General features: G+C 40.4%; 53 protein-coding genes (2 of these 53 cut by a window edge). 15 read left to right on the forward strand and 38 right to left on the reverse strand.

Annotated features, from left to right (window positions below; genetic code table 11):
• From PCIT_RS11515 to PCIT_RS11585, 15 genes are all read right to left on the reverse strand, one after another.
• Nucleotides 1–1,783, reverse strand: partial view of a tandem-95 repeat protein gene (locus tag PCIT_RS11515; RefSeq protein WP_010363338.1) — the 5' portion only. Its footprint begins 9,512 nt before the window's first position; only the first 1,783 of its 11,295 coding nucleotides appear in the window; it begins with the start codon at nucleotides 1,781–1,783; the stop codon falls past the left edge of the window.
• Nucleotides 1,780–2,964, reverse strand: a complete 1,185-nt coding sequence (locus PCIT_RS11520; protein WP_010363336.1) for a TIGR03032 family protein — start codon at nucleotides 2,962–2,964, stop codon at nucleotides 1,780–1,782. Before PCIT_RS11520 ends, PCIT_RS11515 begins: the two co-directional genes overlap by 4 nt.
• A 44-nt stretch (nucleotides 2,965–3,008) precedes the next feature.
• Nucleotides 3,009–4,277 carry a S8 family peptidase gene (locus PCIT_RS11525; protein ID WP_010363334.1) on the reverse strand — a complete coding sequence of 423 codons (1,269 nt, stop codon included), beginning with the start codon at nucleotides 4,275–4,277 and terminating at the stop codon, nucleotides 3,009–3,011.
• Nucleotides 4,278–4,371: 94 nt separating this feature from the next.
• On the reverse strand, nucleotides 4,372–4,908 hold the full coding sequence (locus PCIT_RS11530; protein ID WP_010363331.1) for a phage tail protein: 537 nt from the start codon (nucleotides 4,906–4,908) through the stop codon (nucleotides 4,372–4,374).
• A 13-nt stretch (nucleotides 4,909–4,921) separates the two neighbouring features.
• The gene (locus tag PCIT_RS11535; protein ID WP_010363330.1) at nucleotides 4,922–5,452 is read right to left on the reverse strand and encodes a phage tail protein; all 531 of its coding nucleotides are present in this window, start codon (nucleotides 5,450–5,452) and stop codon (nucleotides 4,922–4,924) included.
• 12 nt (nucleotides 5,453–5,464) lie between these two features.
• The gene (locus PCIT_RS11540) at nucleotides 5,465–6,013 is read right to left on the reverse strand and encodes a phage tail protein (RefSeq protein WP_010363327.1); all 549 of its coding nucleotides are present in this window, start codon (nucleotides 6,011–6,013) and stop codon (nucleotides 5,465–5,467) included.
• Between the two features lie 83 nt (nucleotides 6,014–6,096).
• Nucleotides 6,097–6,378: a DUF6916 family protein gene (locus PCIT_RS11545; protein ID WP_010363326.1), complete on the reverse strand. Its 282-nt coding sequence runs from the start codon at nucleotides 6,376–6,378 to the stop codon at nucleotides 6,097–6,099.
• A 29-nt stretch (nucleotides 6,379–6,407) separates the two neighbouring features.
• Nucleotides 6,408–6,917 (reverse strand): GNAT family N-acetyltransferase, encoded by a 510-nt coding sequence (locus tag PCIT_RS11550; protein ID WP_010363323.1) that lies wholly within the window; start codon nucleotides 6,915–6,917, stop codon nucleotides 6,408–6,410.
• Nucleotides 6,918–6,932: 15 nt separating this feature from the next.
• Nucleotides 6,933–7,550: an aspartyl/asparaginyl beta-hydroxylase domain-containing protein gene (locus PCIT_RS11555; protein ID WP_010363321.1), complete on the reverse strand. Its 618-nt coding sequence runs from the start codon at nucleotides 7,548–7,550 to the stop codon at nucleotides 6,933–6,935.
• Between the two features lie 239 nt (nucleotides 7,551–7,789).
• Complete coding sequence (locus PCIT_RS11560; protein ID WP_010363320.1) at nucleotides 7,790–8,521, reverse strand: type 2 periplasmic-binding domain-containing protein; 732 nt, start codon at nucleotides 8,519–8,521, stop codon at nucleotides 7,790–7,792.
• Nucleotides 8,522–8,593: 72 nt separating this feature from the next.
• Entirely contained in the window at nucleotides 8,594–9,004 is a 411-nt protein-coding gene (locus PCIT_RS11565; protein ID WP_010363319.1) for a hypothetical protein, read from the reverse strand.
• Nucleotides 9,001–9,936, reverse strand: coding sequence for a bifunctional Delta(1)-pyrroline-2-carboxylate/Delta(1)-piperideine-2-carboxylate reductase (gene lhpI / locus PCIT_RS11570; RefSeq protein WP_010363318.1), 936 nt, complete (start codon nucleotides 9,934–9,936; stop codon nucleotides 9,001–9,003). The genes PCIT_RS11565 and lhpI overlap by 4 nt, the downstream gene beginning before the upstream one ends.
• Before the next feature lie 5 nt (nucleotides 9,937–9,941).
• Nucleotides 9,942–11,021 carry a M24 family metallopeptidase gene (locus PCIT_RS11575; protein WP_010363317.1) on the reverse strand — a complete coding sequence of 360 codons (1,080 nt, stop codon included), beginning with the start codon at nucleotides 11,019–11,021 and terminating at the stop codon, nucleotides 9,942–9,944.
• A 74-nt stretch (nucleotides 11,022–11,095) separates the two neighbouring features.
• Nucleotides 11,096–11,761, reverse strand: coding sequence for a GntR family transcriptional regulator (locus tag PCIT_RS11580; protein ID WP_010363316.1), 666 nt, complete (start codon nucleotides 11,759–11,761; stop codon nucleotides 11,096–11,098).
• A gap of 208 nt (nucleotides 11,762–11,969) precedes the next feature.
• A complete protein-coding gene (locus PCIT_RS11585) occupies nucleotides 11,970–12,368 on the reverse strand; it encodes a hypothetical protein (protein WP_040697396.1) in 399 nt (132 codons plus the stop codon).
• A gap of 168 nt (nucleotides 12,369–12,536) precedes the next feature.
• Here PCIT_RS11585 and PCIT_RS11590 point away from each other — a divergent pair, with 168 nt between their 5' ends.
• The 5 genes from PCIT_RS11590 (at nucleotide 12,537) to PCIT_RS11610 (ending at nucleotide 17,231) form a co-directional block, all read left to right on the forward strand.
• Complete coding sequence (locus PCIT_RS11590; protein WP_010363313.1) at nucleotides 12,537–13,409, forward strand: M61 family metallopeptidase; 873 nt, start codon at nucleotides 12,537–12,539, stop codon at nucleotides 13,407–13,409.
• A 110-nt stretch (nucleotides 13,410–13,519) separates the two neighbouring features.
• Entirely contained in the window at nucleotides 13,520–13,771 is a 252-nt protein-coding gene (locus PCIT_RS11595; protein WP_010363311.1) for a TIGR03643 family protein, read from the forward strand.
• Nucleotides 13,772–13,935: 164 nt separating this feature from the next.
• Nucleotides 13,936–15,576 (forward strand): methyl-accepting chemotaxis protein, encoded by a 1,641-nt coding sequence (locus tag PCIT_RS11600; protein ID WP_010363309.1) that lies wholly within the window; start codon nucleotides 13,936–13,938, stop codon nucleotides 15,574–15,576.
• Nucleotides 15,577–15,688: 112 nt separating this feature from the next.
• Nucleotides 15,689–16,711 (forward strand): tetratricopeptide repeat protein, encoded by a 1,023-nt coding sequence (locus PCIT_RS11605; protein WP_010363307.1) that lies wholly within the window; start codon nucleotides 15,689–15,691, stop codon nucleotides 16,709–16,711.
• Between the two features lie 103 nt (nucleotides 16,712–16,814).
• Complete coding sequence (locus PCIT_RS11610; protein ID WP_010363304.1) at nucleotides 16,815–17,231, forward strand: VF530 family protein; 417 nt, start codon at nucleotides 16,815–16,817, stop codon at nucleotides 17,229–17,231.
• Nucleotides 17,232–17,331: 100 nt separating this feature from the next.
• Here the strand turns inward: PCIT_RS11610 and PCIT_RS11615 are convergent, their stop codons facing one another.
• Together PCIT_RS11615 and PCIT_RS11620 are read right to left on the reverse strand one after the other, a co-directional pair.
• On the reverse strand, nucleotides 17,332–17,739 hold the full coding sequence (locus PCIT_RS11615) for a type 2 periplasmic-binding domain-containing protein (RefSeq protein WP_010363302.1): 408 nt from the start codon (nucleotides 17,737–17,739) through the stop codon (nucleotides 17,332–17,334).
• Nucleotides 17,740–17,750: 11 nt separating this feature from the next.
• Nucleotides 17,751–18,821: a porin gene (locus PCIT_RS11620; protein ID WP_010363301.1), complete on the reverse strand. Its 1,071-nt coding sequence runs from the start codon at nucleotides 18,819–18,821 to the stop codon at nucleotides 17,751–17,753.
• 209 nt (nucleotides 18,822–19,030) lie between these two features.
• Between PCIT_RS11620 and PCIT_RS11625 the strand changes: the two genes are divergently transcribed.
• Nucleotides 19,031–20,653 carry a methyl-accepting chemotaxis protein gene (locus tag PCIT_RS11625; protein ID WP_010363298.1) on the forward strand — a complete coding sequence of 541 codons (1,623 nt, stop codon included), beginning with the start codon at nucleotides 19,031–19,033 and terminating at the stop codon, nucleotides 20,651–20,653.
• 211 nt (nucleotides 20,654–20,864) lie between these two features.
• On the opposite strand, the gene serS is transcribed toward PCIT_RS11625, so the two are convergent.
• The 6 genes from serS to lrp form a co-directional block, all read right to left on the reverse strand.
• The gene (serS, locus tag PCIT_RS11630) at nucleotides 20,865–22,166 is read right to left on the reverse strand and encodes a serine--tRNA ligase (RefSeq protein WP_010363297.1); all 1,302 of its coding nucleotides are present in this window, start codon (nucleotides 22,164–22,166) and stop codon (nucleotides 20,865–20,867) included.
• A gap of 9 nt (nucleotides 22,167–22,175) precedes the next feature.
• Entirely contained in the window at nucleotides 22,176–22,556 is a 381-nt protein-coding gene (crcB, locus tag PCIT_RS11635) for a fluoride efflux transporter CrcB (protein WP_010363295.1), read from the reverse strand.
• Complete coding sequence (locus PCIT_RS11640; protein WP_010363293.1) at nucleotides 22,549–23,889, reverse strand: replication-associated recombination protein A; 1,341 nt, start codon at nucleotides 23,887–23,889, stop codon at nucleotides 22,549–22,551. The genes crcB and PCIT_RS11640 overlap by 8 nt, the downstream gene beginning before the upstream one ends.
• A 6-nt stretch (nucleotides 23,890–23,895) precedes the next feature.
• Nucleotides 23,896–24,546, reverse strand: a complete 651-nt coding sequence (gene lolA, locus PCIT_RS11645; RefSeq protein ID WP_010363291.1) for an outer membrane lipoprotein periplasmic chaperone LolA — start codon at nucleotides 24,544–24,546, stop codon at nucleotides 23,896–23,898.
• Nucleotides 24,546–27,233 carry a DNA translocase FtsK gene (locus PCIT_RS11650; protein WP_010363290.1) on the reverse strand — a complete coding sequence of 896 codons (2,688 nt, stop codon included), beginning with the start codon at nucleotides 27,231–27,233 and terminating at the stop codon, nucleotides 24,546–24,548. The genes lolA and PCIT_RS11650 overlap by 1 nt, the downstream gene beginning before the upstream one ends.
• 66 nt (nucleotides 27,234–27,299) lie before the next feature.
• Complete coding sequence (lrp, locus tag PCIT_RS11655; protein WP_010363289.1) at nucleotides 27,300–27,779, reverse strand: leucine-responsive transcriptional regulator Lrp; 480 nt, start codon at nucleotides 27,777–27,779, stop codon at nucleotides 27,300–27,302.
• A 139-nt stretch (nucleotides 27,780–27,918) separates the two neighbouring features.
• Between lrp and ald the strand changes: the two genes are divergently transcribed.
• The 3 genes from ald (at nucleotide 27,919) to PCIT_RS11670 (ending at nucleotide 33,669) form a co-directional block, all read left to right on the forward strand.
• A complete protein-coding gene (gene ald / locus PCIT_RS11660) occupies nucleotides 27,919–29,040 on the forward strand; it encodes an alanine dehydrogenase (protein ID WP_010363288.1) in 1,122 nt (373 codons plus the stop codon).
• A gap of 337 nt (nucleotides 29,041–29,377) precedes the next feature.
• Entirely contained in the window at nucleotides 29,378–31,249 is a 1,872-nt protein-coding gene (locus tag PCIT_RS11665; RefSeq protein WP_010363287.1) for a methyl-accepting chemotaxis protein, read from the forward strand.
• Between the two features lie 212 nt (nucleotides 31,250–31,461).
• Nucleotides 31,462–33,669 (forward strand): TonB-dependent siderophore receptor, encoded by a 2,208-nt coding sequence (locus PCIT_RS11670; protein ID WP_010363286.1) that lies wholly within the window; start codon nucleotides 31,462–31,464, stop codon nucleotides 33,667–33,669.
• A 293-nt stretch (nucleotides 33,670–33,962) separates the two neighbouring features.
• Here the strand turns inward: PCIT_RS11670 and PCIT_RS11675 are convergent, their stop codons facing one another.
• On the reverse strand, nucleotides 33,963–34,922 hold the full coding sequence (locus PCIT_RS11675; protein WP_010363285.1) for an acyl-CoA thioester hydrolase/BAAT C-terminal domain-containing protein: 960 nt from the start codon (nucleotides 34,920–34,922) through the stop codon (nucleotides 33,963–33,965).
• Between the two features lie 398 nt (nucleotides 34,923–35,320).
• Complete coding sequence (locus PCIT_RS11680; RefSeq protein WP_010363284.1) at nucleotides 35,321–36,235, reverse strand: permease; 915 nt, start codon at nucleotides 36,233–36,235, stop codon at nucleotides 35,321–35,323.
• Between the two features lie 109 nt (nucleotides 36,236–36,344).
• Between PCIT_RS11680 and PCIT_RS11685 the strand changes: the two genes are divergently transcribed.
• A complete protein-coding gene (locus PCIT_RS11685; RefSeq protein ID WP_010363283.1) occupies nucleotides 36,345–36,638 on the forward strand; it encodes an ArsR/SmtB family transcription factor in 294 nt (97 codons plus the stop codon).
• Between the two features lie 66 nt (nucleotides 36,639–36,704).
• Here PCIT_RS11685 and PCIT_RS11690 read toward each other — a convergent pair whose 3' ends face one another.
• From PCIT_RS11690 to PCIT_RS11710, 5 genes are all read right to left on the reverse strand, one after another.
• The gene (locus PCIT_RS11690; RefSeq protein ID WP_192992771.1) at nucleotides 36,705–37,913 is read right to left on the reverse strand and encodes an IS256 family transposase; all 1,209 of its coding nucleotides are present in this window, start codon (nucleotides 37,911–37,913) and stop codon (nucleotides 36,705–36,707) included.
• Nucleotides 37,914–38,044: 131 nt separating this feature from the next.
• Nucleotides 38,045–38,224, reverse strand: coding sequence for a hypothetical protein (locus tag PCIT_RS11695; protein ID WP_157592872.1), 180 nt, complete (start codon nucleotides 38,222–38,224; stop codon nucleotides 38,045–38,047).
• Between the two features lie 295 nt (nucleotides 38,225–38,519).
• Nucleotides 38,520–39,692: an alpha/beta hydrolase-fold protein gene (locus tag PCIT_RS11700; RefSeq protein ID WP_010367569.1), complete on the reverse strand. Its 1,173-nt coding sequence runs from the start codon at nucleotides 39,690–39,692 to the stop codon at nucleotides 38,520–38,522.
• 247 nt (nucleotides 39,693–39,939) lie between these two features.
• A complete protein-coding gene (locus PCIT_RS11705) occupies nucleotides 39,940–40,311 on the reverse strand; it encodes a VOC family protein (RefSeq protein ID WP_010367571.1) in 372 nt (123 codons plus the stop codon).
• A gap of 41 nt (nucleotides 40,312–40,352) precedes the next feature.
• On the reverse strand, nucleotides 40,353–41,141 hold the full coding sequence (locus PCIT_RS11710) for a PhzF family phenazine biosynthesis protein (RefSeq protein WP_010367573.1): 789 nt from the start codon (nucleotides 41,139–41,141) through the stop codon (nucleotides 40,353–40,355).
• Nucleotides 41,142–41,309: 168 nt separating this feature from the next.
• Here PCIT_RS11710 and PCIT_RS11715 point away from each other — a divergent pair, with 168 nt between their 5' ends.
• The 3 genes from PCIT_RS11715 (at nucleotide 41,310) to PCIT_RS11725 (ending at nucleotide 46,967) form a co-directional block, all read left to right on the forward strand.
• Entirely contained in the window at nucleotides 41,310–41,486 is a 177-nt protein-coding gene (locus PCIT_RS11715; protein WP_157592873.1) for a hypothetical protein, read from the forward strand.
• A gap of 184 nt (nucleotides 41,487–41,670) precedes the next feature.
• Nucleotides 41,671–43,683 (forward strand): amidohydrolase family protein, encoded by a 2,013-nt coding sequence (locus PCIT_RS11720; RefSeq protein WP_010367575.1) that lies wholly within the window; start codon nucleotides 41,671–41,673, stop codon nucleotides 43,681–43,683.
• 464 nt (nucleotides 43,684–44,147) lie between these two features.
• The gene (locus PCIT_RS11725) at nucleotides 44,148–46,967 is read left to right on the forward strand and encodes a bifunctional aconitate hydratase 2/2-methylisocitrate dehydratase (RefSeq protein ID WP_010367577.1); all 2,820 of its coding nucleotides are present in this window, start codon (nucleotides 44,148–44,150) and stop codon (nucleotides 46,965–46,967) included.
• Nucleotides 46,968–47,137: 170 nt separating this feature from the next.
• Here the strand turns inward: PCIT_RS11725 and PCIT_RS11730 are convergent, their stop codons facing one another.
• The gene (locus PCIT_RS11730; protein WP_010367579.1) at nucleotides 47,138–47,602 is read right to left on the reverse strand and encodes a GNAT family N-acetyltransferase; all 465 of its coding nucleotides are present in this window, start codon (nucleotides 47,600–47,602) and stop codon (nucleotides 47,138–47,140) included.
• Nucleotides 47,603–48,030: 428 nt separating this feature from the next.
• Here PCIT_RS11730 and PCIT_RS11735 point away from each other — a divergent pair, with 428 nt between their 5' ends.
• Nucleotides 48,031–50,259, forward strand: a complete 2,229-nt coding sequence (locus tag PCIT_RS11735) for a hypothetical protein (RefSeq protein ID WP_157592874.1) — start codon at nucleotides 48,031–48,033, stop codon at nucleotides 50,257–50,259.
• A 106-nt stretch (nucleotides 50,260–50,365) separates the two neighbouring features.
• Here PCIT_RS11735 and PCIT_RS11740 read toward each other — a convergent pair whose 3' ends face one another.
• From PCIT_RS11740 to PCIT_RS11765, 6 genes are all read right to left on the reverse strand, one after another.
• A complete protein-coding gene (locus tag PCIT_RS11740; RefSeq protein ID WP_010367583.1) occupies nucleotides 50,366–51,232 on the reverse strand; it encodes an SH3 domain-containing protein in 867 nt (288 codons plus the stop codon).
• 229 nt (nucleotides 51,233–51,461) lie between these two features.
• Nucleotides 51,462–51,620 (reverse strand): hypothetical protein, encoded by a 159-nt coding sequence (locus PCIT_RS11745; protein ID WP_157592875.1) that lies wholly within the window; start codon nucleotides 51,618–51,620, stop codon nucleotides 51,462–51,464.
• Between the two features lie 235 nt (nucleotides 51,621–51,855).
• Nucleotides 51,856–52,614 (reverse strand): phytanoyl-CoA dioxygenase family protein, encoded by a 759-nt coding sequence (locus PCIT_RS11750; RefSeq protein ID WP_040697951.1) that lies wholly within the window; start codon nucleotides 52,612–52,614, stop codon nucleotides 51,856–51,858.
• A gap of 17 nt (nucleotides 52,615–52,631) precedes the next feature.
• Complete coding sequence (locus tag PCIT_RS11755) at nucleotides 52,632–54,146, reverse strand: polyamine aminopropyltransferase (RefSeq protein ID WP_010367586.1); 1,515 nt, start codon at nucleotides 54,144–54,146, stop codon at nucleotides 52,632–52,634.
• Nucleotides 54,146–54,937 carry a hypothetical protein gene (locus PCIT_RS11760; protein WP_010367588.1) on the reverse strand — a complete coding sequence of 264 codons (792 nt, stop codon included), beginning with the start codon at nucleotides 54,935–54,937 and terminating at the stop codon, nucleotides 54,146–54,148. Before PCIT_RS11760 ends, PCIT_RS11755 begins: the two co-directional genes overlap by 1 nt.
• Before the next feature lie 7 nt (nucleotides 54,938–54,944).
• Nucleotides 54,945–55,784: a DUF350 domain-containing protein gene (locus tag PCIT_RS11765; protein ID WP_010367590.1), complete on the reverse strand. Its 840-nt coding sequence runs from the start codon at nucleotides 55,782–55,784 to the stop codon at nucleotides 54,945–54,947.
• Nucleotides 55,785–56,043: 259 nt separating this feature from the next.
• Here PCIT_RS11765 and PCIT_RS11770 point away from each other — a divergent pair, with 259 nt between their 5' ends.
• Nucleotides 56,044–56,202 carry a YqaE/Pmp3 family membrane protein gene (locus PCIT_RS11770; RefSeq protein WP_010367592.1) on the forward strand — a complete coding sequence of 53 codons (159 nt, stop codon included), beginning with the start codon at nucleotides 56,044–56,046 and terminating at the stop codon, nucleotides 56,200–56,202.
• Between the two features lie 84 nt (nucleotides 56,203–56,286).
• Here PCIT_RS11770 and PCIT_RS11775 read toward each other — a convergent pair whose 3' ends face one another.
• A protein-coding gene (locus tag PCIT_RS11775) for an efflux RND transporter permease subunit (protein ID WP_010367594.1) crosses the window boundary here: on the reverse strand, nucleotides 56,287–57,671 show its 3' end. The gene runs 1,756 nt beyond the window's last position; only the last 1,385 of its 3,141 coding nucleotides appear in the window; its start codon lies beyond the right edge, outside the window — the gene reads right to left on this strand; its stop codon occupies nucleotides 56,287–56,289.

A 57,671-nucleotide genomic window follows, 5' to 3' on the forward strand; every position in this document is an offset into this window, starting at 1 on the left:
GAGCCGCATTAATTGTTACAGTACCACCAGCAGTAACCGATAAATTCTCAAATCCGCTGACTGTCGCACCCGATATGTTTCCACCGTTGGTAACAACCAAGGTATCAGTACCACTTCCACCCGCTAAAGTTCCCGTCGCACTCAGTGCATTCACATTAACCGTATCATCATTACCACTACCTGTTAGGTTTTGTGACGCGCCGCCTAAAGTAAATGTATTCGCTACACTCAACACATACGTTTCAACCGCACTGTTCCCCGTTAAGCCATCTGTCGCTGAGGTTATGGTAATTGAGTCAGTACCGCTTGCGGTTACCGTTGAAAAGCCATCGTGTTGCGCTTCTGTCATTGTGACCGATGCGCCACCGCTCAATGTTAAAGACTCGAATGCGCTGACTGTTGCATTGCTGATATTAGCCCCTGTACTCATTTGCAGCACATCTGTATCGCCGCCACCAGCAAGCGTACCCGTAACACTTAACCCAACAATATTAACGGTATCTGCACTAGTACTACCGGTAATATTTTGCGCTGCACCAGATAAGGTAATATTAAAAGCCGCATTTAAAACATACGTTTCTATGTCTGCATCAGCAGTTACCGTACTATCCCCATCGGCACTTGCCAAAGTAAATGTATTAGTACCAGTGCCATTTATTGTCGTAAACCCATCGTGTTGCAACTCACTCAGCGTTAACGACCCATTGTTATAGGTAGACAGGGTTTCAAAAGTGGTTAAACTGGTAAATTGCGTCAGATCACTGCCATCTATTACAATGATTTCATCTGTACCGTCCCCACCTTGCGCGGTTGACCCAACAATATGACTGGCTGAAGATATGGTTAAGGTCTCATTGTCACTGCTGAAACGAATAGCAGGGCTTAGATTTGTGCCCGATGTGGTATTAAATGATGCTGCAGAGCTACTTGCCGCGGTTACATTAGCCACACTGATTACAGCAGTGCGTGTCTCGCTATTATCAGTACCATCGTTAACAACAACAGTGACCGTTCGAGACGTGGTATTAGGTGTATCACTCGAGTTGTTATATGTTATTGCTTGTAAGAATGTTGCCACCTCAGCGGTTGTTGCTGTTGCCCCCGTTATAGAGAGTGTATCTTGTAGTGAAATATCAGAAGCACCACTTACCCCCGTTAGCGCATTTTGCGCACTTGCCGATACATTCAGCCCTTCAGATGCGCCATCTTGATCATTCGTTAAACTGACTGTAATCGTTGTTATCGTATCTGTATCTGTGACCGTTGGGCTGGTAATAACACTGACAGCCCCAGACCCTTCAGAAAATGAGGCTGTTGTGTCACTTCCAGAGGTGCCGCTATTTAAATCAACAACAGGTGCGGCGTTACCTCCTCCGTTCCAATTAAAACCAGCTTGAGTACACTCCCTCTCGGTTGGAAATGTTATTGGGAGCTGTGTGCAACTTCCTGAAGCAAAGTACTTTCTTACTAGTGGGTCATTCTGATTAATTGTTTTATCACCACTAACAATTGTGACATGTTGTTTTACTTCTTGGACTAAGCCATTTTCTCGTAAAAAGTCGATGGTATTTTTTTTATCTAGTTCTACAGCTTTATTTTTCTTAAATAGATTTGAGTTTTTTGAACTGAATGCATCAAATGGATCAGCATATGTACTTTTAGCTGACTCTTCATTAACGATCGCTATTGCGCCAGCTTGAGCACTATAGGAGTAAAAACCACTTGATAACAAAGTTGGTATCAATAACCCTAAAGTACTTTTCTTGCACTTTAAATTAGTCATATATTCGATTCCTTAATATATTCATACAAATGCCCACTTAACACATCATCACTGCTAATAATTTCTGGTTTAATTGAATTAGGAATGATTGCAATGTCGTATATTTGAGATACATCACCGGTAAATTCTAACTTCGATACTAGTAACCCATTATTGGCATTGATCAGCCAAATTCCGCAGCGGCTGTCTTCAGGGGTTAATTTTATACGTCGAGTTATTGACCCTTCATCTGACGATTCACGTACTTTACTTAGCCCTACTATTAACAAATCACCTAAAAATATTATTCCTCGGGTAAATCCAGGTAAATTACACAAAACCTGCGTGTCTTTAGTCGTAGGATCATAAACGTGAATTGCGCCATCACCAGACGCACAATAGTAGACTTTTCCATCATGGCATTTTGGTGAATGAGGTAACGAAATATCAGATTTTAAAATACGATTTTCTCGAACATCAATTAAAACCCCGCTGTCACTGTTTTTATTGCGCCAGTCTTCTTTTGCATTAGATTGGCTAAACGCCGTCACGTATCTTGGCTCCCCATCTAACATCGCCATACCATTTAAATGGCATCGATTTTCAGGTTTCAATTCAGAAATAAACGGCGGTTGCCAACACGCAATAAAGCTATGATTCGCACTTAACTTTGAAAGGCATGAAAAAATAGAGTTAACGACCCAAAGACCGTCATTTCCCCATGCGATATCATGGATATTAATCATCCCTGTCATTAACGCAGATCTTTGAATGTAAAGTGAATCAGCAGTTTTTAAGTCCTGTATTTGCTCTGCCCTTTCAAGAATCGATTGTTCATCTTCATTGAACTCATCTCGTTTAAGTTTCGCTGCGAATTCTTCAAACTTATCAAGTTTTCCATTTACCACGTCCGCTAAGGATGAATCAGATACTTGAAAGTCAATCACTTGATTTAACGTGCCGAGGGTTATTCTATTTTTATCTGCAAAAAGCCCCATAGGCCTCGGGAAAGCTTTTAACTTTGTTTCTAGCTTGCCATTTTTAGAGCGCACGATTATCAGCCTTTGTGATTGATAGCTTGTCGCCAGCAAAGAAACACCCAACTGTTCCAGTATTTTCGGTAAGTTGTCACTGTATGTGCTGCTGAAATCTAAGTTTTCAGTTTCAGAATTCCCACTCGGTGTTGAGGTACTCAAAATCATATTCTCCGTTATTCATTTAGTACTGTTTTTTTAGTAATGCTTTTTCATGCTTTTTTAGCTCTGAAATTTAATACGCTATGTGCTGGTTTGATGTTTTCAAATAAATGTAATTGGCTTAATGGCTGCGCGACACCACATGCTTTTAGCCGCGCAATAATGCCAGAAACGATGGCAGCTGATGACGAGGTGCCTCCAAAATTGGCATATCCACTCAGCGACGTCGACTTTACTGATGAAGGTGCATAATAATCAACACATTGACCGTAGTTTGAAAACTCAGCTAGATTTCCGACTTTATTGATTGAACCCACCACAACAACCGACTCTAATTCAGATAATTTATTAACTTCACAGGCTTTTTGTCTATTATTTCCAGCTGATGCAACAATCACTGGGCGATGGGGTGACGAAGCCAAATCTTTAATCACAACGGCGGTGATATCAGACAAAAATGGTAACACCCAACTACAATTAACCACGTCCGCTTTCATTAACTTAGCCACGTGAAATGCCAATATTAACGAAGAAGTCCATGTTGATACCTGCCGAATAGCAATGAGCTCGCTCGTAGGTGCAAAACCTTCCACTCCAATACCATCTTGCTTGGCTGCTATAACCCCAGCGACTTGGGTGCCATGATAATCGACTATTCCTGTCGTACTGGCATCCAGCACATGCTCATCAGCGTCATACTCTAATAATACGGCTAACTCATTAAATTCTGCATGGCTAAAATCAAACCCATCATCAATAATCGCCACTCGAACCCTATTTACTGGTGAATCGCAAAAAGGGGGCTTAAGTGACGATAGTAAGCTATTTTTTGAGTAGACTTCTTTTAACTGAACTTCGTGATTGGATCTTGTTAACTTTCTGACTGGTGCTATATCTGGCTCCACCGAAATAATTCCTTGGTGAGCAGTTAATGCTGAAAACACGTCAAAAAAATGTTCTTCTTTTGGAGTGATCCAAAAAACAGTCCCGCCTTGTATCTTTGAGATAACTTGAACTCGGATAATTTGACTATACAATTGTGCAATTTCTTGAACTGACAATTCAGATCGTATAATTATTTTCCGATTAAACGCGTACTTAGCACCTGTTTCATCTATCAAAAAATCATTGTTATATTGATTCAGAGTAACCGTTTCTTTATTACTGTGAAAACGTATTGAATTTACAGTAGGCTGCGCAGATAACCCCGCGATGAATAAACTAGCAGCTAAAGTGAGGCACACGTTAATTGAATTCCAATTAACGTCTTTCAATAGTAACAAACGCCCGCCTTTGTGACTCTTTAAAATGAAATGCATGACACTCCCTTTACGACTGCCCAGCTAATACCGAAGCTTTGCACACAATAAGTAGATACACAGGTTGCTAAACCAAAACCTATGTATCTGCGCGTTAATTTCGTGGCGGATAAACTCCCTCTAGTGCAATACAAAAGTTGAGCACCAATGCAGGTTGCATATTCTCATGAGGATCACCTGCCCCCGCCACAGAAAGACTAGAGCTACTCATTAAACCGACATCATCATCAAGTGGAGCTGTGTATCGCAGCGCTCCACCTGATGCACCTCCCTCAATTGCAAGTTTGTTATTACTTGGCTCTTGGGTATCACCTCCTTTAAATATGCCGGAAATACTGTGTGTATGCTCAGGTAATTGAAGTGGGCTCAATACCGCCTGAGTAAACCCGCCAAGCTCAGAAAAGAACCTACTAGTCAACCCAGGGCCTTGCCCTGCGTGCATAGGCGCTCGCCCTGCTAAATCAGGAAGACAAAATGTTGTTCTCCCATTTCCTCCAAAATTGGTCCCCAATAAGCTAAAGACCGCTCCCATCTGTGAAATGCCAACAATTTGGCCATTACAAATGGACCAATCTCGAGGACTGAACGTTGCGCCAAGCATTCGAATTTCCCCAATAAATGGATCTGCCATCTCTTATTCTCCTCTAGTTTCTTGATGGAAAAATGCCTTGCAGGCAAATAACAAAGTGAATGGCCAAGTAAGGCATCATATTATAGTGCGGTTCAGTATCTCCCGCAGACTCCACCGCCATGGCACTTAATTCTTGTACTTTAGAAGTACCTGCGTTTGAAGTATAAGCAGTTTCCGTTTCTGGGCTTTTTGCAAGCACATTACCAATTGCAGTGGATGTGTTTGCACTGTTATTACTAGCCTGTAAGCTATGAGTATGTGCAGGGATTTGACTCTTTTGTAAGGTAACCACCTCTACACCCGTTTTAGCTCCAAGCGGGTAGTTTTGTAAGCCCGGCCCTTGGCCAAAATGAACGGGGATACGCCCTCTCATATCAGGTAACTCAAAGGATGAGCGTCCATTCCCTCCGTATTGCGTCCCTATAAGTGCAAACAGAGGTTGGTTTTGATTTACGTCAATAACAGCGCCATTACACATTGCCCATTGTCGTGGTGCAAAGGTGGTGGCCATCATCTTTATGTCACCCATAAATGATTCAGACATGCTTTCTCCTTATTAATTTCTTGGTGGGAAAATACCGTCAAGTGCCATACAAAAATTCAGTGCTAACAAAGGTTGAATGTTCGTATGAGACTGCCCCTCCCCCACGATAGAAACAACGTCATGCGCCAGTCCTGTTAGACTTGTCGCTGAGTTATACATAAACGGTTCAGTAGCAGTACCCCTAAGGTCTTTGCTGCGAGCAAATACTGCATCGGTAAAAGTTGGGTTATTTATTGCTTCTGTACTGGTCGCTTGCACACGATGCGAATGGGCGGCCATTTCAGCAATACTGAGCGTGACATTTTCTACTCCATACTGATTGCCTACCTTAAATAGCCCACTAGGCTCACTTCTCAGAGTTCCTTGCCCGATTGGCGTTCGCCCTCGAAGGTCTGGCAATGAAAAATTACTTCTCCCATCCCCTCCAAATTGAGATGATAGTAACGCGTACAAAGCCCCGTTTTGAGAAATTGGAATCACCTGACCATCACAAGATGCCCAATCTTTAGGCGCAAAGTTAAACGCAAAAGGCCGTATTTCAGACGTAAACGGTTCAGCCATATAAATCTCCTTACTCACTTTTGTTAAACTAATGATTTACTTTAGTTATTACCAAGCTAAAGTGTTAACCTAACCCGCTATAACTAGCGATGTTGAGCCACATGAATTTCATACTCAGTTTCACTATTTGGCGATAGAAACAGCTCTGCTTCTCCGAATGCTTCATGTACGAGCTTATAAGTACCTTGGCTTAAAGGCTCATTGGCTTTACCATTTAGCAGTACACAAAATGCATTCCACTCGTCACCATCAAGCTTTGATTTTTGAACTGATGATATCTCCAGCTCTACTTCACCATTTTGACCCACAACTTTTACAAGTGTGCCTTGTGCACTTTCCACATTTTCAAACGTAAACTTTTCCATATTCGCCCCCTTTCTTAAATTTAACTTAGTCACACACCACTCATTAGCTTCACAGGGTGCGGGTACCACACCATAAATTCATATGGCGGGCTAATAGATTCCACCTGAAACCCTAAACGACAATATAACTGCTTGGCTGCCATATTATTTTGCTCAACAGAGAGGGTTAATGGCGCACCAGACTGTAATGCGGCATTTTGAAATGATTGAATAATTGCTGAGCCAAAGCCATGCCCTCGAGCGCTGGGTAAAAAACCAATGTCGACGATGCGAATTTCGTTCGGGCCAAAATCAATGGTTGCTTTGCCTATCGCTTCATGATGCTTTTCTATAATGAAGTACATTGCATTGGGGAACTTATCCCCATACCCTTGGGTTTGAGCCCGAAATTGCAATTCCACAATTGACTCTACGAAATCTTTTTCGCCGTCAATTAGCTGTAAATCTTGGCGCATCGAATGGTGCAGTTTTTCTAAAAATGGCTTATCTGCAGTATTCGACGGCCTTATATTTAGCCCGTTTGGAATATTAAGTTTCATTATGTCGCTATCTCCTTAACTTACTTTTTTACAGCAATATGTTTTGCTTTTAGAGTTAACAATTAAATTAAATAGCCACTCATTAACATTGCAATCTATAACTAGATTAGTTCTTGGCGTATCGCCTAAATTCTTTACCGAATGCTCTGCGTCAGCGTTGATATACCACACGCTATTTACATCCATAGGAACCAACGCATTATCTACTTGAAACCGCACGTCGGGAGTCGTCTCTAAAGGAATGTGAATACGAGCCTGTGATGATGCCTCAAGACTTAGGCCCTGATCTCTATGGGGCTTTATATAGGCATTATTATGAAGGCGCATTAAACGCGCAGATAAGACTTCACACTGAAAACGAGCAATAAGGGCCTTGATTATTGGAAGCTTTTTTAGGAAGTGACTTTCTACCCACTGAGATTCATTTCCGAACGGAAATGACTGTAAAATGATATGGCTATCGACATGCTCTTTAGGCACCAATAAAGGCAATACATCCCATCGGCCTTCGTAACACGCACTATTTACGTGGTCTACCCACTGAGAACTTTGCGCAGTATTAATATCATGCGACAAGTCCAAGTCTTGTAGTGGTACATCTAACTTTGCAAACGCTAGCACAGGCCCAAGCATAAAACTTCCTTTTATAACGGGTAGTGTGCAGGTTTCTACACAATAAAACCCACCACATTTACGCAATAATTAATTGCTTAAAAATAAATAATTACATGATTACATATCTTTTATAAATTACCAATTACAGCGCATTACACCATCAATACTTATTTACCTTTAAGTCATAACACGTTTATATTAATCAAAAAAGTATTTAACGACTATTATAGGTACTCCGAATAAAATCCCCCTCTACGCTATTGATAATCCATTTCAATCGAACGAACCTCTTGATCAGTCATCGCTTTTAATAACGTACTTAATTTATGCGCTTTTTGTTTATTACTATCGGTAAAGCCAATAAATTGCCGCTCAGAGTGAACAAGCTCTGGTAATATCGCCACTGGTAAATTAAATTGCGCAATGGTTTTTTCAGCCCAGCGCTTATCGATTAATATAGCGCCAACACGATTAGAAGCCAGTATGTCAAAGAGTGCTCTTGCGTCTTCGTCCGACCCTTCATAATAAGAACGCTTAATAATCACGGCCTTTATATCAGATAACACCTCTATGACTTCGTCTGGATACGGGTACTCTTGTGCAATCACCACGCTAAAAAACGGAAGAGATTTAATTTTTTCAAGGGTTAAGTGACGGTTGTTTACATTGACCGCTAATGCCATCTCCCACACAGATACCATATGTTCCACTAAGTTTAGCGAATCAGAGCTATCTATATGCAAAGTAAAATCGTATTTCCCACCTTGTACATCATCAATACACCTCTTATACGGAAGCTCAGTAAATGACGCACTGATATTGGCTGTACTTAGCGCATACGTTAGTAGATCCACTTGAATACCCTTTGCTACAGAGTCCTGTTCAACAAAACTAAACGGCCACCATCGAGAAAAGCAAAAGCTATATTCTTCACTTTGCGCAAACACGCAGCTTTGATACAAACATAGCCCAACAATAAGCCATTTCATTAAATTACGCCCACACTCATCATAAAGCTTAGTTAAGCGTAATAGGTTTTAGGTAGGGTGCAAATTAACTTGCTATATTTTCGGTAGAATATGACTTAGCGCAAAACAAGCGAGCGTAGCAAACGACACCAAAACCCATAACCTTGCGTACTTAGTTTGTTGACAAGCATTGTAGTAACATTGACTCGGGTTATTTGGATCTATCAAGATAAAAGTTGGTGCATTTGAATTAAAGGATTGAATGAGCTGTTGCCTATAGCCAGTCTGACAACTGTGCAGTTGGCCTAAAAACATAAACTCTACCAATAAGCTAGACTCTCCAAGTAATTCTATTGGACCCGCTTTGTGCTGTTTCACAGTGACCAAATTAATTACTTGAACTTGGCGCCAAACTCGCTTGTTTAATCGTTTTTTTTTACCTTGCCACAAGACTAAAGATGTTAAAAATAGCATCGCTACGACCAACATTAATAGCCAATTCATAATACTAGCCTGTAAACCAGCTGAGCTATTAATAAGTCACTTAATGCCATTCCTACTGACTTAAAAACGGTAATATCTTCCGCCATTCTGGTAAAATTAAGTTGGTGTATCTCACTAAGTTCAGCAATAATATGTGACTGTGAAATGGCTCCTTCCGCTATTGGCAATAACACTTCCCCCGCCTCATTTAGTACATTGACTTTACTATCCACAAATAACTTTGCGCAACTGATCGTAACGGTATCGCACTCTCTTGCATCTTTATGGTGATTACCAATTAAATCAACATGACACCCAGGCTTTAACCAGTGTCCATTAAATAAAGGTGAATGAGCGCCAGTTGCACAACTTATAATATCAGCGCTTGCTATAGTCGCTTCATCAGCAATGCCTATACAAAATTGAATATGTGTAAACTTGCTTGTCAACGTTAATAAAAGAGATTTTGCTTTCGTCTTATTTCGGGCAATTAACGTCACTTTATTGATTGCTCTCACACTAACATGTGCCTCAATCATATAAAGCGCTAAATTACCCGAACCAAAAAATACTAAATGCTTGCTATCAGAGCGCGATAAATACGCCGAAGCTAACGCAGAAACCCCTGCGGTTCTCCATAACGTTACACTTGTACCGTCGATTAACCCAAGGGGTTCACCATGAGTACGGTCAAATAGCATTATCTTAGAATAAAGGCTTTTCAAGCCACGTGTCATATTGCTCGGAAAATACGTAAATGACTTTACTGCGATGACTTCATCATTCCATGCAGGAAGTACAGCAAAAGCATCATGGTTACTATCACACTCATTTAATGAATAAACGTGACGTGGCGGAGTACCTGCAGGCTTCTTAAATCCATTTCTCAACGCACTGATCACTCCATCAAAGTGAAGACTGCTATGTACTTGCTGTTCTGAGATAATATGCATTTCCTTTACTCCAATATAAAGTGCTTTGGGGCATGAGTTAAACACTCATACCCATTATGATTAACTAATATGTCATCTTCGATTCTTACCCCGCCAACATCAGGGATATACACACCAGGTTCAATGGTGATCACATTTCCAGCGTTCAATACGGTGTTATTTGTAGGCGTGATAAAAGGTGCTTCATGGAGATACAGCCCTAACCCATGACCAATACCTTTACCCCCATACTCTTTGTAACCTCCCGCATCAATTACTTTTTGTGCGGCATCATTAACTGTTGAACATGACGCACCATCACATACTTCACTCAAAGCTGCAGTATGAGCAGTAAGTACCGTATTAAATAACTGTTGCTGTTCTTGAGAGGCTTTTTTATATACGTAGGTACGTGTCATATCCGAGCGATATCCGTTTACTACAGCGCCAAAGTCAATCAGTATAAAATCGCCTTCTTTTAACTGCATTTCACTTGGTTTGCCATGTGGTAGCGCACTGCGAATACCAAAAAGCAGTATAGTGTCGAAACTAACACCATCAGAGCCTAACTGCTGCATTCTGTAGTCGAGAAAATTAGCAAGCTCCTTTTCAGTGATCCCGACTTTAATCTGCTTTAAGGTATCTACTAACGCCATATCAGCAATTTCTGCTGCTTTACGAATGCAACTTACTTCACACTGTTCTTTAACTGACCTCAATTGTTCTATAAGCCCTATAACAGGCTGGAAGTTGCATTTTACAAAATGGGTAATTTCCTGCCACATAGCCACTGTCACGTAAGACGCGTCGAATCCAATATGTTCTCCTTTCGGCAAAAACCTTTTAATGCACTCACCCAAAGGTTCTGTCTCTCGGTCTCGGCATACTAGGTTACAATTATGCGACTCTTGTTTGGCGCGATCAACATATCGATAATCTGTGATTAGGGTATAGGTAGTATGAGACGCGATTAAGTAAGCAGCATTACCCGTGAACCCAGTTAAATACTGAATATTTTCATGACCAAAAACGAGCATAGCTGCCAGATCATTTTTAAGAAGTTTATGAGAAAGTTGGGTTTGACGATTAGAGTAAATAGTAACCATTGCGCTATGTAGTTGTGTACAAGTAGGTCACAACATAGCGCAATATTAAATTGTATACAATATTAAATATTCAACTATTGGCTTTGTTCCATTTTAACCAAAAGCTGCTTTATGTCATCTTTTGCACCTGTGATGTGTTTTTTTAAAAAGTCACAGGCTGCGTTAACGTCTTTAGTTTTACAGAACTCGAGTAAAGTACGATGCTCCTCAGGTGCGGTTTTAATACCGCCAGCAAGCAAAATATGCATACGTACATAGCGCTCAGAGTTTTTGCCGTACATCGCCACTAACTCCGCAGTTTGAGGTCGATTTGCTTTACTATATAGTTTTACATGAAACTCAGCATTAAGCTTGCCCGTAGCAAGTTGCGTATCCCCCGCGGCAGTTGCTTCTTCTAAATCATATAAAATGGCTTCAGCTTCTAACAGATCTCTTGGTGTTAAATTAACAATAGAATGCCGTAATAACTCAGCTTCTAACAAAGCGCGCAAATCAAATATCTCATCTATTTGATCTGCGCTTAGCATAGTTGCTGTTGCGCCTTTATGAGCTTCAAAATTAACCAGCCCTTCTGCTTCTAACTGCAATAATGCTTCTCTTACAGGAATACGGCTCACATTTAACTCTTCAGCTAACGCGGCTTGGCGCAGCGGATCACCCGCTTTTATTTCTCCAGATAAGATCTTTTCTCTTATTGCTTCTGCGACAAGTTGCGTGCGTGTTTTATGCTCAATTCCCATGAGTACCCCTTTAGCTACATTTGGCATACATTATACATGCATCAGTCTTCACTACTACAGTTGACGGTTGTAAGAAGATCTTCAAGTGTATTTGTTATCATTATTCGCTTGATTATAAGGGTCGCCCTCAGTTAATCAATGCGCTAAATGTCTTAGTACTTGATGCCTCGACATAATGCAATAGACTGACTATGAGACACTGAGAACATTACGGAGCAACTCTTTTCCAAATCTCTTTTTCAACTAATTTGCCATCTTCATGTAACGTGTGGTGCCATAAATCACCTTCAACTTTATAGGTAAATGCCATCGTTTTACCCAATATTGATGCTACATTTCCATATTTAACATGCTCAATAAAGTGATCTTTGTCCAAGGTATAAGTTCCTCCGCCAGCATATAGAAACTTTCCGCCCTGCTGAGTGATGTAATTAAAATGTCCGTCAGAGACTATTTTAGTAGACGTTAACTGAGGTGCCTGTGCTTCTACTAATCCATTTTCAGTTGCATATTGACCTTTAACATACTGCCAAGTACCTATAAGCGGGTTTGCCGAAACAATACTTATATTCAGCACAAAGATAGAACACGTAACTAATTTAAACATAATTTTTAATCTCATGATTTTATTATTCATTATTAAAATAATAATTACATACTTGATAGCAGTATTCACTTGAGATAGTTTCATAGTGTAAAACACAACATTTCAGTTGTTATGTTTGAATCTATTCCATCTATTCTTCATGTATTGAGTACTATAAAAAGGAAGGCCGTGTTGATAAAAACCATCACAATAAGCGCGAATATCATGCAATATATTATCTCGCATTTATTGGTTACCATTATGGTAATTTGGCTACTTTTGAACACAGCTCTATGTGCTGAGCCAAGCTATAAAAACTTAGCTGACTTATCAAACGCTCAGCAATCAGTTGTTAAAACTTGGATTAAACATGGAATTAAGGCAACTGAGCACTCTCTTGGCCAACTTGAGCAGAGTACAATTGTCGTCAACCTAAAACCACAATATTTCACCTTGGAACCCGTCCCTTGGGCCAATGTGGTTCGAGGTAAAACAGATGGTGTTGAACTGCATTTCAATCGCTATGCAAACGACACCGCTTTAATTGACGATTGGACTTTATATCATGAGCTTTCCCATTTATATCACCCACTTTTTTATTATCAAGACTTTTGGGTGAGCGAAGGGTTGGCGACCTATTTACAAAACGTCATTATGTTTAATGCCAATCTGATTTCACGCGCCGAATTTACTCATAGACTGTGGAGCGGTTTGCAACGAGGTAAACTACAAACACGGCATATAAGAAATAAGTTAAGCTCAGTCTCGGAAAATATGTGGTCATTAAATGCTCAACAGAGAGTCTATTGGAGTGGCGCTGCCTTTTTCATTGAAGCTGAAATTGCACTTAATACTCTGCCAACTCGTCAGTTCACCATGTCAGAATTATTAAACAGGTATCAGCGGTGTTGCCGAAGCAAGAATAAGCAGGCCAAAGTATTTATGTCTGAACTAGATAAAATCAGTAAAACGGCGATATTCAGTAACTTATATCAAAAATATAAAAATAGAACAGACTTCCCAAAAATTACGAAAGAACAAATAAGTCAATTAAGATTCTAAACCGTAATTTCAACTCCCCACAGCCCGCACTAACTTTAACATGTACCGATCTATTTTTCTTCTCCATACGTACTTAATGCTCTAAACCACCTCACACACCTAAAATTAAAATGCTATTCAAAGAACAAGATATATCGCGAATAATCGAGATGGCATGGGAAGACCGTACGCCATATGAAGCAATTAACATATTATACGGCTTAAGTGACAGCCAACTGACAGGGTTTATGCGTAAGCATATGAGCAGCAATAGTTTTAAAATGTGGCGCAAAAGGCATCGGGGGCGTAAAAACAAACATTTAAAGTTGAGAAGCAGTAAAGTGACACGAAGTCACTGCAGCACACAATACAAGCCTAGATAAGCGAGTTTAAAGGCGATATAACTGATTGAAATAAAAAATAAGCAGAATAGGCAACCTACCCTGCAATTAATACCATATAAGTCCGGTCTTTGTGTCTACAATGGTAAATATTTTGCTAGTATTACAAACAGTTGAGCTTTTAAACAATCTTAGTAGGTATCAAATTGGACTATTTATCAACATTAAAAGTAAAAACACGGTTGGGTATAGGGTTTGGGTTTATTTTAAGCTTGCTGATTTTACTCACCGTGATGGGAATTATAAAAGTTAACTTTATTGACCATACCCTGTCTGAAATCACCGATGTGAACTCTGTAAAACAACGATATGCAATCAACTACAGAGGCAGTGTACATGACCGAGCTATCGCGATCAGAGACATCGCAATGGCTCGCTCGCCTCAAGAAATAAATAAATTTGAATCAGAAATTAATGAACTAGCTCGTTTTTATCGTGAGTCAGAGAATAAAATGAATCAAATGAAGTCCAGCGGCGTGTTCTTTTCTCGAGAAGAACAAAACATACTAAATAAAATTGATCAAATCCAAGCCGATACACTTCCTCTTATCGAAAAAATTATCTCTGAAAAAAGAAACGGCGCGGTCATGACCGCCACGATACTCGATGAAGCACGTCCAGCATTTGTTGGGTGGCTTAATACAATCAATCAATTTATTGATTTTCAAGAGATCAAAAATCAGCAGCTAACACCTGAAGCCCGGTCTGTTGCTGGTGGATTCCAAGAATTAATGTTGTCTCTGTGCGCTTTAGCCATTGCAATTTCGATTTTTGTTGGGTTTATGATCGAGCGTAGTTTTCGCTCCTCACTCGGTGGCGAACCATTTGAGGCAGAACGAGCAATAAAAGCGATGGCCAACGGGTCATTAACGCACACGAATACAGAACACCCACCAGGCAGTATCTTAGACTCTTTGTCTGATATGAGTAAAACGCTTACCACCACGGTGCGTAACATTGTTACAGCTTCACAAAATGTCTCAGTTCAAGTGAGTGATGTAGCTCAAGGTTCAGCTTCAGTACTTGACGCTGCAAAGCAACAGGCATCTTTGACCGCAGATACTGCATCGAAGCTTTCAGATATGCGACATAGTATTGACCAAGTTTCACAAATTGCTCAATTAACCGAAAACAATTCATCCATGACCACCGATAATGCAAAACAAGGCAGAGAGCTGGTGTTTGATGCGGCGCAAGAAATGGAAAAAATTTCAGCTACGGTCGATAAAGCAGTTAGCCAAGTTAAAAAGTTAGAGTCTCGTACCAAAGAGATTGGCGGTATCGTGAATGTGATCAGTGGCATTTCGGAGCAAACAAACTTACTTGCACTGAACGCCGCGATTGAAGCCGCGCGTGCTGGAGAAACAGGAAGAGGTTTTGCTGTGGTCGCAGATGAGGTTCGTCAATTAGCACAAAGAACAGGTGAAGCGACATCACAAATCGAAACCATGATTTCTGAAGTTCAAGCAGAAACAGCTGCAAGTGTTACTGCAATGGAAACTACCCAACCTCAAGTGCTTAGTGGGAAAGATCGTACGACGAAAGCCAGTGAACTGTTAGAAAATATTGAAGAACAAGCAGCTGACTCGTTAAAACGAATAAAAGAGGTTGCCAAGGCCACGTCAGACCAAGTGAATGTTGTCGGTGATATAACCAGTGCAATGGAACAAATTTCAACCATGTCGAGCGATGCAATACAGTCGATGCAAAACAATGAAAAAGCCGTAACGTCCTTGAATAGCCTATCAAGCCAACTTAAGGGTGAAGTCGAATATTTTAAAATATAAAATATTACAGCACGAAAAGCTGGCTTATTGAGCTGCTGGAAATTAACTTTCCATCAGCTCCAAGTTTTACTGATATAATTAAGCCAGTTAGCAGTATAAATTGGGGCCAAAAATGTTATTAAGTTCACTTGGTGTAATGTTGACGACGCTCATGAGCCCAGCAGAATTATTTGCTGCTTTGAACGAGCTAAAAGAACTTAATAAACGCTCGCCCCATCAAGCGATTAGTTATTACCAAAACATCGTTTCACAAATTCCATCGTCACCATCGACCGGTTCTATGGAGCTTCACTTAGCAGGTATGGAAGCTGCCATACGAACTGACAGACCTAAACTAATCAATACCGCTTTAAACATAGCATCACAATATGACTGGGTAGCCAGTACAACGCATGGTGAGTTTAATATATTTGTGCCAATGGCGATTTATCATCGCAGAACAGGTGATTACAGTTATGCTGAGTACTTAAACAAATGTGCACTAAATTGGGCCAAATCAGAGCAACAACTTAGCAAGGTGGTAAGCAACCTATCCGTTATCTATCGTTATACTGAGCAACATAGCAAAGCAATTGAATTGCTTAAAGAACAGTTAGAAGTGGTAAGTAAAAAGAGTGTAAAAGCCGGTTTATATAATAACTTAGGTAATTTTTATCAGTTGCAAAACCGCTATGTTGAAGCGAAGTCTGTATATAAGAAAGCATTTCTAATCCACAGTATGAACAATAACACTTTTCTCTCGTCTAGTGTGGGTCTCAACCTCTTAAAAACCATGATTACTACATCAAATTGGTCTGATTTCTCACGATTTATGCCTGCTGTTAGTAAATTTGTCGAACAAAGCGAACACCCTGATTTTATTGCATACCTCTACTGGCAAAACCTGATCGTCAGTGTAAAGCACCAAGGTAAAACGCTCTTACCTGAACAAGTCAACACGCTAAAGAAGAGTATGCCACTGCTAAACGCAACAGAGGTTTCTCCTTCAATAACTGAGTTCGTCAATCTTTTAGCCCATAGTGAGCTGTCTAAAGCATGGCAGGCTACTATTAATAGCTCCCCTAAGCCAGTCAAAGAAAAAACCATAAAAAGAATTTCCGTATCACTCCCATGCGCAAAAACTAGCAAACCTTAAACTCCCCTCCCAAGTCTAGTTTATCTAAAAGCCATAAATACGGTTTCATTAGTTGCTAATTCTCATTATAATTGCAGTAATTTATATTAGTAAGTGAGTGAAAATGAATAACAAAGAGCTATACGCAAGCAACCCGTTAACTGGGGTAAAATTAGAGCAAGTTGTTATTGAGTTGGTCGACCAATATGGATGGGAAATCTTACATGCTTACTTACAGCTAAATTGCTTAAAGACTAACCCAAGCATTGAATCAACTGTAAAATTTTTAAAGAAAACAGTATGGGCACAAGAAAAAGTTGAAAACTTTTATTTATATCGTCTAAAGAACCTACCAAAACCTGACGATGTACAATATGAGCTGCCGCCCCGCGATAGAATTGTACCCGAGGGTCAAGTGCCTGGCACACCGTGTGAGTTAAGCTTTACTGACGCAAAAAGAATTCAAGAAAAGAAAGCAGCAAAAGATAGAGCAAGAACACGAAAACAGCGCGCTACCCCGCAAAACCCATGGGGTAACTAAACTGCTACATGTTCATATTACTCATTAGAGCAACTCTAAGAAAGCATAACAGTTAATAGGTAACAAAAAAGGAAGGCATGTATATGCCTTCCCGTTTAGTCTAAAATTGCTTTACCACTTTAACTTGATCCGTCACAGCATCTGATGACACAAATCCAATTGTGTCAGGGTTAGTCGATATCATTTTGAGTACTTCGGCATCATTCGACACTTCTTTCGGTGGTGTACCTTTACCAGTAAATATCAGCTTTGACCAATATGCTTTAAGTTGAGCTGACGACTTATTCAGGACTTTATCGTTAAACTCATCCGTAACCGCACTGCCCGCTTCTTGTGATATCGGGATCACTTTATTGCCATTTGAAAATGACTTTTCTTTACCCGTAAAAATTCGTTTAATGGTAGATGACTCAAAACTACTCCCATTACTAGGGTGCACAATGACTGATACAGCTCCGTAGGCAGAGCTTGCCGTGGTTAATAGTAATAAACACATTAATTTTTTCATGATCTATCCTCCTAAAAAACCACATCAATACCAATTGTCAAAGCCTCACTATCGCCTGCGACTGCAAGTGATACCGAATCATCTTTAACTTTATCGTATTGTACTTTAAATGCCGCAGATGGGTGAAAGTCCCAGCGAACACCTAAGGCTTGTGTATCATGCTTTTCTGCATCCTCGCCTTCCCCCTCAAAATTTGAAACCATAACATAGGGGGTAAAGTCATTAATTCTATACCCGGCACTTATCATATAAGTATCTAGGTTCCCACCAAGATCCAACCGATTAAACTCAGTCAAAACAAAAAAGTTTCCAAAGTCAGCGTTTGCCGCTAAACCGTAGAACTTTCCTTCTCGAGAATCTTTACCATCCCACATAGAAGCTTCGCCATTGCGGAACCTTCTATTTGTATACTGCATATGTGTTGCTCTGATCTCTAACCAATCATAACTAAGCTGTACGACGCCCCCGAGAATATCTTCCCAAATCTCTCTGGTCGGTGTTTGAAAGAAGAAATCTGATAACAACTTATTCTCTTCGTCATCTTCACGACCGGTGTAAACATTGGCTGAAATACCCCAATCACCTATAGAACCGTTATAAAGAAGATTTACCCCTTCATAATTAAATATCTGCCATGTGTAGTTATCCGCGGGTGCTCGCATCCACACATACGCATATCCCACATCATAGAAGTCAGAGTAGTAAAACAGTGGTAACCGTTTTTTACCTGCTTGAATAGTCCAATTGTCGTTAATATCATACGACACATATGCCCATTCAAATTCCGCATCATAATCGTTCGCTCCACGAGCAACAATTTGACCTATGACACTTAGACCTTCTCCCAAATCACCACTAACTTGTAAGCCGATTAATGACTCTGGTGAAAAGGAAAAATCTTCTTTGTATGCACTAACAATTGGATAGTCTGCTAGAAACGTAGGGTCGAGTCCAAATTGAGGGACACCAGACCCACTTAAGACTTTACCACCGTTTATACTTGCAAAACCGGATATATTGACCTCTGCGTGAAGCGCGGTTGAAGTCAAAGCTGCGATCAAGAGAGTAGTTTTTAATTTCATAGATAGCTCCGCTAATCTAGGGTTGTTTGGCAAGTTAAGTATAGTTAAACATCCGAAAAAGAAAGTTTTATTGATAAAAATTGGATTGAGACTAAGCTTTAGACAGATGTTGGATACATACGAAATAGGCACAAAGCCTTATGTACCGACTTATCTGGTCGTATATCACAACCAAGATGTTGTAATATTGTTAGCTTACAAGGTGTTATATGTCTTTATTATTGCATTCAAAAAACTTAAGTATCTCAAAAAAGATACATGCCATAACGATTGTCGCGGTATCCGCCTTTGTTGTTTTGGTGATGATCAACTACAACTCAATGCAAGCAAATCAGCAATCACTCGATGAGCTTGAAAATCAAACGTATAAATTACTAATCCTTACATCAAAAAATGCCACAATGATGCAAGCTTTGGACGAGACCTATACTCAGTCAGTGACATTTGGAGACGCTGAGCTAATAGACAAAGCACAAGCCGTAAGCGCATCTTTACTAGATAACCTCGAACAAATTCCAAGTTTAAGTAATAAATTCCCGACTACCAGCACCATTAATGACATAAAAAAATATGAAATCATCGCTAAAAATATCGCCAACAGTATGATTGATGGCACAGCTGATTTTGCAACCCTGCCACAAAAGGCAAAACAAAAAAGTGACCTATTTGAGTCTATCATGGTGCGGTTGAGTGAAGACCAAAAGCGCGCTGACAATCGTTTCTTCGAACTCGTAAACAACACTAAAGTAAACGCCGATAATGCATTAACAAAAATGTTCATTGTGACGGTTATATCGTTACTCATCGTGATAGTACTTGCGGTATTGATCGCCAAAGGAATTAGTTCAGCTGCGAAAGAAGCTGCAGGTAACCTACATTTACTCGCCGAAGGAAAAGGGTCATTAAGCTCACAATTAACAGTACATTCCGCTGATGAAATAGGACAGGTGTCGCGCAACTTTAACGCGTTTGTAAATTTATTAAGATCAACCGTTGTTGACGTAGTCGCTGTTGTCGAGCCACTGACTCAGAACTCAACTAGATTGGTACATGGAATGCAATCAGCAGAACAAGCAACGCAGCAACAGTCAAGCGATGCTGAAGTGGTGCGCCAATCAATGGAGGAAATGAAGCAAAGCGTTGGTGATATCTCTCAGTCAGCGGCAAACGCATTTCAAGCAGCTGAGCTAGCGGAAAACGCAGTCGACGAAAGTATGAAGCAAATTAATGTATCTGTTGCGCAATCACAAGACCTAAGTGAAGAAATAAATAAAGCGGCTAACACCATAAATAAACTCGCAGATGATACGCAGAACGTAACGCAAATTCTCAACGTTATTACATCAATTGCTGAACAAACTAACTTACTGGCACTCAATGCTGCCATAGAAGCTGCAAGAGCTGGTGAACAAGGTCGAGGCTTTGCCGTAGTTGCTGACGAAGTTCGTGAGCTGGCATCAAGAACCGCCAAATCAACCAATGAGATACGTGAATTAATAAATGTATTAACCGTCGCGGCCTCTGATTCTGTAACAGCGATGAACAGCGCAAGAGATATGGCAACTAATAATGCACAAGCAGCTGAAGCAACGGGGACCTCTATTCAGCTGATCTCAGAGCAAATATTAGCAATTAATGGCATGAACTCTCAAATAGCGACGGCGACCGAAGAGCAAACTTCCGTGGCTGCCATGGTAGTGGATAATGTGTCTAATATGCATAGCTCTTTTGAAGAAACCATGAACTCGCTATCTCAGGTCGGTGATGTTGCACAAAACCTACATAAATTATCAGACAACCTGTTAAATTCCACATCCAAATTTAAGATTTAAGATTTAAGATTTAAGATTTAAGATTTAACATTTAACAACAGTAACACTAGTAATAAAAAGTCAGCTTTGTATGCTGGCTTTTTTATTGATAAAAACCTTTTTAAAAATATGCATATGCCTTTTCTTGGTTATATGAAGCATTCCCTGAAAACAACAAAGCCTAAGCGTTGAGCCTAGGCCTGTCGTTTAGTATCAAACTTACATAACTAAATTATTTTATAAGCTCGAGCCCACCCATATAACCACGCAACGCCTCTGGTACAACAATACTGCCATCAGCTTGCTGGTAGTTTTCTAATATAGCGACTAGCGTACGACCAACAGCTAAACCAGAACCATTTAGCGTATGCAGTAATTCAGGCTTTTTCTCACCTTGGCGACGGAAACGCGCTTGCATACGGCGAGATTGGAAATCCCACATATTTGAACAAGAAGATATTTCTCTATAGGTGTTTTGTGCCGGTAGCCATACTTCTAAATCATAGGTTTTACATGCGCCAAAGCCCATGTCTCCAGTACACAATACAACCTTACGATAAGGCAATTCTAATATTTGTAGAATTTGCTCTGCATGCCCGGTAAGCTCTTCTAGTGCAGCCATAGAATCTTCAGGCTTCACTAATTGTACGAGTTCAACTTTATCAAATTGGTGTTGGCGAATTAGACCTCGTGTATCTCGACCATAACTGCCCGCTTCACTTCTAAAACAAGGCGTATGCGCTGTCATTTTAACAGGCAGTTCTTTTTCATCAAAGATCTCGTCTCGCGCACAGTTAGTCAGCGGCACTTCTGCTGTTGGGATCAAGCTAAAGCCATCTTGCTCAACGCCATCGTCGCTCACTAAGCCCTTGGTGTGGAACAGGTCTTCCGCAAATTTAGGTAATTGACCTGTGCCAAGTAAGCTATCTTTATTAACTAAGTAAGGCACATACATTTCTGTATAGCCATTTTTGTCTGAATGCGTATCTAACATCAGTTGCACAAGTGCTCGGTGCATGCGTGCAATACCACCACGCATCACTGTAAAGCGAGAACCAGTCAGTTTTACACCCGCTTCAAAGTCTAAGCCCTTGTCTAACGCTTCACCTAAGTCAACGTGATCTTTTGGTTCAAAATCATATTGCTTTGGCTCACCCCACTTTAATACTTCAACATTTTCATCTTCATCTTTACCAGCTGGTACATCTTCAGCGGGTAAGTTTGGCAGCGTCATTGCAATATTATTTAATTCAGCAAGAATTTTATCTTGTTCAGCTTTTGCTGCACTAAGTTGGTCACCTAAGTTAGCCACTGCATCAAGTAACGGTTGAACATCTTCACCTTTCGCTTTGGCTTGGCCAATTGCTTTGGAGCTACTATTGCGTTCACTTTGTAATTCTTGAGTTTTTGTTTGTAGTGCTTTGCGCTGTTCTTCCAGTGCGTTAATTGTTACTACATCCAGATCGTAGCCGCGCTTCGCTAGGCGTGCTGCTGCTTCTGTAATGTCTTGACGTAAATATTTTGAATCTAACATTTGCTATTTCTAACCTTTTTGCATGACCAAGCAAAGGCCTAACCAAGCCATAAAAATACACACAACCACGTTGAGTGTCACATTAAGAGCCATTTTCATAATATGACCTTGTTGCAATAACAACACAGAGTCTATCGAAAATGTTGAAAACGTTGTCAATGCGCCTAAAAAGCCAATTCCTAATAAAGATTTAGCTGGGCTTACGGTAATTATTTGCTTTTCGATAAGACCGTACAATATGCCCATTAACAGTGAACCAATAATATTAACGGTCAACGTGCCAAAAGGGAATCCCCTACCAAGCAGTTTTAGGGTCATATCACTAATGAAAAACCGTAAACAAGCACCAAGCGCTCCGCCAAGTGCTATTGTAAGGTACATTTTAATCATCTTGATATCTTTTTCTATCACTTTGCAGATTTTGTTCCTGCAAATAATCCAATTTAGATTTTATCTGCTTTTCAAGCCCACGGTCCGTCGGGTGGTAATAAGAGCGTTCTTTTACTTCTGCTGGAAAGTAGTTTTCACCAGCAGCGAACGCCCCCATTTCATCATGCGCATAGCGGTATTCTTCACCAAACCCAAGCTCTTTCATCAATGCGGTAGGAGCGTTACGTAAGTGTGGAGGAACAGGTAAATCTGGATCAGTTTCAGCATCTCGTTTGGCTTGTTTGAACGCTGTATACACTGCGTTACTTTTCGGTGCACTGGCCAAATAAATAGTTGCCTGCGCTATCGCTCGCTCTCCTTCACTCGGCCCTACACGCTGATATATATCCCACGCATTTAACGCCACTTGCATTGCTCTTGGATCTGCGTTGCCTATGTCTTCTGTCGCAATCGCAAGTAATCTCCGAGCTACATATAACGGGTCTCCGCCCCCAGCTAATATCCGACAAAACCAGTACAATGCGGCATCTGGGCAGCTCCCTCTGACAGACTTATGAAAAGCAGAAATTAAGTCATAATAAATGTCACCGCCTTTGTCATACTTAGCAAGATGTGTTGGTAAGATATGCATTAACACGTTTGCGTTAATAACCACATCATCGCGATTACGCTCAGCTAAATCAACGGCTTGCTCTAATAGGTTAAGCGCTTTACGCGCATCGCCAGAGCTGGCTTTTGCTATTGCATTTATTGCTGCGGAGTCAATTTTAATCTGTAACTTACTTAATAAAGAGTCATTAGCTAGCGCACGCGACAATACTAATTCAAGTTCACTGTCAGCAAGAGGTTTTAACGTATAGACGCGCGCTCTCGACAATATCGCATTATTAAGTGCAAAGCTGGGGTTTTCTGTGGTAGCGCCAATAAAAATAAACGTACCATCTTCAATATGTGGTAAAAAAGCATCTTGTTGTGATTTGTTAAACCGATGTACCTCATCCACAAATAACAGCGTACGCTTGCCTTGCATCAATCGCTCTTTGGCTAAATTAACTGCATCGCGTATATCTTTTACGCCCGACGACACTGCGGATAACTGAGTGAGCTCAGCTTGCGCATGATATGCAATAATCTCAGCCAGTGTGGTTTTCCCAACGCCAGGTGGCCCCCAAACAATTAAGCTGTGGCAACGTCCAGCTTGTATAGCTTGATACAATGGCTGTGTAGAACCCATTATATGACTTTGACCGATATAGTCTTTGAGGCAAGTAGGCCTCATACGTGCGGCTAATGGCCTAACATCCGGTGCAAAGTTAAATCCAAGATTAGTCACGCTTGATCACTCACCTTGAGTTTGGTCGTCAACGACAACACCTTCAGGGATCTCAAAAGTAAACAACGAACTCGCTAAACTAGGATTTATACGACTATCTTCAAAGGTAAAGCTAGATACCTGCCCAGATAAATCAGTCACCTTGATAGCAGATAAGTTCTGTGCCTTATTAAATGCAATGTCGAGTATCTCGACTTGAGAGTCAATGCCCTCTTTTGGCGTAATTCTATAGCCATGCTCAATGTTACTAATCTGGTATTTTTCCCACTGAGCTGTATCACGAGTGGTCAGCAATATAAAAGGCGTTGTATCAATAAGGCCACTTGTTTTCATGACCGTGACTTGTTCTGAAAACGCATCAAAGTAGAATGTTTTCTCGCCATCAGACACAAATAGTGTTTCATCAGGGGATACTTGCTCCCACCGTATTTTTAACGGGTGAGATAATGCTATATTTCCTTGCCCTGATTGTAATAATTCGCCCTGCTCATCTTTGACTTGTTGGCTGAACTTCGCTTCAAAGCTATTCATCAACGCAAGCTTGGCTTTTAAGTCATCAGCAGCAGATGCCCACGCCTGTGAACTCAATGCAAACCCAAAAGCTAATACAGCCGGTTTAATCAAAATACGATTTAAAATTTTTGCTTGAAAGGACATTAATTTACTCCACCTTTTGGCACCAACACTTCTCTGGCCCCATTATGACCTGGTGAGCTTACTACACCAGATGTTTCCATTTGTTCTACTAACCGTGCCGCTCTATTATATCCGACGCGCAGTTTACGTTGTACACTCGATACAGACACTTTTCCCGTTTCAATAACAAACCCAACCGCTTCATCATATAAAGGATCAGATTCATCATCTGTATTTTCAGCCGCTTCGCCCGGTAACAAAATATCTTCCGTAGCTTCACCGCATAGTATTTCTTCAATATAATTGGGCTTGCCTCGTGCTTTCCAATCACTTACCACCGCATGTACTTCATGATCATCTACAAATGCCCCATGAACACGGATTGGTACACTTGTACCGGGTGGTAAATACAGCATGTCACCCATACCAAGTAAGTTTTCTGCCCCTTGTTGATCTAATATGGTACGCGAATCAATCTTACTCGATACCTGAAAAGCCATGCGAGTAGGTATATTTGCTTTTATTAAACCCGTAATAACATCGACTGATGGCCTTTGAGTCGCAAGAACAAGGTGAATACCTGCCGCCCTTGCTTTTTGTGCTATCCGCGCAATTAACTCTTCAACCTTTTTACCAACAATCATCATCATGTCAGCAAATTCGTCTATTACAACAACAATGCTTGGCAACTTATCTAATTCTTCGGCTTCTGTCGCCATACCATCAGTATCTTTGAAGAGTGGGTCTAAAATCGGGTGGCCCGCCTCTTTGGCATCCTTCACTTTCTGGTTATACCCTTTTAGATTTCGAACACCCAATGCCGACATCAACTTATAGCGGCGCTCCATTTCGCCAACACACCAACGCAAGGCATTTGACGCCTCTTTCATATCCGTAACTACTTCACATAGTAAATGTGGGATCCCTTCATACACCGATAACTCAAGCATTTTCGGGTCGATCATTATCATGCGAACATCTTCAGGTGGCGATTTATACAGTAAGCTTAATATCATTACATTAACGCCCACTGACTTACCCGAACCTGTCGTACCTGCAACAAGTAAATGTGGCATTTTACCAAGGTCGGCCACAACAGCTTCACCCGCAATATCTTTACCCAATACCATCGTTAGCGGCGATGCATTTTCGGTGAACTTAGGCGCCCCAATGACTTCAGATAACCTCACAATTTCTCGGTGTTTGTTAGGGAGTTCAAGCCCAACATAGGTTTTGCCTGGGATAACTTCGACCACACGAACACTGACAGCAGATAATGAACGTGCCAAATCTTTGGCCAAGCCGGTGATTTTAGCGACTTTAATGCCCGGCGCTAAATCTAATTCAAACCGAGTAACAACTGGCCCTGGATACACTCCAACAACCGCAGCCTGAATATTAAAGTCCAGTAATTTAACTTCAACTAAACGAGAAACAGCATCGAGTTCTTCCTGCGAGATAGGGTTCTCTTTTTTATCAGGTCGATCTAATAACTCTAAAGAAGGTAACGGTGCCATTGGCGGACGTTCTTCAAGTAATGCTTCAAACTGTTCTTTCGCCGTTGGCGGTGGCGTGTAGGTGCTGCTATTGGTTATTGGTGCTTTTTCTTCTGAGCTTACCTGCTGTTTTATTGGCCTAGCGGGAGATACAACCGTCGTCTCGCGTGGTTTATCGTCAGCGGTAAACGTGGGAGCCGCTGACTCATCAAGCGCATTGAGCGCTGCTGCTGTATCAAAACCTTCATCATCAATAGCTGAGAAATTTATTTCTTGTTCAAGTATGTTATCTAATTCATCAAATACAGAAGGCTCTGCCGGCACCTTTTGTGCCGATTGGACATATGTCATATCTGGTTGCTCAGTTACCGCGGCCGTTTGTTTAGCACCAAATAGTTTATCTTTTAGCTTTTGAGGTTTAGGTACAGCCGCAGGTTCTTTTGCGTCACGAGTTAAAGAGTCTGAAAGCTCTTCACTCACTTCATTTTGCTGTATAAGCTGTGGTCTTGGACTTTCAGCCAATTCCCCAACATCAATATCTAAACCCTGCAGTTCACTAGCTGTGCTTTCCATTTTATCGTCAAATACGTGTTCTTTATCAAAGCTAGAGGGAACGTTATGCTTCATCCTGTCGACCACTTTACGTGATAACCAACGAAAAAACGCAACAACCCTTTCACCGATATAATCAACGAACTCAACCCAAGACACGCCAGTTAATAATGTTAAACCTGCAAAAAAGAAACATAGTAATAGTATCGATGTGCCGGTAAAGTTAAATGCAGGCAGCATGGCATCCGCGATTACGTCTCCTACAAACCCTCCAGAAGGAAACTGAAAAATATCATCAAAATTAATACTGCTTATTGCACTAGCAGAGGCTATGAACAGCGTCATGCCAATCACACGTAGGCCCAAAGTGGTATAATCTAATTGCAATATCTTGTGTGGCTTTTTAAAAAGCAAATACCCAAAGGTTTGTATTACCGCAGGTACTAAAAATGCAAGCCAGCCCAAACTCAAAAGCAATATATCGGCAACCCATGCTCCAGCGGTCCCTGTGATATTTTTAACTTTAATAAATTCACCGGTTTGAGACCAGGATGGGTCGATAGGATCATAACTGACCAACGCACATAAAATGAAAATGGCAGCAGCTGTGCTTATAATTAAACCAGTTTCAAGGAGGCGTTGTATACCATTTAAACGCATAAGAGCGTATTCCTCTATTTTGTTCTTTTACTCTGTATTCTATGCCACACCTTAGCAAGAATTTCTTTATGGTGCACAAGGTTTTACAATTTCACCTTCCTCACCTTTTACTTCTTCCATAACAACATATGTGCGACTTTCACTCACATTAGGTAATTTTAACAAAATATCACCCAACACCCCACGATACTCCGACATATCTGTTACCCGGGTTTTTAACAAAAAATCGAAGTTTCCTGACACCAGGTGACACTCAATTATTTCGTCATGTTGCCTAACTGCTTGATTAAATTTGTCAAAAACATCTGGAGAGTTTTTACTAATGGTTATTTCGACATATACTAACAAGCCCTGCCCTACTTTAGCAGGATCCACTACCGCTTTATATCCTCTAATGTAGCCTTCTCTTTCCAGTTTTTTAACGCGCTCCAAGCACGGCGTTGCGCTTAAACCAATGCGTCTAGCTAATTCTACATTAGATACTCGGCCGTCTTTTTGTAATTCAACTAAAATACTTCTATCTATTCGGTCTAATTGTTGATGCATTTGACTAGTTACTTATTCTGTTGATTTAATTAATACAGAGTATAACACTACCGTTTACAGTTAAAAAGGTGAGACACACTGCTACAGACTAAATATAATAGTCGAAAATTTTATCCCGTTCTATTAAAGGCGATTTATTATGATTATTGGTGTACCTAAAGAAATAAAAAACCACGAGTACCGCGTAGGTATGGTTCCAGCAAGTGTTCGTGAACTAATTAACCACGGCCACCAAGTATTTGTTGAAACGAATGCAGGTACTGGCATCGGTTTCACTAATGAAGACTATATTCAAGCAGGTGCTGAAATTTTAGACACTGCAGCGGATGTGTTTGCTAAAGCAGACATGATTGTAAAAGTAAAAGAACCACAAGCTGTTGAGCGTGCTATGTTGCGCGAAGGTCAAATCCTATTCACTTACCTTCACTTAGCACCAGATCTTCCACAAACAGAAGACCTTGTTAAGAGCAAATCAATCTGTATCGCTTACGAAACAGTAACAGACCCTCGTGGCGGATTACCGCTTCTTGCACCTATGAGTGAAGTTGCTGGCCGTATGTCTATTCAAGCTGGTGCACAGGCACTTGAAAAGTCAAATGCTGGTCGCGGTATGTTACTTGGTGGCGTACCAGGTGTTGAGCCTGCGAAAGTAGTTGTTATCGGCGGTGGTATGGTTGGTAACAATGCAGCACAAATGGCTGTAGGCATGGGTGCAGACGTTGTTATCCTTGACCGTAACACAGATGTATTACGTCGTGTTGATGCTCAATTCGGTAACCGCGTTAAAGCTATCTACTCTACTGCAGATGCACTAGAGAAACACGTATTAGAAGCTGACCTTGTAATTGGTGGCGTACTGATCCCTGGTGCTGCTGCACCTAAGCTGGTAACTGCAGATCACATCAAACGTATGAAGCCAGGCGCTGCGATTGTTGACGTTGCGATTGACCAAGGTGGTTGTATCGAAACTTCAAAAGCAACTACACACGCTGATCCAACATACATTGTTGATGACGTTGTGCATTACTGTGTTGCGAACATGCCAGGTGCTGTGCCACGTACATCAACGTTTGCACTTAACAATGCAACTTTACCGTACATCATTAAACTTGCGAACAAAGGTTATAAAGCGGCACTTCTTGAAGATGAGCATTTCATGAATGGCTTAAATGTTCTTAATGGTAAGATTACATGTAAAGAAGTCGCTGAAGGCTTTGACATGGAATTTGTTGACCCACGTGCAGCACTAGAAAGCGCGTAATCAACTTACCCAAGTAAAAAAGCCTGCTGACCTAGCAGGCTTTTTTGTATTAAAATGTCTCGTATCCTGAACTGCGTTATAAAATCAATCAAACGCCTCTTTGCTATCACCTGTTAAATCACGCTCCTAATAATAATCGGCTTTATCTTACTTGCCATTGAAATCGATAAAAATAGCCGCCCTACGCTCTTACTCTGAATATTACCAAAAGTATTGCGTATAAATTAACGACGACAATGATTAAATAACGAAATCTGTTACAGTAGTCGCAACTAATTTGTTGCAAGTTTTTGATCATGTTTTACATTTAAATGATGTAAAGTGTTGGAGATGTCACGTGAAGTTCAAACACAAAATTGTCTTAGTATCATCAGCCGTTCTTTTTTTAGCGTTGAGTGTTCTCTCAATAAAGCAATACTTCTCAATCAAACATAACCTTGAGACGCAAGTCGATCAAAGTGTGTCTGAAATTATCCAGGGTATGAGTAATACTGTCACTGCACAAATGGATGGCAGTACTAATTTAGCAGCTTTAACTACTGGATTAGTGGCCGATATTGATTCTTTGCCCAATGCCGCTCCTTTACTTTCTCAACCAAAACTGACCGAGCAGTTTATTCTCATCGGATATGGAGAAGAGCAAACAGGAAAATATGTCGCGAGTAATCCATCTTGGGATCCAGGACCAACATGGGATCCTCGTAAGCGCCCTTGGTACACAGATGCCAAAAATGCAGGAGAGATCATAGTCACCGCTCCTTATGCAGATTCAGTGAGTAAAGAAATAGTGGTGTCAATTGGAACACCCGTTAAAAAAGCGGGCGAATTTCACGGTGCCATATTTTTTGATGTGAGTTTGGCCAAACTCGGTAATATGATTAATTCTTTTCATTTATTTGATGCTGGTTTTGCTTTTATGGTGAGTGAAGACGGTATAATAATTTCTCACCCAGATACAAAGTTAAACGGCCAAAACGCGTCTCAATTTTTAGGCTCTTTGCCATTTAATACCCAGAGTAGTCAATCATTTACAATAAATGGCAAAGAACACATTATTGTGTTTAAAGAAGTGGATGGATATGACTGGTTAGTTGGTGTGGCATTGGAAAAGCAAAAAGTATTTTCAGCAATCAAAGCTCTCACCCAAGACTCAATCGTTTTCACTGTATTATTTGTCGTCATAAGTATTGTGGTGCTATCGATTGTTATTAACCTCCTTATGAAACCGTTAGCAGATATTAACGACGCAATGGCAAATATCGCACAGGGCAACGCAGATTTAACAGTACGACTCAATACAGCCAGTGAACCAGAGTTTTCATCTTTAGCGCAAAACTTTAATCTTTTTACCGCTCGATTACAGCAACTTATTGCCGATATCCAAGTATTAGGACATGAAATCCTTGCAGACGCCAAACAGACCTCCTCAGGGGCAAATCATGCAAGCAATGCAATATCACGACAGCTTGAATCTCTCAATGCCTTAGCTACTGCCACTGAAAACATGTCAGAAACCGAGCAACGCGTAGCGAATACCGCCCAAGAAGCAGCACAAGCAATACAAGGTACTGATAGCGCGGCATTAGATGGGCAAAAAATTGTTACAGAAACAACCGATACAATTGCGCATTTATCTGAGCAAATCACCACGGCAGTTACTGTGGTTAATGAGTTGGAAGTATCATCAAGTGGGATTGAACAAATTTTATCTGTGATCAACGGTATTGCTGAACAAACAAACCTGCTAGCGTTAAATGCAGCAATAGAGGCTGCCCGAGCTGGTGAGTCTGGCCGAGGCTTTGCAGTTGTAGCCGATGAAGTTAGAACACTCGCCCAGCGTACGCAAGAAGCAACCACCGAAATTAAAACCATGATTGACCAGTTACAATCTGGTGCCGTCAACGCAGTACAAGTGATGAAACAAAGTCAATCCGTAGTAGAAAAAACAGTGGGTAAAGCTGACGAGGCTAAATCATCTCTTGACACAATACGCAGTGCCATCGCACATATTGTCGAGTTAAACTTGCAAATTGCTAATATGTTGAACGACCAAAAGCAAGTCGTCGATGACGTTAATCACAATGCATTAGAAATAAGAAATATCTCTGATATGGTTTTTAATGAAGCAAACACGGTTGATGAAACGATGCAAAGTCAAGTTGATAAAATTGCACATCAAGAAAATATGCTAGAACAATTTAAAGTATAATCACCCTTACTGTCGCTGGCATATCAATATATTGATATGCCAGTTTATTCCTATTGTTATTACACTCCCAAAACCCTTCACCAGTAAATAAATATTACGTAAACAACACTACACTAATAAGTTTTATTCAACAATGTAATTGCGAATACATCTCATTATCCGTATAATCCGCACCAATTCTCTACTCTCTCAATAAAATTCTGGGTTCAAAGATGAAAAAACTTAAACTAAAATATCCCAAGGTCCTAGCAGCTTCGCTTATCGCACTGTCAGGAAATACGTTTGCCGATGATATAAAGCAAGATGACATTGAAAAGATTACCGTCAGCCCTACCGGACTTATTTCTTATGTAAGCGCTTCAGCCAGTAAATCAGATACACCAATTATCGAAAGCCCAGTATCGGTTTCTGTACTTACATCAGAGCGAATTCAAGACCTGGGTGCTGAAAACCTCCAAGAAGCAATCGGTTATGTCGCGGGGGTTTTTAACGGCCCTTATGGTGTTGATACGCGCGGTGATTGGGCCAATATTCGAGGCGTAGCGCCCGTGCAATACTTAGACGGCCTGCAGTTGATGTTTGGTTATTACAATAACGCACGTCCGAATACCTATAACATGGAGCGGATTGAAATTTTGAAAGGCCCTTCTTCCATGCTCTACGGGCAAGGGTCCACAGGCGGGATCATTAACATGGTCACTAAGCGCCCTCATTCGCAAACAGAGGGAGAAATCATCGCACAGGTAGGTAACTTTGGTCGTAAACAAATAGCCGGTGATTTCAACACAACATTGACCGAAGACGGATCGGTTGAAGCACGCTTGGTGGGACTATACCGAGAAAGTGGTACTCAAACTGACTTTGTTGATAATGACGCTACGTTCTTCGCGCCGAGTTTAGCATGGCATATCAATGACAGTACGAGCATAACAGTACTGGCTAATATTCAAAAAAACAAATCTGGCTCTAGTACGCAATTCTTTCCCCATGAAGGCACACTCTTACCAGCAGAGCATGGGCAAATCGACAGTCGTCGTTTTGTAAGCGAGCCAGGTTGGGATAAATATGATACAGAACAAAATGCAGTTACGTTCATTTTAGATCACGCTTTAAATGAGGACTTCTCAATAAGCTGGTCATCGCGTTATTTAGAGAGCGAGGCAATTTACCGCACCATGTATGCGTGGCCACCAAAATTTCAGGATGATAAGCGCAGTATAGAACGTAACTTCAGTTTACAAGATGCATCATCTGACACAATTACATCTGACCTACAGCTTCATGGCCTCATTTATACCGGAGACCTTGAGCATAACTTAGTTGTGGGTCTTGATTATCAAAGCGCTGATACAGATACAGACCGCTTATATCTCACTCCCGCGTCAATAAAAGCAGCCATAGGTTTAGATGTAAATACTTCGCTGGACTTGTATAACCCTGAATATGGTCAAACAGGGTTCCTACCTACCACAGCCCTGATCCCAGACACGCCAGGAAAGAACGATCGTCAGTTAGGTTTCTACATTCAAGATACCATTAAATATGATAACTGGGTGTTTAATGCCGCACTGCGTCGAGACAAGGTTAAAAGTCAAAGTGATGCCGCTAATTCAGTTAAAACTACGCAATCTGCAACAACAGGTCGCCTAGGGATCCTATATAGTTTCGAAAATGGTATTGCACCTTACGCTAGCTACTCGGAGTCTTTCCTACCCATTTATGGTTCACGTCCACAAGGAGGAGATTTCAAGCCTCAAGAAGGTGAGCAAGTGGAAGTTGGTGTTAAGTTCCAACCAAAAGGAACTGAGCACCTGATCACAGCTTCATATTTTGACATCACTGATAAAAATAAAAAGCGTGTGGTCTCGCCAGAAGTCACCGTACAAGATGGCAGTGTTGATATAGAAGGATTCGAAGTAGAGGCACAATTAGAGTTTGACCAATTTGATGTATATTCTGCTTATGCCTATACCAAATCTGAACAAGGAACATCCGATAAAACACTGGCGGAACTTGTACAATTGTATGCATCGGGTGAAACAAGTTATTTAAGCCAAGCACTGACCGATACAGCACCGCTGTCAGCAACACCTAAACACATGTTAAATACATGGATTACGTATAGACCAGAGCAATCATTTGAAGGGTTTAAAGTAGGTGCTGGCTTTAGATATGTGGGTGAAACGTACGATGGCAGTCGAGACATCACATTTATGGGTCAAGCCATTAATACCCGTAAAGTCACCAATAATTATACCCTATTTGACTTTATGATTGGTTATGAATTTGACAACATAGATATTAATCTTAACGTCAAAAACTTAAGTGATAAAACAGTCGTAACAAGCTGCCTTTATCGCGGTGATTGTTTTTATGGTCAACGCCGCACTGTAACAGCAAACATTAAATACAAGTTTTAAGAGCGTATAAAATGCCAAGGGTATGGACCTCGCTTACAAAAGCACCATGCCCTTAGTACACTAAAGTGAGGCATTCGCTCAAACTGAGCCTATGTTAATAAGTGTGCTGTTCAAAGAAAACTGTCACATGCGTTGCAGAGGATTACATCATATCTAACAGTCTCATGTATGTCATTGTAACTTCTGTTTGTTCGCTTGGTCATTTTTCAGCTCAGTAATTGAATTATTTTAAAATTATTAAAGAGTCTTGTTTTGATTAAAGCAGAATACACATGTGTCATATCGACATGCCGCTACTGTAGGTTTTTATCAAAAAACTCTTTTACTAAAACCTTTGTGCGTTTGTGAGCCTCAGCATTTCCTCGCACAGTTCCCCCATTGGCAAATGTATCATCTGGTTTAGATAATCGAGCTGGTCGATGCCCAGCATTATCGAAAGCAAAATGATCGTAGCTAAAATCGATATTTGATTTATCTAAGATGGAAACCAACATATCTGCCATTTTAGTACTTGGCCATTGCTTGTCATCTTTCCCTGAGAGTAGCAGCAGGTGAGCGTTCATATGTTCTACCGGAAGCATTGCTTTATTAACAGATTCTTCATCACCTAATACATTATCGAACATGTCACGGGTTTCTATGAGCTTTTTACCCCGTAGAACACGGGATAACCAAATCGCACCATCAATTAGCCCCACACTATGAAAATCGAGTGGATTATTATTCCAAGACCATGAAGATTCATTTAGACCAGACCAACCAGGCCCAGCCCAAACAATAGAGCTAGGGGACCTTGCCACAATAGCTTTTACTGAGGGGTTATAATAGGCGGTTAATATAGCTGCTTCAGTTCCTTTAGAGTGTCCAAATAAGCCTATACAACCTTTCATTACGTGTTGATTGTTGTTCAACCAAACGATTGCTGAATTGAAATACTCTATGGGTATGTTGACCAAATCTGGTGGTAAACCTTTAGCGCCAAAATAACGAATATTGAGAACAACGAAACCTGCGGATGAAAGCCATTGAGCATCTTTGTTTTCAAACCCCCCGCCAGAACCGCCAATAAGTAAAATAGCGGGCGCTTTATTTGATGTGTCGGGTAGCCACAATCGACCTACGAACTCCTCACTGTTTACTTGTTCATATTGCATGCCTGTTATTAACTCAGAACCAGAAGCTTGAATGCTAAATAACACTAAGCAGACTGCATACTTCCATACCAGTTTAAAACTGTGCTTAGTTACAATCATCTGTTGAAGCACTCCATACTTTAAAATTAATAAAATATCTCGCTTAATAGCTGGCTGTTGTTAGCTAAGAAGGAACATAACACTGTTGTTTTGTGTCCTTCATTGCTGAAAAATTTGCTAGCTATGCAGTGCCATTTTTAGGGCAACCGCATGAATAGTTTTTAACCAGTTCCATACCTATAACTTGAAAACCTCAGTCAGACCTTACACCAAAAATGAGGCTATTCAATAATTATTTATTATTCACAATGTAGCGCTATACAATTACCTTCAACATCCATGAACTCCGCGGCCCACCCCAGCTTTCCAATAGATGTTTTGGGCGCTGATCTCTTTTTATGTTGCTAGTATGCTATTACATAGAAAAATGCACTCTACAAAGAGTGCATTTACCGAGGCTAAAAAATAAACTGATATAGAAATCCTGCGCTAATAGCCATTGATAAAATTACAATAAGAAATGCCCAGATCATCTTGTTTTTGAAGATTGATTTAAGCAAGATAACTTCTGTCAAGCTTGCGCCAGCACTACCTATGATTAATGCCATAACCGCACCAAGTCCCATTCCCTTAGCTGCTAATGCGGCACTTAGAGGAATAACTGCTTCAGCTCTTATGTATAATGGAATACCGATAACTGCGGCAAATGGAATAGCAAAAGGGTTATTATCACTCGCAACATTAGCTACAAACTCTGTTGGCATAAAGCCATAGATCAGTGACCCTATCGCAATACCACCAATCAAATACGGCAAAACTTTTTTAAAGTCGCTCCAAGTGCTTTTCCAGATTTTTATCCATTTGCTTTCAGGCTTTGCTTTGCCTCCACAAGTCGCCCCACCCCCGCTCTTTTCAGGCTCGAGATAAGCTTCTGGTTTGACGTACTTTTCAAATCCTAATTTTTCAAGCATTATTCCAGCAACAATTGATACACCCATCGCTATTGCAAAGTAAAATAGCGTAACCTTTATCCCAAAAGTAACAGCAAATAAGCCAATAATAATTGGGTTAAGTAGAGGACTTGCAAACAAGAAAACCATCATTGTTCCAAACCCCGCTTTGGCACGAAGAAGTCCTTTCAAGAAAGGGATTGTAGAGCAAGAGCAAAATGGCGTTATTGCGCCAAGTAAACTTGCAACAAAGTATCCTTTTCCGTTTTTACTGCTCAATATGCTCTGTATTTTTGTTGGAGGAATGTACTCCTGTAGAACACCAACGATATAACTAATCGCCAAAAAAAGTAACGTTAGCTCAACGGCTAAAAAGCCAAACATATTTAAGGTATCAAAAACCATTTCTTCAGTTATATTCATATTTTAAAATCCACATTTCCAGAAGTATGGAAATGATAATTCTGAATACTGGACATGTCAATATATTTCTAGTAATATCGAAATATGTTTTTTTGGGAGATAGTTAATGATGAAAACTGAAGAGATAGCCAAAGCTTTTAAAGAGTTGGGTCATGCGACTAGATTGCTGGTCTTTAAGAGACTTGTAAAAGCAGGTGAAAAAGGCGTTAGCGTAGGCACACTAAAAGATGAGTTGGATATTCCAAATTCAACATTATCACACCACATTTCCAGCCTTGTTTCAGCAGGGTTAATAAAGCAAAAGAGAGAAGGAAGAGTTTTATATTGTTCGGTTGAATATGACAAGCTACTCTCAGTGATCTCATTCTTACAAGATGAGTGTTGCATTGAAGATACTAAATGATTAAAGAAACTCGAATGAGGTGGGGATTATATGACCCTGTAAATAATTCTGTGTAACTGCTCTTAGTTACAAGTATTCAGTTAGTCGGTCTTCAAACATAATCATAAAACGGTTTAGAGCTTGCTTCCAGTTATGAATAGGCATTGTCCACCTCTTGGAAGCATCCATTATCGCTAAGTACACCACCTTGCTAGCGGATTCATCTGTCGGGAACAGTTTACGTTTCTTGGTCGCTTTTCTGATCACACTGTTCAGAGATTCAATAGCATTTGTCGTGTAGATAGCTTTACGAATATCTTGAGGGTAGCTAAATAGAGTATTGAGATTATCCCAATGAGCCGTCCAGGAGCGGCTGATTTGAGGGTACTTTTCATCCCATTTATCACCAAAGTGCTCTAACGCCAACAGGGCTTCATCTTCCGTTGTTGCTTGATAGATTTCTTTTAAGTCAGCGGTAATTGCCTTGTAGTCTTTCCATGGGACGTATTTCATTGAGTTTCGCACCATGTGTACGATACAGAGCTGAATTTGAGTTTTTGGATAAACAGCGTTGATGGCATCAGGAAAGCCCTTCAGGCCATCTACACACGCGATGAGGATATCATTCACGCCTCGATTTTGAAGTTCGGTGAGCACGCTAAGCCAGAACTTCGCTCCTTCGGTTTCGGACATCCACATCCCAAGAAGTTCTTTCTGACCTTCCATATTTACGCCAAGTGCGAGATAAATGGCTTTGTTGATAACCTGTTTATTCTGGCGTACTTTCACGACGATGCAATCGAGATAAACGATGGGATAGACCGTATCAAGCGGGCGAGATTGCCACTCAACCACTTGTTCTAAAACAGCATCTGTAACTTTAGATATTAGACTGGCGGAGATATCCGCATCGTACATTTCTTTGAATGTTGCGACGATTTCACGGGTGGTCATTCCTTTGGCATATAGGCTTAAGATCTTGTCGTCCATCGATTGAAATCGGGTTTGATGTTTACGAACAAGCTTGGGTTCAAAGGACGCGTCACGGTCACGAGGGACTTCTAACTGGATCTCACCATCGTCTGTAATTAGGCGTTTAGATGAGTAGCCATTTCGACTGTTACTATCGTTAGTTGGTGAGTTTTTTTCGTAACCGAGGTGCTCATTAAGTTCAGCATTTAAGGCTGTCTCAACCGTCACCTTGGTTAACATTTTCCTAAAGTCATCAAGATCAGAAGGAGTCTTAATCGACTTAGCTGCTTCGCGAGCGAAGGCTTCTAGAGCTTTCTTATCCATATTGCTTATCCTCAGCCATTACTGGCTTAATTATAAGCAGATACACAATTTAAATTACAGGCTCGATTATATGGTCAATTGGCATCACAGTGCTAAGTTGATCCAACTACCATCACCTTGCGTTTTATCTATTAGCTTAACCATGCAATGTAGTTATCAAGATAGTCAGTTCCAACGCCATTAAATTGTTTAAGCCACTGTTGCCAGCACATCATCCAATTTTTGAGCGTTTGAATGTGGGAGATGCCATCTATAACCCGCTTATTATCAATCTCAAAAGACAGGTTCTTAATGATTGTTTGATACGACAAATTGCGGTCTGTACACAAGACACTCTCAGATGTTAAATGGGTACAGATTACCTCTGTAAAACGCAATGAGTGACAGCACCGTTGCGATCTAATGCAAGAAGAACGGGTACTTTAGGTATATCATTACTATTAACGCCATGCTTACGTGGTCGCGTTTCCAACTGGCGCTTACTTTTAAATGATTCATTGATAAAGGTCTCATTTACTCTGCAAAATTGCTTGTTGGATTGTACTTCCATCAACTCGAGGTAGCCACATTGAAAGCCCATCACCTTCAATGTGCTACTCAAAAAATTTAAAAGGTCGCTTTATTCTTTTTCTCACTAGCTAATTCTGCATCTATATTTTTATAATATTTGTAAGCCTCATCACCAGGTTTTAAAAGAGTCAAAGCTGACTTTATCAATAAGTGGGCTTCTTCTCGTTTATTCATTGACCGATATACATCGGCTAAACCGCCATAAGCATACGTGTGGTTAGGGTATGTTTTAAGGTTATACTTAAAAAGCGCGACAGCCGTCTCTAACTCTCTTCTTTGAAAAAACTCGTATGCAATGCGGTTAACAACCATCTCGGGAGGAGCGATAATTTTACCTCTTTGATGAGAAACTTTAGCGTAATACTCAATGATAGATTGTACCCCATTGATTACTTTGGTCGTTGGCATTTCAATTGGAAAAAACAAATTATGATAGGCATTAAACTGCCCCGCTGACGAAGTTAAGCCATGAGGTACATCTGGAAAAGCTTGACTCACAAAACGCATGCCCTCAGGTTGATTACTCTTCATAAATGACAGTAAATCTTCGTAAACTTCTCTCATTTCACCCGATTCATTACCCATATTCATATACAAATAGGACTTGTAGGCTTTATTGTTTGTCAAAAACGTTTTAACCCTCTTCGCTGTTGTGCGGTCTGCCCACCAAACAGCAGGGCTGTATGCAAAATGTGCATCAAATAAATACGGTTTTGACTGCATGGCATGTAAAACAAACAAACCGCCAATAGAGCCACCTGAGATCATTTTAAAATCGTGAGTTCGATAATTGTCATCGATGTACGAAATAAGTTCTTTTTCAATAAAGCTTAAAAACCCATCAGCTCCACCGCCTTGGCCTACAGGCCCCCTTGGATCTTGATTGACTGTTGGTGTTAAGTCCCAGGTCCTATTTTTACTTTCTATGGCAACAACAATGGCTTCTGGTGCGCCTTGAGTTTTTTGCATCCTATCAAGTACACCCTTTACTAAAGGCAGGTTCAAATCTCCATCTAGTAGGTAATGTACCGAATACTTTCTATTGCTGCCATCCTCATAACTTTTTGGCAGATGAACTACGAATGATCTATCTTGCTTTAAAACATTAGACTTCAGAGTATGGTGAATTTCTGACTGAGGGTTTGCAAATGCCAATGACGTAACGAGTAGTAAAGAAAATACAGATAAAGTAGATTTAATTGATATCAAAACAGTTCCTTTTTATTATTATAAATTTATGGTGATGGATGGCAATATAAATAGCAAAAGAGAAGTATTTTAACCTTGTCATTGGCCAACGCTCCTCATATATAAAACCTTGAGCTTTTAAGGCCTTAACGATAAAATAAAAATTAACCATTTAATATTTAAGTTAAGTCAAACTTAAATATTACTAGACTTATATTAAAGCAGCAATGCAACAAGCACCTTTCCATATTCCACTGAACAAGTGTCACTAGTTTACCCGCCATGGTGGGTTTAAACGGTTTTCTCCAGCCCAATATAACTTTATTTTATTCCCAGATGGATCATATAGCACGGCTTCACGCCACAGGTAACTTTGATCAACTGGCTGCTGTTCAAATGTGATGCCCTTGTTCACCAGTTCCTGATACCACTCATCTAACCTATCTGACTCAAAATAAATAACAACGCCGGTATTATGAACTGATGTCTCTAATGATAAAGAAAATGTTGCACCACCATTAGGGCATTCAAATCTCGCATAATGTGCTGTATCAACAATTTGATTAAAGCCGAGGAGACGATAAAAATCCGTTGCCTCATTCATATTCTTAACAGGCAAAGTTACTTGGTTCAAATTCATTTAATACTTTCCTTAACTCACTTATTAAAACTCATTTTATGTTATATAGTTACACTACTGCACAAAGCGGTGACTGCCCTACCAGAGATGTGTACCCTATCATGATTAACGCTACAATGAAGGACCCCTCCGCGTTCAGAAGCTTGATAGGCAATCAATGCGTTTTTATTGAGTCGGCGAGCCCAAAATGGCGCAAGACCGGTATGAATTGAACCTGTTACAGGATCTTCATCGCCTCCATTGGCAGGCCAAAAGTAACGCGAAACAAAATCATACTCTTGTGATAAAGCAGTCACAACCACATCTCTTGGCCCCAGCTTAATCAGTTCACTCGTCATATATTCTAACGTCTGTATATCGTGTTCTGAATTATAAATTGCAAAGTACGCTTGGGCATTGCAGTAAACCTCTGCGGGTTCAATCGACAGTCCCTTTAATAAAGACTCCGGTGGAGTAACAATTAATTCAGGCTCTTGATTTGGGAAATTCATAAGAATTGTGCCATCGGCGTGCTTTTCAACGGTCATATCACCAACCGCTTTTGCAGTGAATACTACTTTTTCTAGCTCTATGTCTTCTTCAAATAAGTAATGGGCCGATGCAAGTGTGGCGTGCCCACAAAAATCAATTTCAGTTAATGGTGAAAACCAACGGATCTCATATTTATTTTTAGTACGCAGAATAAATGCAGTCTCAGATACATTGTTTTTCGTTGCAATTTCCTGCATTAGTTGTTCGGCCAATGCTACCTTGACTTCAATAACAGCCGCAGAGTTTCCTTTGCAATTATGCCCTGTAAATGCATCGATAAATCGTACTAATAATTCCATTACTGATCCTTTTTGTCTTTAGTGGACTACGAATACTTAAGTTACCATAAATCGGCATAAATATAACGCCAACAAATTATAATAATTCAAATCTCTTTTTATAAATTTTTTTATATGCTACAACATAGACGCTAGGTCATTAGGACTTATAAATTAAGGAAAGCAAAAATGAGATTAAATCTAAAAAAGAAAAACATCAAAAACCTATCGATGGATAAGAGCATAGATAAAGCGCAAACTCCCGAAGTTGCTGGTGCCTATAGAGGCCGTCAATCCAATAAATGCCACCAAAGCTGGGGATGCAAATCTGATTACGATGGTTGTACAACAGTGACTTGTTTCTAACTAATACATGCTAAAAAATCAAGACCACTTAATGAGTATAAAAATACTTTTATCTCATTAAGTTTTATTCGCACAAACAACACCCAACCCTTCAATATAAACCGTATAACCGCACATTTACCAGAAAACACAAAACAAACCATGTTACACTTATATATTAAGTTTAATTTTAATAGAGGTAAAATTGAAAAAACAAAAAAAACTCAATCACTACACCTTTCTACTGTGTAGCGCTTTATTAGTTGCGCAGGCCTCTGCCACTACAATCATTAATAATGTATATACAGAAAAAGGCCTTGCTGGCAGCATGTCGCAAACGCAAGTTGATAAAAATACTTACACATCAAAAACACAGTTTGGTTGGAATAACCGTCGAGTCAATATTAGTGAAACTATGTCGCTAGGAGAAAATGGTATCCCAGTTTCTTTTACAACCCATGGTACTTCTGCATTCGGTGCGCCAATATCCGAAAAGTTCGACTATAACAAGGGTATTGCGACATGGCAGGATACCGATGGAAAAGGCAGTATAAAAGACGACACCGTCAATTTTTACGTAGCGAAAAACTCATCCCTGACACTTGAAAATGCACGTTTGCGTTATTTAATTAAAACAGGGAAGACACAGGCTGATGTATACCCACAAGGTCAGGTTCAGGTTCGTAAGTTGTTAACCCGCAAACTGCAAAATGAAGACATTCACCTTTACGTTACTAGCGGCTTAGCCCTCACACCTGACTTTGCATGGTACGATAACAATGGCAATTATTTTGCGCAAAGTTGGGGAGGCGGTATGTATGTTTTGCGTAAGGGCGTTCCACAATCAGAATTTGCCACGCTACGTAAACTTCAAAAAGAACAAGAACAAACCTATTTAGAAGATTTGTCTGCGTCTCTTACCCATACGCATCAATCACTGTTAATTAAAGACGTGGCGGTGCTCGATGTTGATCAAGGCGTTGTTACTTCAGGGCAACATGTATTACTTCGTGACGGTAAAATAAAGCGTATTTCAAATGAACCACTAAAATTAAATGGGATAGCCACAGTGAATGGCTCAGGCAAGACATTGATCCCCGGCTTATGGGATATGCATGGCCACCTCTCTAAAGAAAATGGCATTTTAAATATCGCAAATGGCGTAACAAGTGTTCGAGATATGGGTAACGAACACAAAAACATCATGGAAATTGAGTCATTATTCGATACCAACCGAGTACTCGGCACACGTGTTTATCGTGCTGGCTTTATGGACAAACTCAGTGAAAACTCAGCAGGTCTGAGTGTTGAAACACTTGAAGAAGCCTTGAAAACCGTCGACTTTTTTGCTGATAATGGCTATGTACAAATCAAACTTTACTCATCAATCGACCCTAAATGGGTTAAGCCCATCGCAGATAGAGCACATAACCGAGGGTTACGACTCAGTGGGCACGTTCCCGCATTTATGACTGCAGAACAAGCAATAAACGCAGGTTATGATGAGATCCAACATATCAATATGCTGTTTTTAAACTTTTTAGCAGGTCAAGATGTCGACACGCGCACCACAAAGCGCTTTAGTTTAATTGGAGAACAAGCAAGTCAATTACCCCTTGATACGGACGAAATGAGTGCGTTTATAAAGCTGCTCGCGGATAAAAAAATCGTGGTCGATGCTACTGTATCGACTTTTAGAAGTCTGCTCATGGCCGAGAATGAAAAAGTGAACCCTGAATATGCGCACCTTATAGATCATATGCCAATCTCTTTTGTACGCCAAATGAAAGGCGCTGTCATGCATGTTGACGACATTCATAAAATTAACTACCAGCGCTCTGGTGAAGCAATGCAAAATATGCTGAAAAAGTTATACGATGCAGGTGTAAATATAGTCCCAGGCACCGATAATGTTGCCGGCTTTACCTTGATCCGGGAGCTTGAACTCTATGCCCTAGCAGGGATCCCAACCGCAGATGTGTTGAAAATGGCAACTATTAACTCGGCAAAGTTAATGGGCGTTGCACACAAGACAGGGTCAATTTCAGAAAATAAAACCGCAGACCTTATACTGGTTGATGGTGATCCACTTGAAGACATAACTGCGCTGCGTAAAACATCACTGATCATTAAAGGTGAACAAGTATTCAAGCCGGAACAAATTTATAACGCGATTGGTGTTAAGCCGTTTACCCCAGCAAGCAAAATCACACATTAAACAAAACCGAAATAGAACCGCTTAGGCCCTATAGCTAAGCGAATTAATCATTAGGGTTAGGGGTTATTTTTCACCTAACCCTAATGATTAACCAATTGTATAACTTAAACTTGTGGCCTGCATATTTAAAACTTTAGTCTAACGAGTTCCTTCATCAACGCACGCGTTTTCCCGATTTTTATTAACATTGATTCTCCACTATTCGCCATCGCTGTTCTACGCTAAATTCACGCCATCACGCACTATATCAAGACTTCGCGTCAATGAGTCATTCACATAGTCTATAATTCAACTCTAACGAGCATGGCCTTTGACTTGATTGATAAATAATCAAACCGAGCTGTAACTGATAAGCAAATCCGTCGCTATTACAGTACAACTCAATTAAATGATTACTCGGCGAGGCAAATCAGGTAAAATAAGCCGGTTTTATATATGAGCATTGTATAGCAAAAGAGGTTTCTATGAGTTTGTACACAGAATACATGGATGAAATCCAAAACCGTAAACAAGAACTTGGATTGAATCCAAAGCCAATAGATAGTGCTGATTTACTATCTGAAATTATTGGTCAAATTAAAGATACGGGTCATGCGCATCGCGAAGACTCATTAAATTTCTTTATCTACAACACGCTACCAGGAACCACCAGCGCAGCCGGTGTAAAAGCAAAATTCCTAAAAGAAATCATCCTTGGTGAGTCTGTTGTAGAAGAAATCACGTCTACCTTCGCTTTTGAATTACTATCTCACATGAAAGGTGGTCCTTCTATTGAAGTACTACTTGATTTAGCACTAAGCGATAATGCTGCTGTTTCTGCACCAGCAGCTGACGTATTAAAAACACAAGTATTCCTTTATGAAGCTGATACTGAGCGTCTAGAAGTTGCATTCAAAGCGGGCAATGCAATTGCAAAAGACATTCTAGAAAGTTACGCACAAGCAGAGTTTTTCACTAAGCTACCTGAAATTGAAGAAAAAGTTGATGTGGTTACTTATATTGCTGGTGAAGGCGATATCTCAACTGACTTACTTTCTCCAGGTAACCAAGCGCACTCTCGTGCTGACCGTGAATTACACGGTAAATGCATGATCACACCTGAAGCACAACAAGAAATTGTAGAGCTACAGAAAAAGCACCCTAACGCAAAAGTTATGCTTATTGCTGAAAAAGGTACTATGGGTGTTGGTTCGTCACGTATGTCTGGCGTTAACAACGTGGCACTTTGGGCGGGTAAACAAGCAAGTCCATATGTTCCATTCATTAACATTGCGCCAGTAGTTGCAGGTACAAATGGTATCTCACCTATTTTCTTAACGACGGTTGGCGTAACTGGCGGTATCGGTCTTGACCTTCAAAACTGGGTTAAGAAAACAGATGAAAATGGCAACAACGTTACTGACGCAAATGGCGACCCTGTACTTGAGGAAGCTTACTCTGTCGCAACGGGCACTGTATTAACAATCGACACCAAAGAGAAAAAACTTTACAACGGCGATAAAGAGCTTGTTGATGTTTCTTCAGCTTTCACGCCTCAAAAAGTTGAGTTCATGAAAGCAGGTGGTTCTTATGCGGTTGTATTCGGTAAGAAGCTACAAACTTTTGCAGCTGAAACATTAGGTGTTGAAGCACCGGCTGTATATGCTGCATCAAAAGAGATTTCTCATGAGAACCAAGGTCTAACTGCGGTTGAAAAAATCTTTAATAACAACTCTGTCGGTGTTGCATCAGAAACTGCGCTTCACGCGGGTTCTGATGTACGCGTAAAAGTAAACATTGTAGGTTCACAAGATACGACGGGCCCAATGACATCACAAGAGCTTGAAGCAATGGCTGCCTCTGTGATTTCACCTATTGTTGATGGTGCGTACCAGTCAGGTTGTCACACCGCATCTGTTTGGGATAGTAAAGCACAAGCTAACATTCCAAAACTAATGGCATTCATGAACAAATTCGGCTTAATCACAGCTCGTGATCCGAAAGGTGTTTACCATTCAATGACTGACGTTATTCACAAAGTACTGAATGACATTACCATTGATGACCGCGCGATTATTATCGGTGGTGACTCGCATACACGTATGTCTAAAGGTGTCGCATTTGGTGCTGACTCTGGTACTGTTGCTCTAGCATTGGCTACAGGTGAAGCGGCAATGCCTATTCCTGAGTCTGTAAAAGTAACTTTTAAAGGCAGCATGAAAGGCCACATGGACTTCCGTGATGTAGTACATTCAACTCAAGCGCAAATGCTTAAGCAATTTAGCGGTGAGAATGTCTTCCAAGGCCGCGTTATCGAAGTACACATTGGTACGCTAATGGCCGACCAAGCGTTCACGTTTACTGACTGGACTGCAGAAATGAAAGCGAAAGCTTCAATCTGTATTTCAAATGACGAAACGCTGATCAAATCTATCGAGCTTGCTAAGAGCCGTATCCAGATCATGATCAATAAAGGAATGGAAAACGAAGCGAAAACACTGCAAGGTCTTATCGACTTAGCAGGTAAGCGTATCGAAGAAATTAACTCAGGTACTAACCCTGCGTTAGCACCTGATGATGCTGCGAAATACTACGCTGAAGTGGTTGTTGATTTAGACCTAATCAACGAGCCTATGATTGCTGACCCTGACGTTAATAACGAAGACGTATCTAAGCGTTACACGCACGATGTGATCCGCCCAGTGTCATTCTACAACGACAAGCCAGTTGACTTAGGCTTTGTTGGATCTTGTATGGTACATAAAGGCGATATGAAGATCATCGCGCAAATGCTAAGAAATCTAGAAGCTAAAAATGGAGCAATTACATTCAATGCGCCATTAGTTGTTGCGCCACCAACGTATAACATTGTTGATGAGCTTAAAGCAGAAGGCGACTGGGATATTCTTGCTAAGTATGCAGGGTTCGAATTCGACGACGAAAAACCTAAAACTGCAGCACGTACTAAATACGAAAACATCATGTATCTAGAACGCCCTGGTTGTAACCTATGTATGGGTAACCAAGAAAAAGCAGAACCTGGTGATACAGTTATCGCAACGTCTACACGTCTTTTCCAAGGCCGTGTTGTTGCTGATACATCAGAGAAAAAAGGTGAATCACTGCTTGGTTCTACCCCACTTGTTGTTCTTTCAACAGTATTGGGTCGTTTCCCAACAATTGAAGAATACACAGCAGCAGTTGATGGTATTGACCTAACAGCATTTACCCCGTTAGAAGAAGAACTGACAACTAAATTCAGCGCTGAAAAAGCAGTGCCTGTAAAAGTTGTTGATGCTAACTAATACCACTGATTTAAAAGCGTAGCATATACGCTTTTTAGTATGCATAAAGGCTTGCTCGGTTATATAAATTTATTTAGTAACCTTTCAAGCCTTTTTTATATGACTATTCGTTTTCCGATACCTGATTTAACCAACGCATAAAACACGCGGTAATTAAAAAGGCCCATACTTTATACTGCTCGTTCAGAACTTGAAAGTTTAAGTTCCATAGGTTGATATACAAGCCCCGCCGACTCCCCTACTTCACCGGCATATTTAAAACCGTACTTTTTATATATATCAATTGAAGATAACGATGCGCTTACGGTTAAAATATCTGTGCGTACATGGGGCAATATCGCGTTAAATAGTGCTCTTCCAACGCCTTTATTTTGAAAGTCTGGGTCAACAAAAAACATTGCAATGTGATGCCCTGCCTTGAGTTCAATAACGGCCACTATTCGCTGCTTATCTTCAGCAACCAGTATCGTATTATCTTGCTGCATCCTCTTTAAAAATGCACTACTTTTGGCTATTTCAATAAACGTTGTAATACCTTCACAGCCTAAACTACCTGCAATAGATGCTTCAAACGAACGAATACAAATAAGATTGACTTGCACTAAATCCTTTTCTTGAACTTTCCTGACTTCCAAAGTATTCACCTATAAGAAATGATATTTAAAAATAACTTTAGCTAATGAAAGCAATGGTTCAGCGTAACAGAATTATAAGCCAGTGCAAAGATCTCGCTTAATAGTACTCCCCAACTAAACAATGACTTACAAACTTTTTTAGGGTATTTCTGATATGAGAAAGCTGCGCAGCTATGTAAATGAAAACAGCTTTACATTAAACACATACTGAAAAAGCAATACTGAAAACATCGAGGCTGGTTCTTTGAAGTTTTGGTAATAACAATAAAGGCATAAAGATAGATGAAAGTGTTATAGGTAAACCCTTTGTTAAATTATATTGTATACAATATATTTATGGTGAGTTTAATTATATTAAACCCTAGCTGGCCACTTAAAGCCACATACAACATATACCGTAAATAAATTACAACATGATAAAGGAGACTATGATGAAATTCGCTTCATCACATTGGGCCAAGCTATTACTCGGCCCCGCAATACTGCTTTCACAACACGCATTGGGTGCAACTTTGCCTGATGTATGTGCGACGCAGGGACCTTCAACCTCGATAACAGACGGCACACCAATTTGTGTCAATGACAATGGCACAGCCTATTTAAGTTTGAGCGGCGTAAATGAGCATAACAGTGTTGCTATCAGCACAGGGCATGGTAATGGTGACCTCAGTTTATATGTCGATCAAGGTCGCTGGCCTAATACCGGGTTAAATAGTAATGCTTATAAGTCGATCACTTCAGGTACTAATGGTGAGTGCGTCGTTATTAGTAACCCCAGTCAGTATTGGCTGATGATCGCAGTCACTGGCAACCGAAGTAAGTCATCAATAGCTGTTGATTTTGGTGCAACATCTTGCCGTGATGTGAATGGTGGAGGTGATAACCCAGGGGATGGAAATACAGGCAGTATCCTGGCGCCTAGCAATCTAGCGGGTACAACAACCGAATCGAGTGCTACCGTGTCTTGGAGTGACAATTCAAATAACGAAGATAACTTCATAGTTCAACGTTCGTCAGCTGGCATATCTTGGCACACAGTCGCAACCGTTAACGCCAATGAAACCAGCTTTACTGATACTGGTTTAGTGCAGGACAAAGTCTATTACTACGTCATGTATGCAAAAAATACGACAAATACATCTGCTTGGAGTGCAATATTAACAACTAAAACCAAAAAGTCAGGGTCAACGACACCACCTGGTGATGGTGACAGTGGCGATTTAGCCAATATGTGTGCAACTAGTGCTCCTACTACTGAAACCGCGCTCACAGATGGTGTACCTGTGTGTGTACCTGCTACTTCACAAAGAAAAAGCTTTTCAATTTCTACATTCAATAAAAATGTTACGAGTATCGCGATTAGCTCTTCTTATGGGTTAGGTAACTTAACACTCGCCGGCAGAACTGACGGTACGTGGCCAAAATCTGGTGACGACAGTATTCGATCACCTAAGGTAGGAAATACTGAATGTGTGATATTAACTAACCCACAAAATGGGTGGAACAATGTGAGTTTGGAAGGACTATTTAAAGGCGCAAGTGTTGTTGCGGACTTTAACAAAACCAGCTGCCGAGTAACCCCAGGTGCGGATGATCCGGGCAATGATGGCTATGATCATAACGGGGTTCATGTATTGGTTTACCCATTTAGATTCCCAGATCAAGATTTGGCGTTCAGCACTGAACAAATAAACGCTGAAATGCAAAAAACCAAAGATTTCTTTACGGAGCAATCGTACGGTAAGTTTAACTTCACCTGGGAGATTAAACCAAAAATTACCATGCCACAGAGTCACAATTACTATAACAATGACAAAAAATTATGGAATCCTGGCTATAAAGAGCAGCTTGTGAACGCTGGGGTAGATCCAAACTTCCCAGGAGATGCCACAATTATAATGGTAACTGCGCCCCCTATTGGTAATGATGCAACCTACTTTATTAACTCCCAAGCAGGCCCTCCTCTTATGGAGATTTACACCTATGCTGCAGGCACAATTGCGCATGAAACTGGGCACGCTTTAGGGTTACATCACTCGATGTCTATTGAAGGAGGTAATAGCATGCTTAATGGCAATTCAAATGATGTTGTCACCAACTATGGTAATGTATTTGGCTTAATGGGCATGGGGGCTCACTCGTTAGAAGAAATGAACCTAATGTATAAAGGCTACTTTAATAACTGGATTTCTGACACCGACGTGCCCACTATAACAACATCTGGTAAATATCGTATTTACACATATAATCATGGTACATCATCAGGGCACAATGCACCTGGTGCTATTGGTCTTAAAATACCATCAGGCGATAAGACTTTTTGGGTTGAATATTTAACACGCCAAAAGAGTGAAGCAAATACCCCACCGGATCAACAATTACGTACGCCACTTTTACAAAATGGTATTGTGATCAACCTGCAGAATTATATGGATAACAATGCGGCTCCTTGGTACAACCATAACTCATTACTATTAGACTCTACACCAAACTCTCGCAGTTCAAATTGGGCGTTGGAAGACTTTAATGATGCACCTTTACAGAAAAATCATACATTCACCGACCCTTGGGGTAAGTTTAGTATTTACCCAATAGAAACAGGTGGCACACTGGGCACTGCAAATGCTTGGATTGATGTTCAAGTCACGTTTTTCTAAATAGTTAAATAAAAAAACACCATCATATTAATGATGGTGTTTTTTATATTTTAATAGGAACCGCTTATCTATAAAACGCTAAAAATTAACTCATTGGATAGAAATATTAAATATTTTTTCTCAAAGGCAGGGTTTTAAAAGTTAACTCCAGTTCTCTACTTTCAGTACTATCAACTTCCAAGCTATTAACTTCTGCGCTATCACTGCTATTAACAGTATAATTGATATATTTATAAGTAAAGTCAGATAAGTTAAACGTAAGATCAAACTGTTCACGTTCGCAGCAACTGTTATACGCCAGTCCTTTAAAAAACAAAATATCACCGTCGATCGATAAGCTATTATGATCATGCTTGGTGAATGTTGGTAATTGAAATACCCTGAGCGACTTTTTAGTTGGTATTACTAAATAAGCTGTATAATACGTTCTATTACCCGATTCATGACTTGTCGCCAAATATATATCTCGTTTTACATAGCGTAGCTTATAAAAGTGGCTTTTTATTGATGCAGGACCACTTCCTGAAATTGGACCAAAGCTTGCTTGACCATGTAAACTACTTTGATAGTTTAAAAAATAGCTGCCTGGTAAATATGAGTAATGCCAACCCGACATAGAAATAACAGTGCTATTATTTGGCTTTATAGAGTAATTTATATCAGCTTTGTATGATTGCACGATCAGTGCCGATTGATGAACATAAGCCTCAAAGCCTTTAAATTCAATCCGCGCCCACTCTGAGCCAGTTAAGAGCTCTGCTCTAATTGATTCGCCTCCCTCTAAAAGCCCTAATTTTTTAGCATTTTTATCTGGGAGCGCTCTAACATTCACATTGATTTGGACAATTGCAGGTAAATAACCGCTAGCACTTTTTATTTCAATTAGTGATTTTGTTGATATTTCCCCCCAAGGCGCTTCTGCATTCGCCGAAAGTGCAACAAGCAGCACGGAGAAAATTAATAAATGTAACACTCATACCCTTTAATATATTTTAGTCATAATAACCCTAATTTTATCAGGTTAAAACATACAGTAAAATAACTCCCTTAAAAATCAACATCGAAATGTGGTACTTCCTAATATAAATAAAGCACATAAAAAACCACTTGATTAAAGTGGCTTTCGGTTAGCTTCTCATGGAAACCTTAATAAAAAATATCGAGGTAAAATATGAGTCCACCGCTATAAATACATGGTCTAATTATGGGCAAAGCCAGCCTGTAGGACATCGACATTCACTTAAAGGGCCGAGTGTTTTCAGGTTTTTATAACCCCCAGCTACTTGAGGGGTATTCTCTAATGCTAAAGACGGTTTACTATCTAGTAGTTTTAATTTTGATTTTTTTAATTTTAATTTCATTACAATCTCCTTTTTAGATAAATCAAAATCACAATAACATCAAATGAGCAATTAACATACAAAAAGAATTGGTGAATATCTAACTGACAATTACTCGCTCACCTTTAAATATTTAAATACCATAGCACCACCGCTTCACCTGCGAATTCAAGCTGGAAGAGCAGCATTATCGTCAAGTTCGTATAAGAGAAAATAGATCAATAACAACATCAAACTACCTACAATGACGCTCATATCATTCAAGAACACACTGATAAGCATTAGAAAATATAAAGGGGTTATCTAGTTTTTGCATCATACGCTCACTGGGTAATAGCCTACCTGTAATATGCCCCTTAAAAATAGGATCTGACTCGCATAATAATATGTCTAACGCGAAGCGATCCAGCCCGTAAATACCACGATGAATCATATTGGCAGAGAAGATCAAAATATCACCTGCGCTTAACCCAACTTGCAGTGCGCCATCGATCTTTTCATAGTTTTTTCGCCCATGTTGTTCTAATCGAATGGTAAGCTCTTCATCAGTATCCCAACGTTTATGCGTCTGAGGAACAAGTTCAATACCAGGCTCGTCTTTCAATGCAACCCTAAAATGCACAACGTGTGGGCCCAATAAAGCGCTTTTTTGCTCACCTAATGACAGGTGATATTGTGGGTCTCTATGCCAATAATTAGATTGGTTTGGATTACACGGATCAAAGAATAATTGAGTATTCATAAAGGTCGCTGTAGGCCCTATGAGTTTCAATATTATGTCACTCACTGTGTTTGAACTTATAAACTGAAACATCGCCAATCTAGCGGGTTCAGTTAAGGCCCCCTCTTTCGTTAAATAGGCAGAATTAACCGCTCCCTGTTCATAGATGCTTTTGTTTTTTAATTTCCAGTTTTCATGAAACTGTAATGCAATGTCCTTAACGCTCGCTAATTCAGCCTCATTAAACGCAGCTTTGACGACGACAAACCCATTTTTATTAAAGTAATTTACCACACAGCTACTCTCAAAGTTTAATTCCAGTATCGCCAACCATCCAAATAATAGTAAAGCACATTCGGTTTATCTAGCGTACTAATAAGCTGACCAGTCTCTGCTAAGTCCGGCGTAAATTGTGTCAACATTGGCTCCGCTAGCGAAGAATAAAATCGTGTGTTACTAAGTTCATAATCTTGCTTTATTGAACACTCGCTTTTACAAGCCATTACAAATCCCCACTCGCCAAAAGAAGGGACATTGACCTTTAGCGGCAAGGTGTCAAACCCACTCGCTTGTAGGGTATTATGAATTGACCAAAAAGCACTTTTAGCAAAAAAAGGGCTCGTTGCTTGTGTTATGAGTACGCCGTCTGTTTTAAGTATTTTTTTAGCCATTAAATAAAACTGCTTTGAGTAAAGCCTCGCCAGCGAAATGGTTTTTGGATCTGGTAAATCAATGAACACGGCGTCAAATCGCACCTGTGTCTTGGACAGAAAAACCATCCCATCTTGGTGATGGACCATTACACGCGGATCGTCAAAAGCTTTATCATTTAGGGCTGTCAAATAGTGGTTTTCTCTAGCAAGTTCAGCGATTGCAGGGTCTAAATCCACCACCGTTATCGACTTCAGTTGTGGGTATTTAAGTAACTCTCTCACCGCGAGCCCGTCTCCCCCACCTAACAATAATACATGCTCGGCTTTTTTAACTCGTCTCATTAAAGGATGTACTAAAACTTCATGGTATCTATATTCGTCAATTGAAGAGAACTGTAAACCGCCGTTTAAATATAATCGAACATCATTTTTATGGCGGGTCATAACCACCTGCTGATATTTACTCTGTTCACTATGCACAACCGTGTCTTCATATACATGGCCGTTCCACGCTTTGTTCAGCTTTTGACTAAATATCATCATGCCAACTAAAGCACACAAGACCAATATAAAAGCCCGCTTTAATAGTCGCTTTGGTGACTCTGACAGCTGCGAAGAAAAATACCAAAGTAGCGATAACGCGATGCTGAGATTAATTAAGCCAAAGGTCAAAGAGGTTTTAAAAATTCCTAACCATGGCAAAAGAATAAATGGAAACACTAACGTCGCAATAAGCGCGCCGAAGTAGTCAATTGACAACACATTTGATAGGTTTGCCTTTAACGTATAGTGTTTTTCCATTAAACGGCTCAATAAGGGAATTTCTAACCCAATCAAGGTACCAATAACAGCGGTTAATACCACTGACGTAATTTGAACCGATACATCAACCGCATAAGCCAAATACAAAAATGGGACACACAAACCACCTAGCAGAGCCAGTAATAGCTCAAACCCTATAAATTTTTGCAGTAACCCCTCATCAGCAATAAATCTTGAAAGGTAAGACCCAACGCCCATAAACGCCATGTAAATACCAATCGTCACAGAGAATTGTGTAATACTATCGCCTAAAAAATAAGAGCCAGTAGTTGCTATCAATAGTTCATAAACGATAGAACATAACCCTGCGACAAAAATGCTAAACAGTAGAATGTGGCTTTCACGTAGCACTACTTACCACCTCGGGAGCCTGATGTTCTGAATCCTGCACTGCCCAAACTATGTTCCCGCATCTGACGATCACTTGAGATTGATTTATGCGAAGAACTCACATAAACCCAGTTGATAGGCTCATCACTTTTATGGCTGGCTAGCACACACAATACAATGGCCGGTAACACTACTACTAGAATAATGGTTAAACTAGATACTCCAGAAAAGACGGATGACTTATCAAGGTAAGGGTTTTTATAATCATTCTTATTCTCGAGGTAATTTGAACCATAGAATACATAACAGGCCAATATAATGCCCAATACCCATAACCACAGGGTTAGTATACTTGAGTCACCTTTGAGTGCAGTGATCCTAAAATAGTATTCACTACCACTGCCAGTACGATGTGGTCCCTTTTCATCATATAAAACAGCGGTATATTGACCTTTTTGTGGAAATCGCTGCGAGATACGAATTTTATCTCTGTATTCAGTCCAGCTGCCATCTGAATCACGACCCGACTCAGCCCACAGCTCATCTTTAATAGTAAATAGATACTGCTCGTCTGGGCCAAAAACCATTAACTCAAGGCTTTTCCAGCTTTGTAACGCTAATCTACCGTTCACATCAAAGCGCATAATTGAGCCATCTTCAGGTACTTCAAAAGTATATACGCGTTCTGTATTCGCAAATTCAGATCCCGGTTGAAACTTGAGCTTTTGAACAGGCGTATCAAGCACACTACTGTAAAAAAAACACCCAACCCATGTTACTGCAATTACTAAAAATAGTTTTAAATGCGTCATAGAACACCTACAACGCAAGTACAATAACAAGTGAAACACAGAGCGCTACAGTGCCTTCAATTAAAGCGATTGCATAATTGCGCTCTTTACCAATAGCATGATCTATACAAATGGAGGGAAATAGCGCCTTATCAATAAACAGTCTTGCCACAATTAACGCGACAAGTCCGATAAATGCGTCCACCAAAAAAAGCTGAATGCTCGCAGGCCAACTAACAAATGGGCCAATTAACGCATGAACTAATACCATCGCAAGTGCTACTAACGTTGCAGAAAAGCTGATGGCAACTGCTGAGTTTCCAGCTTCTAGTTCATGTAACAATTCATAGCGTGTTACTGTGTCATATAATTTGGCACACACCACAAGGCACACCTGCCCTAGCGCGTAAAATACAATGGCAGAAGCCCAGCTCCCTTCACCGCTAAGTGATGCCCCTATCAGCAAGCCGCTAGCAATATAGCTGGCCGCTTGTACTGCACCTATCGCAGTACTTTGCTTTTCAATAAGCTGCAGACGATTACAGAATGAATGTAGAATGAGTTTATCATTGATAATTCGTGAGAGAATCAATAGAAGCAGGCCGACTAACGTATATACACCCGTTAAAATTAGGTCGGTAATAAGCCCAGCAGAAGGACCTGCTAAAATGGCACTATAAATGATCACAACACCCAACATAAATCCAGCAACCGATGTTGCCAGTGCGGTATTTTTTTGCTTTATGATTTGATGAAAGGTGTCATAGGGAGTTGTCGCGTTATATAACCACTTAGCGAAAAACATCACACAAAAAAGCAATAACACAAAACTAAAATTATTTAAGTAAGATTGAAAAATATCGTCCATAATATGAGCATAAGTAATTAATTATTATCTAAATAATATCATAATTTCGAACACCAATTAAGTCCCTCTATTTATGCCACTATGCAAAATTATAGAATATATCTAAAAAAGTCACTAGCAAGTAGCAACTAGAACAGCTCAGTACACCTGCGTAACCCAAACAGCAAAAGTTGAGCAACAAAATAGCATCTATTGCTAAACCTGCTATACCTTCATAGGTAGACATAACTTAACTATAACGAATAATAAGGGGAAACTAATGGATCTACTACGGATCATTATTGCCATTTTGTTACCGCCTCTGGGTGTGTTTCTACAAGTTGGTATTGGGGGTGCCTTTTGGCTGAATATTCTACTCACTTTATTTGGTTACATACCAGGAATTGTGCACGCTGTGTGGGTGATTGCTAAGAAGTAGTATTGTCAATAAAGTCGGTAATTGACAAAAAACTATTAAAAAGGCCGTACTTATTGAGCACGGCCTTTTCACTTTTAAAAATGTTTAAGCGCTTACTTGCTTATCATTGTTAGGCTTAATGACCGCCACCAATAAAGCAGGTAAAAATGTTAAGCTCAAAAATGTCGACACCAAAATACCACTGAGTACAATCACCCCTACACCGCGATATAACTCAGTGCCCTCGCCAGGGATCAATACCAAAGGCGCTAAACCAAATAACGTCGTTGCCGTTGACATTAAAATTGGTCGTAACCGCTTTGCAACCGCTTGTTCAACCGCTTCTCGCACTGACATGCCATGTTCAAGAATAAATCGGCGCGTTTGATCTACGATCAAAATTGGATTATTCACCACTGTTCCAAGCAGTATTAAAAAACCAAGCATTGTGATCATGTCAAATGGTTGATGAAACGCACTCAAACCGACTGCGGTTAAAGCACTATTAATACCATTAACAGTCACTAGGCCCAAGAGGCCACCAGCCATCCCTAACGGCACAGTCGCTAAAATAAATAATGGGTAGCGCCAATGGGTAAATATCGCGACCAATAGCAAATAACTCAATACGAGTGCAATTGCAAAGTTACCTGACAACGCAGATTTAGTCGCTTCGAGCTGATCAGCTGCACCACTTATACTCACCTTGATCCCTTGCGCTATTTTGCCTTGCTGCCATAAATTAGGGAGCAACTCTTGACGGACAATTTGCTCTGCAGTTTCTAATGCGACATCCCGAGGCGGAATAATATACACAGTCACAGTTCGGTTACCATCTACACGACGCACAGAATTGCTATTTTTACTCTCGACCAGATCGGCTAAGGCATTTAACGGCAAAACCTGACCCTGAGGGGTGACAATTGGGGTAGTCTCTAGCTCAACAAGATTCTGACGATTGCCAGCGCCACTGAACAAAAACATATCTACTTTATCATCATTGAGAATAAATTCATCGACATATGCACCATCACTCATCGCTGCCACGGCGTAGCCAAAGTCACGGTTATTGATGCCAAGCTCAGCCAATCGATCCCAGCGCGGTTTGATTTCAATAAGGGGTTGCTCTAGAGCAAGAGAGCCTGGATCTGAGTCAATTTGCGGGTTATCAAAAAGTCTGTCAGCTTCTTCATACACAGCTTCAGCTGCACTATAAAGCTCAATGATATCGCTGCCAGCGATATCCACCGCAACTGCGCGTGTTCCACCATCATTACTCGATATAATTGAACCACGAGCAGAAAATGCACGCATACCGTCATAACTTTTAAACTTAGCGGTGATTGCCGCCATCATATCGTTTATATTTTGCGGTTCAACAGGTGCACTCAAAAACCAAATACGCCCAACAGAGACAGACATCGAATAATATTCAAGCGGAGGTAAAGCCGTTTTACCCGAATCATAATCAGCACTGTCAGCTTCTATAT

The organism is Pseudoalteromonas citrea (assembly GCF_000238375.3).
GTDB classification, from domain to species: Bacteria; Pseudomonadota; Gammaproteobacteria; order Enterobacterales; family Alteromonadaceae; genus Pseudoalteromonas; species Pseudoalteromonas citrea.

Coding starts and splice junctions, on each gene's coding strand:
- PCIT_RS11525 (WP_010363334.1), bottom strand. CDS start 4,277: ATGCATTTCATTTTAAAGAGTCACAAAGGCGGGCGTTTGTTACTATTG.
- lrp (WP_010363289.1), bottom strand. CDS start 27,779: ATGCATCAACAATTAGACCGAATAGATAGAAGTATTTTAGTTGAATTA.
- PCIT_RS11715 (WP_157592873.1), top strand. CDS start 41,310: ATGAGATTAAATCTAAAAAAGAAAAACATCAAAAACCTATCGATGGAT.
- PCIT_RS11560 (WP_010363320.1), bottom strand. CDS start 8,521: ATGAAATGGCTTATTGTTGGGCTATGTTTGTATCAAAGCTGCGTGTTT.
- serS (WP_010363297.1), bottom strand. CDS start 22,166: ATGTTAGATTCAAAATATTTACGTCAAGACATTACAGAAGCAGCAGCA.
- PCIT_RS11675 (WP_010363285.1), bottom strand. CDS start 34,922: ATGATTGTAACTAAGCACAGTTTTAAACTGGTATGGAAGTATGCAGTC.
- PCIT_RS11710 (WP_010367573.1), bottom strand. CDS start 41,141: ATGGAATTATTAGTACGATTTATCGATGCATTTACAGGGCATAATTGC.
- PCIT_RS11520 (WP_010363336.1), bottom strand. CDS start 2,964: ATGATTTTGAGTACCTCAACACCGAGTGGGAATTCTGAAACTGAAAAC.
- PCIT_RS11610 (WP_010363304.1), top strand. CDS start 16,815: ATGAATAACAAAGAGCTATACGCAAGCAACCCGTTAACTGGGGTAAAA.
- PCIT_RS11595 (WP_010363311.1), top strand. CDS start 13,520: ATGCTATTCAAAGAACAAGATATATCGCGAATAATCGAGATGGCATGG.
- PCIT_RS11565 (WP_010363319.1), bottom strand. CDS start 9,004: ATGAATTGGCTATTAATGTTGGTCGTAGCGATGCTATTTTTAACATCT.
- ald (WP_010363288.1), top strand. CDS start 27,919: ATGATTATTGGTGTACCTAAAGAAATAAAAAACCACGAGTACCGCGTA.
- crcB (WP_010363295.1), bottom strand. CDS start 22,556: ATGATTAAAATGTACCTTACAATAGCACTTGGCGGAGCGCTTGGTGCT.
- PCIT_RS11555 (WP_010363321.1), bottom strand. CDS start 7,550: ATGCTTGGGCCTGTGCTAGCGTTTGCAAAGTTAGATGTACCACTACAA.
- PCIT_RS11585 (WP_040697396.1), bottom strand. CDS start 12,368: ATGTTTAAATTAGTTACGTGTTCTATCTTTGTGCTGAATATAAGTATT.
- PCIT_RS11705 (WP_010367571.1), bottom strand. CDS start 40,311: ATGAATTTGAACCAAGTAACTTTGCCTGTTAAGAATATGAATGAGGCA.
- PCIT_RS11535 (WP_010363330.1), bottom strand. CDS start 5,452: ATGTCTGAATCATTTATGGGTGACATAAAGATGATGGCCACCACCTTT.
- lolA (WP_010363291.1), bottom strand. CDS start 24,546: ATGTCCTTTCAAGCAAAAATTTTAAATCGTATTTTGATTAAACCGGCT.
- PCIT_RS11550 (WP_010363323.1), bottom strand. CDS start 6,917: ATGAAACTTAATATTCCAAACGGGCTAAATATAAGGCCGTCGAATACT.
- PCIT_RS11685 (WP_010363283.1), top strand. CDS start 36,345: ATGAAAACTGAAGAGATAGCCAAAGCTTTTAAAGAGTTGGGTCATGCG.
- PCIT_RS11580 (WP_010363316.1), bottom strand. CDS start 11,761: ATGGGAATTGAGCATAAAACACGCACGCAACTTGTCGCAGAAGCAATA.
- PCIT_RS11690 (WP_192992771.1), bottom strand. CDS start 37,913: ATGGATAAGAAAGCTCTAGAAGCCTTCGCTCGCGAAGCAGCTAAGTCG.
- PCIT_RS11530 (WP_010363331.1), bottom strand. CDS start 4,908: ATGGCAGATCCATTTATTGGGGAAATTCGAATGCTTGGCGCAACGTTC.
- PCIT_RS11670 (WP_010363286.1), top strand. CDS start 31,462: ATGAAAAAACTTAAACTAAAATATCCCAAGGTCCTAGCAGCTTCGCTT.
- PCIT_RS11575 (WP_010363317.1), bottom strand. CDS start 11,021: ATGGTTACTATTTACTCTAATCGTCAAACCCAACTTTCTCATAAACTT.
- PCIT_RS11735 (WP_157592874.1), top strand. CDS start 48,031: ATGATGAAATTCGCTTCATCACATTGGGCCAAGCTATTACTCGGCCCC.
- PCIT_RS11615 (WP_010363302.1), bottom strand. CDS start 17,739: ATGAAAAAATTAATGTGTTTATTACTATTAACCACGGCAAGCTCTGCC.
- PCIT_RS11650 (WP_010363290.1), bottom strand. CDS start 27,233: ATGCGTTTAAATGGTATACAACGCCTCCTTGAAACTGGTTTAATTATA.
- PCIT_RS11745 (WP_157592875.1), bottom strand. CDS start 51,620: ATGAAATTAAAATTAAAAAAATCAAAATTAAAACTACTAGATAGTAAA.
- PCIT_RS11680 (WP_010363284.1), bottom strand. CDS start 36,235: ATGAATATAACTGAAGAAATGGTTTTTGATACCTTAAATATGTTTGGC.
- PCIT_RS11760 (WP_010367588.1), bottom strand. CDS start 54,937: ATGACGCATTTAAAACTATTTTTAGTAATTGCAGTAACATGGGTTGGG.
- PCIT_RS11540 (WP_010363327.1), bottom strand. CDS start 6,013: ATGGCTGAACCGTTTACGTCTGAAATACGGCCTTTTGCGTTTAACTTT.
- PCIT_RS11545 (WP_010363326.1), bottom strand. CDS start 6,378: ATGGAAAAGTTTACGTTTGAAAATGTGGAAAGTGCACAAGGCACACTT.
- PCIT_RS11625 (WP_010363298.1), top strand. CDS start 19,031: ATGTCTTTATTATTGCATTCAAAAAACTTAAGTATCTCAAAAAAGATA.
- PCIT_RS11605 (WP_010363307.1), top strand. CDS start 15,689: ATGTTATTAAGTTCACTTGGTGTAATGTTGACGACGCTCATGAGCCCA.
- PCIT_RS11725 (WP_010367577.1), top strand. CDS start 44,148: ATGAGTTTGTACACAGAATACATGGATGAAATCCAAAACCGTAAACAA.
- lhpI (WP_010363318.1), bottom strand. CDS start 9,936: ATGCATATTATCTCAGAACAGCAAGTACATAGCAGTCTTCACTTTGAT.
- PCIT_RS11765 (WP_010367590.1), bottom strand. CDS start 55,784: ATGGACGATATTTTTCAATCTTACTTAAATAATTTTAGTTTTGTGTTA.
- PCIT_RS11620 (WP_010363301.1), bottom strand. CDS start 18,821: ATGAAATTAAAAACTACTCTCTTGATCGCAGCTTTGACTTCAACCGCG.
- PCIT_RS11770 (WP_010367592.1), top strand. CDS start 56,044: ATGGATCTACTACGGATCATTATTGCCATTTTGTTACCGCCTCTGGGT.